Below are 56,434 nucleotides of genomic sequence, written 5' to 3' on the forward strand. Positions count from 1 at the left end.
CCGGCGAGCGCACCCACATGCCCGACTACCCGGAGGAGGGCGCCCTCCGCGGCGGCCACATCCCGACCGCGGCGTCGATCCCGTGGGCGAAGGCCGCGGCGCCGGACAGCCGGTTCCGCTCCCGCGCGGAGCTGGAGGAGATCTACGCCGCCTACGCACCGACCGACGACGTGGTCGCGTACTGCCGTATCGGCGAGCGGTCGAGCCACACCTGGTTCGTGCTCACCCACCTGCTCGGCTTCGACAAGGTGCGCAACTACGACGGCTCCTGGACCGAGTGGGGCAACGCGGTGCGGGTCCCGATCGCCAAGGGCGAGGAGCCCGGAGAGGTCCCGGCTACCGCATGAGTCTGCCCGAGCCCCTCGCCGAGATCGTCGACGACTTCGCCGCCGTCGACGGTCAGCAGAAGCTGCAGTTGTTGCTCGAATTCAGCCGCGAACTCCCCGATCTGCCCGCCGAGCTCGAGCAGGCGGCGATGGAGCCGGTCCCCGAGTGCCAGTCGCCGCTGTTCCTCTCGGTCGACGCCGCCGACCGGGAGCACGTGCGGTTGCACTTCAGCGCCCCGCCTGAGGCGCCGACGACGAGGGGCTTCGCGTCGATCCTGCACCAGGGCCTCGACGGCCAGAGCGCTAAGGCGATCCTCGATGTCCCCGCCGACTTCTATTCGGCGCTCGGCCTCGCGGAGGCGGTGAGCCCGCTCCGGCTCCGCGGGATGTCCGCGATGCTGACGCGCATCAAGCGACACCTCACGGACTGATCGAGACCTGCACACCGACCCGCCCGCCGGTAGACTCCCGGACGGGCGGGTCAGTGTTGTCCTACCCATCCATCAGCACACCACTCGCAAGAATTGGATGTTGCCAATGGAATTCACCGAACTCTCCGATTACCCCATCACCGCGGGCACCCTCACCGAGTGGCTCCCGTCCGCGCCCTTCGACGACGGATCGTCGCCTTGGTTCGACGATCCCCGGCCCGCGTCGTACGTGCACGAGGCTCGCCTACGTCAGGCCACCCGCACCACCGGTCCCGAACACGGATCGTGGCTCGGGACCGCATTCGAGATCACCGGAAAGCTCGACACCGCGGCCCTCGCACACGCGCTGAACGAGTGGATCGACCGGCACGAGGCGCTGCGAAGTCACGCGAGCATCAGCCCGACCACGAGCGCGGTCAGCCGTCACACGATCGAGACGGGGCGGGTTCGGGTCACCGCCCGCAGCCACGGCTACCGGAGCAGCGGTGCCGAGAACCACGTCGACGTGGCCGAGCTGTTCGACGGCTGCACGTCCCCGCTGTCCTGGCCCTCGTATGCCTTCGCCACGCTGGTGCCGCCCGGCCCCGACGATCGATTCACCGTGTTCCTCGCGGCCGACCACGCGATCATCGACGGCCTGTCCGTCGTGATCGTCGCGCAGGAGATCGAGGCGCTGTACCGGCAGGCCCGCGACGGCATCGACGCCGGCCTGTTCCCGGTGGGCAGCTACGTGGACTTCGGGGCCCGTGAACGGGACACCGCAGCCGAGTTGGACCCCGGCCACCCGGTGGTCGAACTGTGGCGGTCGACCCTCGATCACTGCGGCGGGACACTGCCCGAGTTCCCACTCGACATCGGCGCCGCCGACCCCGGCCCGGTGCCGCAGACCGGCGTGTCCGTGTGGGCGCTCGACGCGGACGGCGCGGACGCGTTCACGCTCGCCTGCCGCAAGCTCGGGCACAGCTTCTTCGCTGGCACCCTCGCATGCCTCGGCATCGTCGGCGCCGAGCTGGCGGGCCAGCCGCGATTCGAGGCGGTCACCCCGATGCACACCAGGAACGACCCGCAGCTGGCCGCGTCGGTCGGCTGGTACGTGGGACTCGGCCCGATCTGCTTCGACGTGTACGGCGCCCAGTCGTTCGGTGAACTGGCGGCGCGTGCGCAGGCGCAGATCGCGGCGGCAAAGCCCGCGGCCCGGTATCCCTACGAACGGGTCAGCGAGGTCCTCACCACCGCGGCCAAGCCGCGATTCGTCGTCTCCTACATGGATCTGCGCTTCGTTCCGTCGGCGACGCAGTGGCCGGAATGGAACGCGCGGGCCCTGCGGAGCAAGCAGTACGAGCACGACGTGCACATCTGGGTGAACCGCACCCCTCGGGGTGTGAACATCGCCGCCCGGTACCCCGACACCGGTGAGGCGGAGGCCAACGTGCACCGCTATCTCGGCCGGCTTCGGAACCTGATGGAGGAGGTCGTGGGCACCGGTACCTGCACGCTCGCAGACCACATCACCCGGTGACCGGAAGAATTACTGGTCAGTAGTGTTTGGCCGGCCCGCGGGGCCATCGCGACGAATTCGCTATCCGATTACATCGGACCGGTGGGCGATGCCTACACTCCGATGTGATGCCCGTAACCACCCCGCCGGGTACGACCCCCGGAAGGGGATCGAACAGCGGGTACCCCTTGCGACAAACAGGAGGCTCAGTGCCCAGTCATGCCAGCGCGCACATCACCAAGGTGCTCGTCGCCAACCGCGGCGAAATCGCCGTGCGTGTGATCCGGGCGGCAGCAGACGCAGGCCTGGCCAGCGTCGCCGTGTACGCCGAGCCGGATGCCGACGCGCCGTTCGTGCGCCTTGCCGACGAGGCCTTCGCCCTCGGCGGCCAGACGTCCGCCGAGTCGTACCTCGTGTTCGACAAGATCCTCGACGCAGCGAAGCGGTCCGGTGCCGACGCGATCCACCCCGGCTACGGCTTCCTGTCCGAGAACGCCGACTTCGCCCAGGCCGTCATCGACGCCGGGCTGATCTGGATCGGTCCCTCGCCGCAGTCCATCCGCGACCTCGGCGACAAGGTCACCGCCCGGCACATCGCCGAGCGCGCCAAGGCCCCGATGGCCGCAGGCACCAAGGACCCGGTCAAGAACGCCGACGAGGTCGTGGAGTTCGCCAAGCAGTACGGCGTCCCGGTCGCGATCAAGGCCGCCTTCGGTGGCGGTGGCCGCGGCATGAAGGTCGCCCACACCATCGAGGAGATCCCCGAGCTCTTCGACTCCGCCACCCGCGAGGCGATCGCCGCCTTCGGCCGCGGCGAGTGCTTCGTCGAGCAGTACCTCGACAAGGCCCGCCACGTCGAGGCCCAGGTCATCGCCGACCAGCACGGCAACGTCATCGTCGCGGGCACCCGCGACTGCTCGCTGCAGCGCCGCTTCCAGAAGCTGGTCGAGGAGGCGCCCGCGCCGTTCCTCACCGACGACCAGCGCGCCCGCATCCACTCCAGCTCCAAGGCCATCTGCAAGGAGGCCGGCTACTACGGCGCCGGCACGGTCGAGTTCCTGGTGCAGGGCGACACCGTCTCGTTCCTCGAGGTCAACACCCGCCTGCAGGTCGAGCACCCGGTCACCGAGGAGACCGCGGGCATCGACCTCGTGCTCCAGCAGTTCAAGATCGCCAACGGCGAGGAGCTGGAGTTCACCGAGGATCCGGCACCGCGTGGCCACTCCTTCGAGTTCCGGATCAACGGCGAGGACGCCGGCCGCGGCTTCCTGCCCGCTCCCGGACCGGTCACCAAGTTCGTGCCCCCGACCGGCCCCGGCGTCCGCATGGACTCCGGCGTCGAGTCCGGCTCCGTCATCGGCGGCCAGTTCGACTCGATGCTGGCCAAGCTGATCGTCACCGGCGCCACCCGCGACCAGGCGCTCGCCCGCGCCCGCCGCGCGCTGGCCGAGTTCCACGTCGAGGGCCTCGCGACGGTCATCCCGTTCCACCGCGCCATCGTCGAGGACCCCGCGTTCATCGGCAACGGTGAGAGCTTCGACGTCTACACCAAGTGGATCGAGAACGAGTGGAAGAACACCGTCGAGCCGTTCACCGCCGGTGAGGCGCTCGACGAGGACGAGGCGCTGCCGCGTCAGTCCGTCGTGGTCGAGGTCGGCGGACGCCGCGTCGAGGTGTCGCTGCCCGGGCAGTTCTCGCTCGGGGGCGGCGGGTCCACCAACGGCGCCACCCGCAAGAAGCCGAAGCCGCGCAAGCGTGGCGGCGGCGCGGGCGGAGCCGCGTCCGGTGACGCCGTGACGGCCCCCATGCAGGGCACCGTCGTCAAGGTCGCCGTCGAGGAGGGCCAGGAGGTCGCCGAGGGCGATCTGATCGCCGTGCTCGAGGCCATGAAGATGGAGAACCCCGTCAACGCGCACAAGGCCGGCATCGTGACCGGACTGGCCGTCGAGCCGGGCGCCGCCATCACCCAGGGCACCGTCCTCGCTGAGCTCAAGTAGCACAAGCACTCTCGCTGCGCCCCCGGTTGCCCCAGGCAACCGGGGGCGCTGTGCTGTGCGCACCTTATCCTGATGCCATGGCAGACCTTCCCGAGATCCGCATCAGCACCGACTGCGAGCAGGGCGGTGACGCGTAGTGGAACCCATCGAGGTCAACGCGGGCGCGTGGTACCTGCGTGCGCTGCGCGCCGACGAGCGGGTCGACGACCGGCCCGCGCTCGCCGACGGCGGGATCGACGACCCGGACTACGTCGCCACCCGCACCGCGCAGTGGGCGTCCGACGAGCACTACTCGTGGGCGGTGTGCCAGCCGAACACCGGCGAGCTACTCGCCGAGGTGGGCCTGACCCTGGACGGGCCGCGGGCCGTGCTGGCCGGCTGGGCCCGCGCCGGGCACGAGGACGCGCTGAGCACCGCGACGACCGTCATCCGCCGGTTCGCCGAGGGCGCGTTGGAGCTGACTGTTACGTGAGCAGGTTCGTGCGCAGCGCGTCCCGGTCCGCCGCCGAGATCCCGAGACCGTCCGCGAAGTAGCCCTCGACGTCGCCGAAGCCGGCGCGCACCTGCTCGATCGCGGCCTCCAGGTAGGGCCTGCGCACGCCGAGGATCGGCAGGAGGAGGTCGGGGTTACCGCCCGCGGCGCGGAACTTGTCGAAGACCGGCTCGAACGAGGGCAGCAGCTGCTCGTTGGTCAGCAGGTAGTCCGCGAACGCGTCCTCCTCGCTGACCCCGAGGAACAGCAGCAGCGAGGCGGACGCCCAGCCCGTCCGGTCCTTGCCGGTGGTGCAGTGGATCAGTGCAGGCGCGCCCTGTGCCCGCGCCAGGTCCGTGAACAGCGTGCGGTAGGACGAAACCGCGCTGGGCAGGGTGACGAACTCCCCGTAGACCTTGAGCAGGAACTCGTTGGTGTCGCCGGTGCCGAGCAGCTGCTCCGCCACCTTCGGGTCGGTGAGGATGTGCTGCATCATCGCAGGGGCCGCGCTCGGATCGGTGTCCGCGAGCACGTCCAGCGCCACCTCCTTCGCGCCGCTCGGGGCCCGGTCGGGCAGCAGCTCCCGCTCGGACTCGGTCCGCAGGTCGAAGACCGTGGTGATCCCGAGGGCGTCCAGCGCGGCGACGTCACCGTCGGCAACGCGCCCGAGGTCGGTCGACCGGTAGACGACACCGGTCCGGACCCGGGCCCCGTCCGCCGTCGGGTAGCCGCCGATGTCGCGCAGGTTGGGCACCGACGCGATGGGAATGCGGGCGCCGACCGTCGAAGATGTGCTCATACCAGCACGGTAGACCACGATCCCGCGTCGCTCTCAGGCCCGCCCGTAATTTCGTTCGATGTTTGAACGGATTTCACACCTGATCGTCGAAGGCCACAAGACCGGCGCCGACATGGCGCAGCGTGCACAGCTCGTCTTCGATCGGGCGGGCGAGTTCTGAGCCGGGCGGCTACTGCCCCCAGGCCCCCGCGATCTGCCGGGTGGCGGCGTTGACCCGATTCCAGACGTTCACCGTGGCGATCGACAAGATCAGCGACGCCAACTCCTGCTCGTCGTAGAGGTCCGCGGCCTCGTCCCACACCTGGTCCGGCACCGCGTCCGCCCGATCGCTGAGCCGGGTGACCGCCTCGGCCAGCGCCAGCGCGGCGCGCTCGGCGTCGGTGAAGTACGGAGCCTCCCGCCACGCCGCGACGGCGAACACCCGCTCGTCCGACTCGCCGGGTTTCTTCAGCTCGCGGGCGTGCATGTCGACACAGACGCTGCAGCCGTTGATCTGGCTGGCCCGCAGATGGACCAGCTCGTGCGTGGTCTTCGGAACGGTGCCCTTCTCGCTCGCCTTGCCCAGCGCCAGCAACGCTTCCATCGCGCCGGGAACCACCATCGCCGGGTTTCCCATTCGTGCCTGCATAATGACCCCTCCAGTGTTGTCCGGGTTTTCGTCCGTCACAGTGATGACGGAACGCGACGGGAGAATGTGACAGATGGACGAGAACGACTCGTTGGCGCTGCGTTTCGAGGACCACCGCACCCATCTCCTGGCGGTCGGCTACCGGATGCTCGGCTCGTTCAGCGATGCCGAAGACGCGATCCAGGAGACCTGGCTGCGACTGAGCCGGTCCGAGGCCGACAGCCTCACGAATCTCGGCGGATGGCTGACGACAGTCATGGGACGGGTGTGCCTGGACATGCTGCGTTCCCGCAAGGTCCGCCGCGAGGACTCCATCGACGACCAGCAGTTGCCCGATCCGATCGTCAGCGTGGCGGAGGGCACCAACCCCGAACACGAGGCGCTGCTCGGCGATTCCGTCGGCCTCGCGCTGCTCGTGGTCCTGGACACCCTGACCCCCGCCGAGCGTCTCGCCTTCGTGCTGCACGACATGTTCGCCGTGCCCTTCGAGGAGGTGGCGACCGTCGTCGGGAAAACCACCGCCACCACCCGGCAGCTCGCCAGCCGCGCCCGCCGCCGCGTCCAGGACTCGACCCCGGTACCCGATCCGGACCTCGCCCGACAGCGGGAGGTCGTGGACGCGTTCCTCGCCGCATCCAGGGGCGGCGACTTCGACGCCCTCGTCGCCGTCCTCGACCCCGACGTGGTGCTCAGGGCCGACACCGGCGTCGGAATCCTGAAGGTGGTTCGCGGGGCGGAGGCGGTGTCCGCGCAGGCGCTCAGCTTCGCGCGGTTCGCCCACTCGTCCATGCCCGCGCTCGTCAACGGCACGGTCGGCGTGGTCAACGCCCCGGACGGCCGGCTGCAGTCGGTCATGGCCGTGACCATCACGAACGGCCGGATCGTCGAGATCCACATCCTCGCCGACCCCCCGCGCCTTGAGCGCCTCGACCGGGAGGCAGCCAGGGGCTGACGCGCTACCGGCTCAGCACCCGATCGAGCGCATCGACGGCAGCGTCGAGTTCGGCCACCGTCACCGTGAGCGGGGGCCGGAACCGGATGCCGCGCTCCCCCGTCCCCAGGATCAGCACGCTCTCGTGTTCACGCATCTGGGTGACGACGGCATCGCGCCTGGCGGTCGAGTCCAGGGTGCACGCGCACATCAGCCCCCGCCCGCGGGGGTCGGTCACGATCGGGTGCCGCTCGGCCAGTTCGACGAGCCGCGAGAGCAGGTGCGCGCCGAGCAAGCGAGCCCGGTCGATCAGCCGGTCGCGCTCGATCACCTCGAGGATGCGGCGGGCCCGGACCATGTCGGCGAGGTTGCCGCCCCAGGTCGAGTTGATCCGCGACGCCACCCGGAACACGTTGTCGGGCACCTCGTCCACCCGACCACCGGCCATGATCCCGCAGACCTGCGACTTCTTCCCGAACGCGACCACGTCGGGTGCGAGCCCGAGTTGCTGGTACGCCCACGTGGTCCCGGTCAATCCGACACCGGTCTGCACCTCGTCGAGCACGAAGAGGGCGTCGCGCTCGTGGCACAGCGCCGCCATCCGCTGGAGGAACTCGGGTCTGAAGTGATGATCCCCGCCCTCGCCTTGGATCGGCTCCGCGATGAAGCAGGCGATGTCGTCGGGATGTCGATCGAACGCCAGCCTCGCCTGTGCCAGCGCCCGCTCGTCGGCCTCGTCCGCGTCACGGCCGGGCTCGAGGTAGGGGGCGTCGATGCGCGGCCAGTCGAACTTCGGGAACCGCGCGACCTTGTTCGGATCGGTGTTGGTCAGCGACAGCGTGTACCCGCTCCGGCCGTGGAAGGCGTGGGTCAGGTGCAGCACCCTGGTGCCGAGCGCCGGATCGAGCCCTCGGGACTCGTTCGTCCGGCTCTTCCAGTCGAACGCCACCTTGAGCGCGTTCTCGACGGCGAGCGCCCCGCCGTCGACGAAGAACAGGTGTGGTAGTGCCGGGTCACCGAGGACCCGGACGAAGGTGCGCACGAACTCTGCCATCGGCACCGTGTAGATGTCGGAGTTGCTGGGCTTGTTCACCGCGGCGGCTGTGAGCTCCGCCAGGAAGGTCTCGTCCGCCGCCAGGTCGGGGTGGTTCATCCCGAGCGCCGAGGACGCGAAGAAGCCGAACATGTCCAGGTAGGTGGTGCCGTCGCGCTGATCGACGAGCCGCCGCCCGTGCGATCGCTCCAGATCCAGGACCAGGTCGAAGCCGTCGACCAGCAGGCTCGCCCGCAGCACCTCGTGTACCTCGTCAGGAGCGAGGCCGGGGACGGGCCGAGAACGCCGGATCGCGGTGCTCATACCTCAAGATTATGTTGATAATCCTGTCAAAGTCACTAGTAAGTGGAAAATTGTTCGGCAATTAGCTAGTCACCGTAAAATGTTTGCAGAATGATGGTGCTGCGCGTCCGTACGTTCGCGGTCGACCGGATCTCCTGCAACAGCGCCTCCAGCGCCCGGGGGGACGCCACCCGCACCAGCAGGACGTAGCTCTCCTCGCCTGCGACCGAATGACAGGCCTCGATCCCCGGGATGTGCTCGAGGCGGGCGGGCGCGTCATCAGGACTGGACGGGTCGAGCGGGGTGATCGCGACGAACGCCGAGAGTTGGTTGCCCAAAGCCTCCGGATCGACCCTCGCGGCGTAACCCCGGATCACCTGACGGGCCTCGAGCCTGCGCACCCGGGTCTGGACGGCCGACACCGACAGACCCGCCTTCTCGGCCAGCGTCGCCAGCGTGGCCCTGCCGTCGGCGATCAGTTCACGCACCAGCAGGGTGTCGATCTCGTCCAGTGTGTCCGGCACCAAGGCAGGCTAACTCAGCGGACACTGGAGCAGGCCCCGACAGGAGGAACACCATGAACCTTCCCGACACCGAGACCCTGCGGACGATGGCCGAGGCGGCGTTGCGCGCGTGCGGTGCCCGCGACGAGCACCCGTCCGTCGACGGCACCCTGCTCGCCCGCACCCCGATCACCGGCGGAGTCCTGTGCCGGCTGACGCCGTCCACACCGGCGCAGGTCGCCGACTCCATAGCCGACGCGCACGACGGGTTCCTCCAGTGGCGGACGGTGCCGGCACCGCAGCGTGGCGCGCTGGTCCGGCGGCTCGGCGAGCTGCTGACCGAGCACAAGTCGGACCTCGCCACCCTTGTGACGCTCGAGGCGGGAAAGATCACCTCCGAGGCGCTCGGTGAGGTTCAGGAGATGATCGACATCTGCGAATTCGCGGTCGGCCTGTCCCGCCAGCTGTACGGCAGGACCATGGCGTCCGAGCGCCCCGGACACCGACTGATGGAGACCTGGCATCCGCTGGGCGTGGTCGCGGTGATCTCCGCGTTCAACTTCCCGGTGGCGGTCTGGTCCTGGAACACCGCGGTCGCCCTGGTGTGCGGGGACACCGTGGTGTGGAAGCCCTCCGAGCTGACGCCGCTGACCGCGATCGCATGTGATGCGTTGCTGCGCAGGGCCGCCGAGGACGTGGGCGCGCCCACTGGGGTTCACCGCCTGGTCCTCGGCGCCGGTGCCGTCGGTGAACAGCTCGTCGACGACCCTCGGGTCGCCCTGGTCAGCGCGACCGGGTCGGTCCGGATGGGCAGAGAGGTCGGGCCGCGGGTCGCGCAGCGCTTCGGCCGGTGCCTGCTCGAGCTCGGCGGGAACAACGCGGCCGTGGTCACGCCGTCCGCGGACCTCGATCTGGCCGTGCGTGGGATCGTGTTCTCCGCGGCAGGCACGGCCGGCCAGCGGTGCACCAGCCTGCGCAGGCTGATCGTGCACTCCTCGATCGCCGACGAGACGGTCGAGCGGGTCACCGCCGCCTACCGGCAACTCCGGGTCGGCAACCCGCTCGAGGCGGATACCCTCGTCGGTCCGTTGATCCGCGAACGATCCTGGGAGGCCATGACATCCGCGCTGGACAAGGCCAGGGCGGACGGCGGCACCCTGGTGTGTGGCGGTGAGCGGGTGGAGTCGGAGGGCGGACATTACGTCTCCCCCGCGCTGGTCCGGATGCCCGCGCAGACCTCGGTGGTGCGCGAGGAGACCTTCGCCCCCATCCTGTACGTGCTCACCTACGAGGCCCTCGACGAGGCGATCGCGCAGCACAACGATGTGCCGCAGGGGCTTTCGTCCGCGATCTTCACCACCGACCAGCGCGAGGCCGAGCGGTTCCTCGCGGCGGACGGATCCGATTGCGGGATCGCCAACGTGAACATCGGCACGTCAGGAGCGGAGATCGGCGGTGCGTTCGGCGGCGAGAAGGAAACCGGGGGCGGCCGCGAGTCGGGCTCCGACACATGGAAGGTCTACATGCGCCGGGCCACCAACACCGTCAACTATTCCGATCAGCTTCCGCTCGCGCAGGGGGTGAAGTTCGGGTGATCGACTTCACCCGGTCTTCGTAGTCCGCGCGGTCTGCGGCGGCGACGGACGTGATGGCCCGGTTGCCGCCGACGAGCTTGCGGATCAGGGTGAGCAGCGGTTCCGGCGATACGGCCAGACCCAGGTCGAGCGCGGCCAGGTAACCGGGCACCGGGGTCTGCGCGCGCCGCGTCGACACCGTGCGCACCACCGCCGCCGCGATGTCCTCGGGGTCGACGGTCGGGAGTCCCTTGCCGAGCGGGAGCCCGGAGGTCAGCGTCGTCCGCACGGCGCTGGGCAGCACCGTGGACACACTGACACCTGCCTCGGCGAACTCGAGGCGGGCCGTCGAGGAGAGTCCGACGGCGGCGAACTTGCTGGCGTTGTACACGGCCAGTCCGGGGATCGCGATCTTGCCCGCGAGCGAGGCGACGTTGACGATGTGACCGCGGCCGCGTGCGACCATCGCGGGCGCCACCGCCCGCATGCCGTGGATCAGCCCCCACACGTTCACGTCGATGGTGGTCTCGCCGATCTCGTCCGGCTCGTCGAGGAAGGCTGCCACCGGCATCACCCCGGCGTTTCCGACCAGCACGTCGATGGGTCCGTTTTCGTCCGTGACCGCCGCCACGCAGGCATCCCAGGACGGCCGCGTCCGCACGTCCAGTGTGTAGGCCCGTGCCGCCGATCCGATCTCGGCCGCGACCTCGTCGGCCGCGGCGCGATCGAGGTCGGCCACCGCGACCTTGGCGCCGCGCGCGGCCATGGCGTGCGCGGTGGCGCGGCCGATGCCCCGGCCGGCTCCGGTGATGAGGACGACGGCACCGGCGAGCTCGATCTCCGGGTACCGCTGCTGCGCTGTGAGGTTCATCGGGTCACCTTCTCTGTGGGGAGATCAGTGGAGATCACGTATGCGCGGTCGTCGAACTCGCCGAGCCGCGCACGCATCCGGTCGGTGGACCACGGCCAGTTGAAGCTGTTGCGCCCGTTCACGTCCAGGAAGTAGCTCTGGCATCCACCGGCGTTGTAGACGGTGGTGGCCAGCGCCTGCTGCACCTCGGCATTGAAGGCCGCCTGCACCTCCGGGCGGGTCTCCATCCGTGTCCAGTTGCCGTCCTTGGCCGCGGCGATCGCCTTCGCCAGGTATCCCAGCTGCGCCTCGAGGATCATGAACGCCGAGGTGTGCCCGGTGCCGAGCGCCGGGCCAAGCAGCACATAGGCATTGGGGAAGCCGGCGATCGTGGTGCCGAGGTAGGCCTGCGGGCTGCCCTTCCAGTGTTCGTCGAGGCTGCGGCCATCACCGTCGAAGATCTTGCCGCCGATCGGCATGTCGAGGATGTGGAAGCCGGTGCCGAAGATGATCGCGTCGACCTCCCGCTCGGCACCGTCGGCCCCGACCACGGTGTTGCCCCGGACGGAGGCGACCGCGTTGGCGTGCACCTCGACGTTGGGGCGGGTCAGCGCCGGGTAGTAGGTGTTCGAGAGCAACATGCGCTTGCAGCCGAGGGTGTAGTCGGGCGTGAGGGCCTTCCGCAGCTCCGGGTCGCGGACCTGGGCTCGCAGCTGCGCCTTGCCGATCTGCTGGACGATCCGCAGGATCCACGGGTGCCGGAATCCGAGCCCGAGCGCCTCCATGATCGAGTACTCGATCGCGCGCAGCGCGCGATGCGCGCCCGGAATCCGGCGCATCACCCAGCGTTCGGCCTTCGGCACGTGATGGTCCGGCTTCGGCAGCACCCACTGGGCCGTGCGCTGGTAGAGGTGCAGCTCCCCCACGCTCGGTGCGATCGCGGGCACGAACTGCACCGCGGAGGCGCCGGTGCCGACGACCGCGACGCGCTTGCCGGCCAGGTCGTAGTCGTGATCCCAGCGCGAGGAGTGGAACACCTTGCCGCCGAAGGTGTCCAGGCCGGGGATCGGCGGTACCAGCGGCTCGTTCCAGGGCCCGACGGCCGCGACCACGGAGTTGGCGGTGAGCGTTCCCGTCGAGGTCTGCAGCACCCAGCGGTGGGCCGACTCGTCCCAGTCGGCCCGGATCAGCTCGGTGCCGAAGCGCACGTGCGCGTCGACCCCGTGTTCGGCGGCGGTGCGGTCGATGTAGCTGCGGATCTCGTCCTGACCCGCGAACAGCCTGGTCCACTCCGGATTCGGCGCGAACGAGAACGAGTACAGGCCCGAGGGGACGTCGCAGGCACACCCGGGGTAGTCGTTGTCGCGCCAGGTGCCACCGAGCGAGTCGCTCTTCTCGAGGATCGCGAAGTCCGTGATCCCCATCCGTCGCAGGGTGATCCCGGCGCCGATGCCGGAGATACCGGCCCCGACGATGAGGACCTCGAAGTGCTGTTCCTGTGTCATGCGAGTGCCTTTCGAGTCGTGCGCAATGCGGCCTCCAGGGTGGCCAGGCGCCTGCGGTCGTCCATGAAGTTCGGGCCCATCACGGCCAGGTCCTCGGCTGTGGCGTCGAGCCGGATGACCCGGGTGCCCGCCGCCTCGACCGCGGCGATCTCCGCGTCCAGGCCCGCGCTCATCCAGCTCCGCAGGACCAGTCGTTCCGCGCGGGCGACTCCCCGGGCACGAACGGGGCCGGTGGAGGCCATCGGCGCCAGCACCACCAGTTCGTCGAGTTCGAGCGGGGCGAGAAGGTCCGCCGACGCGGTCGAGGCGGCGCCGCCGTCGACGTAGCGGCGGCCCTTGATCCGCACCGGCGGCATCCAGCCCGGGATCGCCCAGGACGCGCGGAGCGCCTGCGACAGTGTCGCTTCCGGCGCACCGGGCGAGCCGAAGGCGACGCGGGCTCCGGTGTCGTAGTCCATCGCGACGAGCCACGTCGCGGGGTGCGGGACCCAGGAACGGTCGGGGTTCAGCCCCACCGCGAGCCGGTGCAGCCAGGAGGCGTCACCCCCGCCGGGCGGCAGCAGCCCGCTCAGAGCCGTCACCGGCGCCACCTCACGGCGCAGGCCCGCGCGCACCAGCTTCGGCGAACCCAGCCCGAGTCGAGGCAGCGGCGGCACCCGGCCGGGTGCATCGGCCAGGTGACGGCGCAGCGCCGGATGGGTCGGCTGCTCCCCCAGTTGCATGGCCAGGATCTCGTCCACGCCCACCCCGCTGCCGAGCATGGTGACCAGTTCCGCGCCCGCCGAGGTGCCGACGAGAACGTCGGCCTCGCGGGAGTCCCAGCCGAGGCTGTCGCGGATCGCCACCAGAGCCGCGACGGTCCAGGCCGCGCCGAGGGTTCCGCCGCAGCCGATCACCAGGCCGCGACGGATGTGTGTGTCACTCGAAGTCATATTCAGAAACTAACAGTATTTGGATACGATGGGTATACCAAGAGTGAGAATTTGTCGAGAGGACCGCAGATGGCACGCTTGACCAGGTCGGAAAGCCAGGCCCAGACCAGGACGAATCTGATCGCGACCGCCCGCGACCTGTTCCTCGCCGACGGCTACGCCGCGACCTCACTCGAGAAGGTCGCCGAGGAGGCCGGCTACTCCAAGGGCGCGGTGTACTCCAACTTCCGCAACAAGAACGAGCTGTGCCTGGAGGTGCTCCAGCTGATCCACATCACCAAGGGCACCGAGGTGGCCGAGGTGTTGTCGAGGCAGGCGCCACTGGAGGAGCGGCTGACGGCGTTCGAGGATTGGGCACAGCGCACGCTCGGCGACGTCGGCTGGACGACGCTCGAGTTCGAGTTCATGGCGCTGGCACGCCACGACCCGGACCTGCGGGCGGCGCTGGCATCGAGCCTCGGCACGACTCGCGGAATGGTGGCCGCCATGCTCGGTGCCCTCGTGAAATCCGGCGAGGTCACCCTGCCGATGTCGGTGGACGACGCGGCGAGCAGCATTCTCAGCATGGGCATCGGCCTCGGCATCCAGCGCGCCATCGACCCCACCCTCTCGACCGACATCATCACCCGCAACCTCCGCGCGCTTCTCACCGCTTCCGACTCCGCGGATCTACCCTCACAGGCGTGACGAACTGGCCCGAGCTCGCGCGCGAGATCGCCGACGACGTGCTGTACCCCGCCGCCGACAGCGTCGACGCCGACGGCGAGATCCCGCTCAGTCATTTCGAGGCGCTGGCCGCGGAGGGCTTCTACGGCCTCGCCGCGCCGCCGGAGTTCGGCGGACCCGGGCTCGGCATCGACGACCTGGTGGCGGTGGCCGAGACGCTGTGCGGCGGTTGCCTCGCCACCTGTTTCACGTGGATGCAGCACCACGGCGTGGTCGCGGGGCTGGCGTCGAGCCCGAATCATGATCTGCGCGATGAATATTGGGACGGATTGATGGACGGGTCGGTCCGGGCGGGCGTCGCCTTCGCCGGTGCCATCCCACAGCCGCCGCTGCTCTATGCGCGCCGCGTCGACGGTGGGTACGTGCTCGACGGTGTCGCACCGTTCGTGACCGGCTGGGGCATCGTCGACATCCTGCAGCTGAGCGCCCGCGACGAGTTCGACGATTCGATCGTGCACGCCATCGTCGACGCGGTCCCCGGCCAGGGCGTGTCGATGGAGGAGCTGCCGCTGATCGCCGCGCGCGGCAGCAACACCGTCCGGATGCGGTTCGACGGCTTCGAGGTGCCGGACGAACGGGTGAGCAAAGTGGTGACCCAGGAGGAGTTCGCGGCCGGTCAGGGATTCGGGTCCTGGCTCAACGCATGCATGGCGATGGGCGTCGCCCGGCGCTGCCTCACCGAGCTCGGCGAGCGGGGCGTGGACACCGCCGGGTTCGCATCGGAGGCGTCGGCCGTCCGCGCAAACCTCGATGCCGCACTCGGCGGCCGGTTCGACCTCTTCGCGGCGCGGGCGCAGGCATCCGAGCTGGCGATCCGGGCCGCCGCCGCGCTGGTGACCGCGACGGGCAGCTCCGCCGCCGTCAGCGGTGCCACCGCGGAACGGCTGATGCGCGAGGCGACATTCACACTGGTGGCGGCGTCGAGGCCGCAGATGCGTGCGGCGTTGCTGGGCGAGCTCGGGGCTGACGCCGCCGGCGCCTGAACCGTCTCGGCGCGGCGGTGAATTGCCGCTACTCGCCGGCGCCGATGACGGTCCGGAGGGTGGCGAGCTGCTCGGCGGTGAGATCCGCGGGCTGCAGAACCGCGTTCCATCCGTCGACGTACTCGGCGGTGTACTTGTGGCCGTGACCACCCGGAACGCCGGTGGAGAACGGCAGGTCTGCGGTGATCTGCCAGAACGTCACGAACGGTATCCAGACCATCTCCTCGAGCACGTCCCGCCCCGGCGGCTGGGCAATCCAATCCGGCTCGCTCAGGATCAGGTTCGGACTCCACCAGACGATCGGGTCCGAGGGATGCATCAGGTACAGGACGCGGCTGCCGTCCCATGGGCTCCCCGCCGGAGGAATCCCACCCTCGGGGTCGTTGCTGAACCGCACCGTTCGCCCGCCCTTGTAGACGGGCTCGACCTCCGGGCTCCCCGCCTCCCGCCGGTCGCTGAACTCACGGAACAGCGTGTTGAAATTGGGAGGGCCTGCGAACAACGTTCCCGAGGTGCGGTTGCGCAGGTCGTATTCACCGCTGAAGGCGGTCTCGCCGCCGAACGAGCCCAGGCTCTCCCCCGCGACGAACAGCCGGGGACGGGCATCCTGCGGCAGTTTCGACCACACGTCGTAGACCGCGTCGAACAGATCGCGGCCCGCCTCCCTGGCCTTCGATTGATCGACCAGGTAGGAAATCCACGACGGCAGGTACGAGTACTGGATCGCCACGGTCGCCGCGTCGCCACCGGTGAGGTACTCGAAGCTGTCCACCAGGGCCGGATCCACCCAGCCGCTCCCGGTCGTCGTCACCACGAGCAGGTTGGCGCGCTGGAAACCCCCGGCCCGGCCGAGGTCCTCGACCGCCAACGCCGCCCTGGACTCCGAGTCCTCCGACGACGCCAGACCGGCGTAGCTGCGGATCGGCTCCATGGCCGGGTGGTCGACGAACCGGCCGATCTGATCGGTGGACGGGCCTGCGCCGATGAAGCTGCGCCCCTGCCATCCCAGCGAATCCCACGGCACCACAGACCCTGGACCGCCTGAGCGCAGGCTGGTCGCGGGCTGCTGAATACCTTCCGGAGTCATCGTGTCGCGCAACGAGAACGCCCCGTTGGCGACACCGACGAGGCCCCCGAGCAGCACTCCCGAGACCACGGCGTAGACGAGCCCGGCGATCAGGAACCACCCGACAACGCCTGCCGCCCGCCGGCCGATCCACCGGTTGAGCCACCGCGCGCTCCAGCGATACATGCCGCGGATGCCGCGCCCGACCGCAAGGAGGAGACAGAACACCACCGCCGCGACGACGGGCGCGAGAACCACGAGCGGAATGCTGTACTCGGTGACGTCCATCAACGCGCGGATCTGGTGCTGCCAGTACTGCCCTGCCGCGAACGAGACCGCGAACAGCGTCACCGCACACACGAGGAAGACACTCCAGGAGCGACGTCCCGGACGCCGAGCAGGTCGGTCGGCGAACGCGCGCCACACGAACGCCGCGAACACTCCCAGCCCGTACCCGATGGCGGCGGTGATTCCGCAGACCACCCCCTGCAGCACGCCCCCGCGCGGGAGCAGCGACGGCGTGAACGACAGACACGCGAAAACGAGTGCACCCCAGCACCCGGGCAGCGTGACGTACAGCAGCTTCCGGTGCTCGCCGGACTCCGGTTGCCCGCCGTCGTCGACCCCGGCGGCGGACGGACCGCCGGAGGAATCCAGGACCTTCGACACCATGGCCACCTCCGCCTACCGCAACGGCTTCTCCCAGCCGGAGCTCGGAATCCAGGTCCATACCGCCCAGATGACGAATACATCGAGGACGATGATCAGGCCGGCCCACCCCGGGGCGTAGGGAAGCCACAGGAAGTTGACCACGATCGAAAGCGCCGCGATGACGATCGCCAACGTCCGCGCCCAGATCCCGGCCCGAAACAAGGCGACACCCACCAGCGCGATCACCACACCGAGGGCGATGTGGATCCAGCCCCACGCGGTCAGATCGAGCTCGTAGGTGTAATCGACGCCGACGGTGAAGACCTCGTCGGTGCCGAGCGCGGCCATCCCCTGAAGTACCTGGAGCACACCGACGGCGACCAGAAGCGCCGCGGCCCCGATCGAGGTGCCGGCTGCGACCTCCTGCTTGACGCTCGACTTCTCGGACACGACGGTTCACCTCTCCGGACTCGGATGCAGTACGCCACCCTCAGTGTGCGCCCAGTGTCGGGGGCCCGAGGCACTATGGACACCATGGACACGGTGCTCGGCAGGTTCTCCGCCCCCACCCGGGAGTGGTTCGCCGGCGCCTTCCCCGCGCCCACCGCTGCCCAGCTCGGGGCCTGGGACGCCATCGCGGACGGCTCGCACGCGCTGGTCGTCGCGCCGACCGGATCCGGCAAGACCCTCTCCGCGTTCCTGTGGGCGCTCGACCAGCTGGCCGCCCGCCCGCACGACGAGCAGCGTCCGCCTGGCACGACGGTCCTGTACGTCTCGCCGCTCAAGGCGCTCGCCGTGGACGTCGAGCGGAACCTGCGCGCCCCGCTGGTCGGCATCACCCAGACCGCCAAGCGCCTGGGCCTGACGCCGCCGGAGATCACCGTCGGCGTCCGTTCCGGCGACACCAGCCCCGCGGATCGCCGTGCCCTGGTGCGCACACCCCCCGACATCCTGATCACCACGCCCGAGTCGCTGTTCCTGATGCTCACCTCGGCGGCCCGCGAATCGCTCGCCACCGTGCAGACCGTGATCGTCGACGAGGTGCACGCCGTCGCGGCGACCAAACGCGGTGCACACCTGGCACTCTCGCTCGAGCGGCTCGATATGCTGCTCCCCCGTCCGGCGCAACGGATCGGGCTGTCCGCGACGGTCCGCCCGCACGAGGAGGTGGGCCGCTTCCTCACCGGATCCGCGCCCATCCACATCGTCTGCCCGCCCTCCCCGAAGACCTTCGACCTGACCGTGCGGGTACCGGTCGAGGACATGACCGAACTGGGTGTCACGACACCGGACGAGGACTCCGTTTCCCCCGCCCCACAACAGGGTTCGATCTGGCCACACGTGGAGGAGCAGATCGTCGATCTGGTCCTCGAACACCGGTCCTCGATCGTGTTCGCCAATTCCCGGCGGCTCGCGGAGCGGCTCACCGCGAGGCTCAACGAGGTCTATGCCGACCGCCTCGCCACCCCGGTCGAGAAGGTGCACAAACCTGCCTCGCTGATCGGCTCCACCAGCGAGGTGGGGCACGGCGCGGAGGCTTTGCTCGCCCGTGCCCACCACGGTTCGGTGAGCAAGGACCAGCGTGCGCTCATCGAGGACGACCTCAAATCCGGACGGCTGCGCTGCGTGGTGGCCACCAGCAGCCTCGAGCTCGGAATCGACATGGGCGCGGTTGATCTCGTCGTCCAGGTGGAGGCGCCGCCATCGGTGGCGAGCGGGCTGCAGCGGGTCGGCCGAGCCGGGCATCAGGTCGGGGAGATCTCCCGGGGCGTGCTCTTCCCCAAGCACCGCACCGACCTCATCCACTGCGCGGTCACCGTGGAACGGATGACCGCGGGGCGGATCGAGGCGCTCGCGGTCCCGGCGAACCCGCTCGACATCCTGGCCCAGCACACCGTGGCCGCCTGCGCCCTCGACCAGCTCGACGTCCAGTCCTGGTTCGACGCGGTCCGCCGCACCGGGAATTTCGCGAGCCTGCCCCGGTCCGCGTTCGACGCCACCCTCGACCTGCTGGCCGGCCGTTACCCGTCCGACGAGTTCGCCGAGCTGCGCCCGAGACTCGTCTGGGATCGCGACGCCGACGTCCTCACCGGCAGGCCCGGCTCGCAGCGGCTTGCCGTCACCTCCGGCGGAGCGATCCCGGACCGCGGGCTGTTTGCCGTGTACATGGTGGGAGAGAAAGCCTCCCGGGTCGGTGAGCTCGACGAGGAGATGGTCTACGAGTCGCGGGTCGGCGACGTCTTCGCGCTCGGCGCCACCAGCTGGCGGATCGAGGAGATCACCCACGACCGGGTCCTCGTCAGCCCCGCCTACGGCCTGCCCGGCAGGCTCCCGTTCTGGCACGGTGACGGCCTCGGCAGGCCCGCCGAGCTCGGCGCAGCGCTGGGCGAGTTCCTGCGCGAGATGTCCCTCGGCGCGGACACGGTTCTGCGGGCCCGCCTGGCCGACCAGGGCCTCGACACCAACGCCACCCAGAACCTGCTCGCCCTGGTCGAGGAGCAGCGCACCGCCACCGGACAGGTCCCCACCGACCGCACGCTCGTGGTCGAGCGGTTCCGCGACGAGCTCGGCGACTGGCGACTGGTGCTGCACTCGCCCTACGGCCTGCCGGTGCATGCGCCCTGGGCCCTCGCGGTCGGCGCCCGGCTGCAGGAGCGGTACGGGATCGACTCCGCGCCGACCGCATCCGACGACGGCATCATCGTCCGGCTACCGGACACCGAGGACGCCCCGCCCGGCTCGGAGCTGTTCGTCTTCGACCGCGACGAGATCGCGGACATCGTCACCGAGCAGGTCAGCAACTCCGCGCTGTTCGCGTCCCGATTCCGCGAGTGCGCCGCGCGAGCCCTGCTGCTGCCGCGTCGCAATCCGGGCAAGCGCGCGCCACTCTGGCAGCAGCGCCAGCGTTCGGCCCAACTGCTCGACGTGGCGCGCAAGTTCCCGACCTTCCCGATCCTGCTCGAGACCGTCCGCGAGTGCCTGCAGGACGTCTACGACCTGCCCTCCCTCACCGCCCTGTTCGACGGCATCGGCCGCAAGCAGATCAGGCTCGTCGAGGTCGAGACGCCGTCGCCGTCGCCCTTCGCGGGGGCGCTCCTCTTCGACTACGTCGGCGCGTTCATGTACGAGGGCGACAGCCCGCTCGCCGAACGACGGGCCGCGGCCCTTTCCCTCGACTCCACCCTGCTCGCCGAGCTGCTCGGCAGGGTGGAGCTGCGCGAACTGCTCGACGCCGACGTCATCGACCTCACCGAACGCGAACTCCAACGCCTCGTCCCGGACCGCAGGGCGAAGGATCTCGAGGGGGTCGCGGACCTGCTGCGCCTGCTCGGGCCGCTGACCGACGCGGAGATCGCGAGCCGGACGCACGGTGATGCCGCGCTCTGGGTCCGCGAGCTCGAAGCCCAGCGCCGGGCCATGCGGGTCGGCTTCGCGGGCGAGCAGTGGTGGGTGGCGATCGAGGACGCGAGCCGGATGCGCGACGCGCTCGGCGTGCCGCTGCCGATCGGCACCCCCGCCGCGTTCATCGAACCGGTCGACGACCCGCTCGGCGACCTCGTCGCGCGCTACGCCCGCACCCACGGACCGTTCTCGCTCGCCGACGCGGCCGCCCGGTTCGGACTCGGGACCTCCGTGGTCCGGGACGTGTTGCGCCGCCTCGCCGCCGACAAGCGCGTGCTGGAGGGCGAGTTCCGGCCCGCAGCCGCAGGCAGCGAGTGGTGTGACGCGGAGGTGCTGCGGCGGCTCCGCCGCCGCTCCCTCGCCGCCGCCCGCAAGGAGGTCGAGCCGGTCGAGCCGTCCGCGCTCGGCCGCTTCCTGCCCGACTGGCAGCACGTCGGCGGTGGCCTGCGCGGTATCGACGGGGTGGCCGCGGTGATCGAACAGCTTGCGGGCGTACCGATCCCCGCCTCCGCCTGGGAGCCGATGATCCTGCGCTCGCGGGTGCGCGACTACCAGCCGGCGATGCTCGACGAGCTGACCGCCACTGGCGAGGTGCTGTGGTCGGGCGCGGGCGCGATCTCCGGCAGCGACGGCTGGGTGTGCCTGCACCCGGCCGATGCGGCGCCGCTGACGCTGGCCCCGCCCGTCGACACCGAGCTGTCGGAGCAGCAACGCCAGATCCTCGACGCGCTCGCGCCGGGTGGCGCCTACTTCTTCCGGAACCTCTCGGACCTGATCGGCGGGACCGACGACGCCGCCCTCGCGGCGTCGCTGTGGGAGCTGGTGTGGGCGGGCCACCTGAGCAACGACACCTTCGCTCCCCTGCGGGCCCTGTTGTCGGGGCCCTCCCGCTCGACGCCGAGCCATCGGGCGCCGCGCCGGGCACCGCGGGCCCGGCCCTACCGCGCCCTGGCCCGTCCGGCGTTGCCGAGCCGGACCGGGCCGCCCACCGTCGGCGGACGGTGGTCGCTGCTGCCCGAACTCGAACCCGACCCGACCGTCCGGGCACACGCGCGGGCGGACGTGCTGCTGGACCGGTACGGCGTGCTCACGCGGGGATCGGTGGTCAGCGAATCGGTCCCCGGCGGCTTCGCCCTGATGTATAAGGTGCTGCGGGGTTTCGAGGACAGCGGGCGTTGCAGGCGTGGGTACTTCGTCAACACCCTTGGCGCAGCACAGTTCTCGACCTCCGAGGTGGTCGACCGGCTGCGGGCCTACGGCGACCGGGTCGGACCGGCCAACGCACCAGCCGCGGTGACCCTCGCCGCGACGGACCCGGCGAACCCGTTCGGCGCCGCGCTGGCCTGGCCCGCCACCGCGGGCGGGCACCGGCCCGGCCGCAAGGCGGGCGCCCTGGTGGTGCTCATCGACGGGGAGCTCGCGCTGTACGTCGAGCGCGGCGGCAAGACCGTGCTCACCTTCACCGATGATCCCGGCGCCCTGCATGGTGCCGCCGGATCGCTTGCCGCCGTGGTGGACCACGGCGGCGTCGACAAGATCGTCATCGAGAAGGTCGACGGCGAATCCGTGCACACCAGCCCGCTCTCGCCGGTCCTCGTCGAGGCCGGTTTCTCCGCGACCCCGCGCGGCCTCCGCAAGCGGGCCCTCCATGCCCGAGGGTGACACCGTCTGGCAGGTCGCGGGGCAGCTCCGCGCCGCGCTCGTGGGCAGGCCGCTGACCGTCTGCGACATCCGGGTGCCGCGCTTCGCGACCGTCGACCTCACGCCCGGACCGGTCGACGAGGTGGTCAGCAGGGGCAAGCACCTGCTGATCCGGGTGGGCGGGCACACCGTGCACACCCATCTGAAGATGGAGGGCGCCTGGCACGTCTATCCCGCGGGTAGACGCTGGCGACGGCCCGCGTGGCAGGCGAGGATCCTGCTGGGCACCACCGACTTTCTCGCGGTCGGGTTCCAACTCGGCATCGTCGAGGTCCTCGCCAGGGACGAGGAGGAGCGCGCGGTCGGTCATCTCGGGCCGGACCTGCTCGGCCCCGACTGGGATCCCGGCCGCGCCGCGACGAATCTCGTCGCCGACCCCGGCCGCCCGATCGGCCTGGCCCTGCTGGACCAGCGCGTGATGGCGGGAGTCGGCAACGTCTACCGCAACGAGCTGTGTTTCCTGCGCGGGGTGCACCCGGCGACCCCGGTTGCCGCCGCGGGCGAGCCCCACGCATGGACCGAACTCGCGCACCGGCTACTGGTGGCGAACCGGGACCGCGTCGTGCGCATCACCACCGGAGACCGCCGCCGCGGCCGCACCACCTGGGTGTACGGCCGTTCCGGCAGGCCCTGCCTGCGCTGCGGCGCGCTCGTCAGGGGCGGGGTCCTCGGCGACGGAACCCACGAAGGCGAACGGCAGATCTTCTGGTGTCCGCGCTGCCAGCCGTCCGTCTGAGCTCGTGCCTCGTGCCCGAAGTCAATTGATGGTTGTCGGGGATCCACGTGGATGCATCGCCAGGCGGAGGAGTCCCAGGTAGCGGGGTTCTACCTGGGACTTCGACAACGCAGCGAGGCGCCGCGTGGGCCCCGGCAACCGCGAGAAGACTTCGGGCGCGAGGCACTAGGGCCGGCTCGCCCGGTCCAGCAGGCCGAGGCAGTGCCGGATCAGCGTCTCGCGGGGCACGGTGACCGTGCCGTCGAGGTAACCGATGAACAGACTCGTCAGTGCACCGACGAGACCGAGCGCGCGCAGGGCACGTTCGTCGGGATCGGCGACGCCTTGCAGTTGATCCTGTACCAGCACAACGAAACTCGGGGCGAGCTCCAGGCCGCGCCCGCCCAGCGCGGGTTCCCGCAGCGGCGCCAGCAGCAGGACCCGGCCGGCTTCGGGGTGGTCGAGGACGAGGGCCACGAACGCGCGGACCGCGAGTTCCGCGATCTCCGTCGGCGTCTCGGCACCCACGACCGCGGACACCAGCGCGTCGCGGGCCCGCTCACCGACCTCCGCGTACACCCCGCGGATATAGGCGTCGCGGTCGTCGAAGCTCTCGTAGAAGTACCGCTCGGTGACCCCGGCCGCGCGGCACGCCGCGCGCACGCTCACCGCGGGCCCACCCGCCGCACCGAGCAGATCCACCCCGACCTCGAGCAGGCGCGTCCGTCGCTGCAGACGGCGCTGATCGAGGCCGGGGCGGTCGGTGGTGCTCATCGGACCCAGTGTATTCGGGCCCGGTCGATCACATGTGGGTGCCGCCGTCGATGCGAATCTCGGTGCCGGTGACGAACTTTCCGTCGTCGGAGGCGAGCATCGCGATCACACCGGCGACGTCCTCCGGCGGCGCGAAGCCCTCGCCGATCCACGGGTAGAGCTTGCCGATCAGGGTCGGGTCCAGATCGTGTTCCGGGAAGCCCGGGTTGCTGGTCATGCCGGAGGCGATGCTGCCGGGCTCGACCGCGACCGCGCGCAGACCGGCCTTGGCGTACTCGAGGGCGATGGCGTGGGTGAAGGATCGGATGCCGCCCTTGGTGGCCGCGTACGCCGCCATGTACGGGTGCGCGAACGACGCCGAGGTGGAGCTGAAGTTCACCACGACACCCTGACCGTTCTCGACCAGCGCGGGCAGGGCCTCGCGGGTGACCAGGAAGGTGCCGGTGAGGTTGACGCCGATCACCTTGTTCCAGAAGTCGAGGCTGGTCTCGTGCGTGTGCGAGGCGCGCAGGATGCCCGCGGCGTTGATCAGCACCTGCAGCCCGCCGAGGTCCTTGATCGCGCCGCCGATGGCCTCCTGTACCGACGCCTCGTTCGAGATGTCGACGACGACGGTGGTCAGGCGGTCCGCGGCCCCTGCCTCCTCGGCGCGGGCGCGCGTGACCGCGAGGCCCTCCTCGGACACATCGGCGGCGACGACCACGCCGCCCTCCGCGAGAATCCGGGCGACCGTCGCCTGACCGATGCCGGATCCGGCCCCGGTGATGAGCGTCTTGCGGCCCTCGAAGCGGTTCATGAACTGATCTCCTTCTACTGGGTGATGGTGTGTTCCCGGTCTCAGCTGCACGTTACGCCGAGATGGCACAACGTGCCATGATGGTGTCCATGGCGGACCCCGGCGCACAAGCCCCCCTCCCTCTCACCGAGCGACGGCGACTCCAGACCCAGCTCGAGATCGCGCACTGCGCGGCCGAGCTGTTCGCCGCTCGGGGCGCATCGGCGGTCACCGCCGAGGACATCGCGACCGCCGCCGGGATCAGCCTGCGGACCTTCTACCGGTACTTCCGGACCAAGGAGGAGGCGGTCACCCCGATGCTCGCGGGCGGTGTCCGGGATTGGATCCACGACCTGGCCCGTGGCCCAAGGGACCTCCCCGCGGCCGAGGCACTCGAGCGGTCCGCGCGCCGCGCCCTCTCCCGCACCGACCGGGCAGGCGTCGATTCGTTGCGGCTGACGCACGAACTCTTCCGGGCGATTCCCGGCGACCCCGGACTCGAGTCCGTCTGGTTCCGGATCGTCCACGACACGGAGGAGTCGCTCGTCGAGGTCCTGCGTGACCTGATGGGCCCAGAGGCCGACCCGCTGGACGTGCGGCTGATGGCGGTGGCAGGCAACACCGCGATGCGCATCGCCATCCAGACCTGGGCGGATTCGGATGTGGCGGCCGGTAACGACGGCACTCCCGCCGAGATCGTCGCGCGATGCATCCGGACGCTCACCGCCGGTCTGCGTACCCCTCAGGGATGACACGACTCTCAGCGAGTTCACACCTGGCGCTGATGTGCGTCAAGGGTTCGCTCGCGATCCTTGAGGCATGATCACATTCCCGCTCGTCTTCATCGTCCTGGCCGCCATGGCCCTGTCCGACCTCGCCGCTCGTTCGGTTCCCTCGACCGTGGTCCGCACGCGTTGACCCGACCGGACGTGGAAAGCTCTACGTCCATGGAGCGAACACCCCTGGACGTCGAGGACTCGGCGAGTCGGATCAGCGCGTACGTCTACGGCAACGTCCTGGTGCTCACCGCCCTCATCCCGTTGCACGACGCCAGCACCTCGCACGCCGCCATGGTGGTCATCGGCACCGTGCTGTCGACCTTCATCGCGCATGCCTTCGCCGAGTCGGTCGGCAGGAGCGCCCGAATCGGGCGCCCGCTGACCCGATCCGAGCACTTCGAGGAGCTCCGCGACTCGGTGCCGGTGCTGACCTCCGGACTCGTCCCGGCAGCAGTGGTCGGGCTCGACGCCCTCGGCGTGCTCGAGGGACAGACCGCGCTGTTGCTCGCCGAACTCTGGGTGGTCAGCCGCATCGCCGGCCTCGGCATCGTCATGACCCGCCTGCGCGGCGAGAAGCTCAGCAGGCACACCCTGGTGGCCTGCAGCCTGCTGGCCTTCGTCGCGATCGCCGTGGTCGCGGTGAAGCTCGTGCTGACGCACTGACCCCCGGCGCAACCGATCAGCGCGAGATCGGCACCGGCTCCAGGATCTCCGCCCTTGCCTCGGGCGCGGCGGCCCGCAGCGCGTCCGCCGCGGAGTCGTCGGGCTCCGCCTGCGAATGGACCTCCGCCTCGACCCGCGCCCGGTAGGTCTCCACCTCCCGGTCCACGGTGGCCGCGTCCCAGCCCAGGACCGGCGCCACCAGCTGCGCGACCTGCTCGGCGCAGTTCACCCCGCGGTGCGCGTACTCGATCGAGATCCGGGTGCGCCGCGCGAGGATGTCCTCGAGGTGCAGCGCGCCCTCGGCTGCGGCCGCGTACACCGCCTCGACCTGGAGGTAGTCGGGCGCATCGGTGATCGGCTGCAGCAGTTCCGGTGTCTCCGTAGCGAGCCCGAGCACCTCGTGGATCAGCGAACCGTACCGGTCGAGCAGGTGCTTGACCCGGTACGGGTGCAGCCCGTACTGCTCGCCGACCGCTGTCGTCTGGTTCACCAACGCGAAGTATCCGTCCGCCCCGACCAGCGGCACCTTCTCGGTGATCGAGGGCGCGACGCGGGCCGGAATGTCCTCGGAGGCCATGTCGACGGCGTCCTCCGCCATCACCCGGTAGGTGGTGTACTTGCCACCGGCGATCGCCACCAGTCCCGGCGCGACCCGCGCCACGGCGTGCTCACGCGAGAGCTTGGACGTCTCGTCGCTCTCCCCCGCGAGCAACGGCCGCAGTCCGGCGTACACACCGTCGATGTCGTCGTGGGTCAGCGGGGTGACCAGCACCTTGTTCACGTGGCCCAGGATGTAGTCGATGTCCGCCTTGGTGGCGGCCGGATGGGCGAGGTCCAGATTCCAGTCGGTGTCGGTGGTTCCGATGATCCAGTGGTTTCCCCACGGGATCACGAACAGCACCGACTTCTCCGTGCGCAGGATGATCGCCGCCTCGCTGACCACCCGGTCGCGGGGCACCACGATGTGCACGCCCTTGCTCGCACGCACGCGGAACCGCCCGCGCTGGTTGGAGAGCGCCTGGATCTCGTCGGTCCACACACCGGTGGCGTTGATCACGACGTGACCGCGGACCTCCGTGGTGCTGCCGTCCTCCGAATCCCGCACCCGCACACCGGAAACCCGGTCGGCCTCGCGCAGGAATCCGACCACCTGCGTCGAGGTGCGGACCACCGCGCCGTAGTGCGCGGCGGTGCGGGCCACGGTCATGGTGTGGCGGGCATCGTCGACGACGGTGTCGTAGTAGCGGATCCCACCGACCATCGAGTTCCGCTTGAGGCCGGGTGCCAGGCGGAGCGCGCCCGAGCGGGTGAGGTGCTTCTGCGCAGGCACCGACTTGGCGCCGCCCATCGTGTCGTAGAGGAAGATCCCGGCCGCCATGTACGGGCGCTCCCACACCCGGTGGGTGATCGGGAACAGGAACTGCAACGGCTTGACGAGGTGCGGGGCCAGCGTCGACAGCGAGAGCTCGCGCTCGCGCAAAGCCTCACGCACCAGTCCGAATTCGAGCTGCTCGAGGTAGCGCAGGCCGCCGTGGAACATCTTCGACGACCGCGACGAGGTACCGGAGGCGTAGTCGCGCGCCTCGACAAGGGCGACGCGCAGCCCCCGGGTGGCGGCATCGAGCGCAATGCCGGAGCCAACGACTCCGCCACCGACGACGACGATGTCGAATTGCTCGGATCCCAGCTGGTCCCACGCATCCTTGCGCTGTTGCGGGCCCAGAAACTGTGCTCCCGATTGCTTGCTCAACGCATGCTCCTGTGAGTTGTCGACGAATCAGCACCAAGGCTAGGCCATGTCGACCGGTCTTCGCTGCCTCGAACGGGTGGTATGCAGCACCGGGACGACGCCAGGGAAGGGCGCCGTCTCACGATCGACGTGAATTGTGAGGCGCGCTTTAGTAGCTTTTAGCCGTGTATGTCGCCGCGATCGACCAGGGCACCACCTCGAGCCGATGCATGATCTTCGATCATGACGGGCTGGTGGTCGCCTCCGCTCAGAAGGAACACGAGCAGATCTTCCCTCGTGCGGGGTGGGTCGAGCACGATCCGGAGGAGATCTGGCGGGCCACCCGCGAGGTCGTCGCGGCCGCCCTGGCCAAGAAGGATCTGACCCGGCACGACATCGCCGCGGTTGGTATCACTAACCAGCGCGAGACCACCGTCGTCTGGGACCGCCGCACCGGCAAGCCGGTGTACAACGCGATCGTCTGGCAGGACACCCGCACCGACGAACTCTGCACCGAACTCGCGGGCGATGAGGGGCCAGGACGCTACCGCGAGCGCACCGGGCTGCCCCTGTCCACCTACTTCTCCGGCCCCAAGATCCGCTGGATCCTCGACAACGTCGAGGGGGCCCGCGAGCGAGCCGAGGCGGGTGACCTCTGCTTCGGCACGATGGACACCTGGATCCTGTGGCACCTCACCGGCGGCGCGGACGGCGGACTGCACGTCACGGACCCGACCAACGCGTCCAGGACCATGCTGATGGACCTGCGAACACTCGAATGGGACGAACAGATCTGCGCCGAGTTCCGGATCCCGACCTCGATGCTGCCGCAGATCCGCAGCTCCTCCGAGGTGTACGCGCAGGTTCGCGAGCGGGGCACCCTGGCCGGGGTGCCGATCGCGGGCATCCTCGGCGACCAGCAGGCCGCCACCTTCGGGCAGGCCTGCCTGAGCGTCGGTGAGGCCAAGAACACGTACGGCACCGGCAACTTCCTGCTGCTCAACACCGGCACCACCCCGATGCCGAGCAGCAACGGGCTCCTCACCACCGTCTGCTACCGGATCGGCGAGGCGCCCGCCGTGTACGCGCTCGAGGGTTCGGTGGCGGTCACCGGATCGCTCATCCAGTGGCTGCGCGACAACCTCGGGATCATCAACTCCGCCAAGGAGATCGAGGGACTCGCCGCCAGCGTGGAGGACAACGGCGGGGCGTACTTCGTGCCCGCGTTCTCCGGTCTGTTCGCGCCGCGGTGGCGCCCCGACGCGCGCGGGGCGATCGTGGGGCTGACCAGGTTCGTCAACAAGGGGCACCTCGCACGGGCCGCGCTGGAGGCCACCGCCTTTCAGACCCGCGAGGTCCTCGAGGCGTGCCTCGCCGACTCCGGTGTCGAGCTGACCGCACTGAAGGTGGACGGCGGCATGGTGCTCAACGAGATCCTGATGCAGTTCCAATCGGACATCCTCGACGTCCCGGTGATCCGGCCGGTGGTCAACGAGACCACCGCGCTCGGCGCCGCCTACGCCGCCGGGCTCGCGGTCGGGTTCTGGGCGGGCGAGGACGACATCCGCAACAACTGGGCCGTCGGGCGCACCTGGAAGCCGACCATGGCCGCGACCGAGCGCGATCGGCTGTACCGGGAGTGGAACAAGGCCGTCGAGCGGACCTACGACTGGGTCGACTAGGCCCGCCGGTCGCTCAGCGGCCTCCGTGCGCCGCCGCCAGCCTGCCGACCGCCTCACCCAGGGTCGATTCGTCGTTGGTGGTGAAGCACAACCGCGCGGTGCCCCGATGGTCACCGCCGACGGCAAAGGCCGATCCGGGCACGAAGGCGACGCCGTGGTCGAGTGCGGCCGCCAGGAGCAGCTCCGTGTCGGTGCCGTCGCGGAACTCGAGCCAGCAGAACATGCCGCCGCCGATCTCCGTCACGGACACGGCGTCACCGAACGCGCCGGTCACGGCGGAGGCGAGCGCCCCGGCGCGGGCGCCGTAGACGGCGCGGATCCGCTCCAGGTGCCCGGTCAGCCACGGTCCGTCTGCCAGCATGGTCGCGGCGATCTGCTGGGTCAGCGCCCCGCCGCACAGGTCCGCGCCCTGCTTGACCAACTCGACGGCCTCGCTGACCGCGCGCGGGCCACGCAGCCACCCGACCCGCAGCGCGGGCGCCAGGATCTTCGACGCGCTCGAGAGCCGGATGACCCGGTCCGAGTGGTCCGCCACCGGTGCGGGCGGCGCGGCGTCGAACCAGATCTCGCCGTACGGGTCGTCCTCGATCACCCAGAATCCGTACGCCTCGGCGAGCGCGGCGAGGTGCCGCCTGCGCGCGACGGACATCGTGGCGCTGCCGGGGTTGTGGAAGTTGCTCACCGTGTGCACCAGCACGGGCCGTTCCCCCGCGGCGAGGAGCTCCTCCAGGTGGTCGGTGCGCATTCCGTCCGCGTCGAGCGGCACCGTGAGGATCCTCGCCTCGGCGAGGCGGAACACCTGGAGGGCCCCGGTGTGGGCGGGTTCCTCGACGACGACCGTGGCGCCGGGGTCGAGGAGCACCTGGGCGAGCAGGCTCAGCGCCTGCTGCGACCCGTGGGTCACCACCACCTCACGCGGGTCAACCGGGCGCGATCCGGCCGCGGACTCCCGCGCTGCGATCACCTCGCGCAGGCCGAACCAGCCCGCGGTCTCGGTGTACTGGACCGCGTCCGGTCGCGCGAGCACCGCCTCGCTCGCCTCGCGGATCCGCTCCCGCGGAATGAGCTCGGGGTCGGGCAGCCCGCCTGCCAGGCTGACGATCTCGGGGCGGGCGGTGATGGTGAGCAGATCCCGGATCGCCGAGCTGCGGAGCCCGTTCATGCGGCGCGCGAACGCGGGGTGCGGGGACGGGGACATGAGACCTCCCGGGGCAGACGGGGAAAGGACGAGGCAGAAACACCTGGTCGTCCCGGGTCTGCGGGGCGGGAGGCGCCGAAGCGGGGGCCGATGGTCGCGGCCGGCACCATCGACTATCACACAGGCGGGCCCACGATATGAACCCTGCGTTTCATATCGTGGGACCCACGAGGTCAGTCGAGGTCGTCGTGGCGCATCAACTGGCGGGCGGCCTCGGTGATCGATCCGGTCAGCGACGGGTACACCGAGAAGGTCTGCGCCAGATCGTTCACCGACAGGTTGTTCTGCACCGCGATGGCGATCGGGAGGATCAACTCCGATGCGGTCGGGGCCACCACGACCCCGCCGATCACCACGCCGGTGGCCGGGCGGCAGAAGATCTTCACGAAGCCGCGCCGCAGTCCCGACATCTTGGCCCGCGGGTTGGTGTTCAGCGGGAGCATCACGGTGCGCGCAGGCACCTCGCCGTCGTCGATCGAGGCCTGGCTGACGCCGACGGTGGCGATCTCGGGGCGGGTGAACACCGCCGAGGCGACGGTCTTGAGCTTGATGGGGCTGACCCCCTCGCCCAGGGCGTGGTACATCGCGATCCGGCCCTGCATCGCCGCGACGGAGGCCAGCGGCAGCAGGCCGGTGCAGTCGCCTGCCGCGTAGATCCCCGACACCGACGTCCGCGAGACACGGTCCACCCGCAGGTAGCCGCCCGGGTCGAGCTCGATGCCCACCCGCTCGAGCCCGAGATCGTTGGTGTTGGGGATCGAACCGACCGTCATCAGTGCGTGGCTGCCGGTGACCACCCGACCGTCGGCCAGCGTCACCGCGATGCCGTCCGCGGTGCGCTCGACGGAATCGGCGCGGGCGTGCTTGACCAGGGTCACACCGCGCTCGGACAGCGCTTCCTCGAGGACGAGGGCCGCGTCCGCGTCCTCATGCGGCAGCACCCGGTCGCGACTGGAGACCATCGTCACCTTGACGCCCATCTCGGTGTACGCGGAGACGAACTCGGCGCCGGTGACGCCCGAACCGACCACCACCAGGTGCTCGGGCAGCGAATCGAGGTCGTAGAGCTGCCGCCAGTTCAGGATGCGCTCGCCGTCCGGCTTGGCGGTCGGCAGGATGCGGGGGCTCGCGCCGGTGGCGATCAGCACGACGTCGGCGTCGAGCACCTGCTCGCCGCCGCCGTGCAGCGTCGCCTTGACCTGGTGCGCCGCCATCCCGAGCTCCTGGTCGATCAGCTCCCCGTGCCCGGCGAGCAGCTCGACGCCGACGGTCTGGAGCCGATCCCTGATGTCCGAGGACTGGGCCTGCGCGAGGCTCTTGACCCGGGAGTGGATCTGCGGCAGCGAGATGGTGGCCTGGGACGGCTCGAGGCTGATGCCCAGGTCGGTGGCCCGGCGCATGTCCGTGCGCACCCCGGTCGAGGCGATGAACGTCTTGGACGGCACGCAGTCCCACAGCACGCAGGCACCGCCGACCCCGTCGCAATCGATCAGCGAAACCGACGCACCGTGCTGGGCGGCGACGAGCGCCGCCTCATACCCGGCCGGTCCGCCGCCAATGATCACGATCCGGGTCATTCATCCTCCAGTTGTTCGGGAGCTGTTACGCAAGGTGTCGGTGCGTTCCACGCTATTGCACCGGCCCCTTCCGACGCACGTCGGCACCGGTTCCCTGCGGCGAACGGGTTTCGTTTTGCTGTGTGCGGTTCTGCAGTCACCCCGACGGGGTTTAGGCTTTCGCCGTGCCGATCTACGCCGCTTACGGATCCAACATGCATCCGGAGCAGATGCTCAAGCGCTGCCCGCACTCGCCGATGGCGGGAACGGGCTGGCTGCACGGTTGGCGATTGACCTTCAGCGGCGGCGACATCGGCTGGGAAGGCGCACTGGCCACCGTCGTCGAGGACCCCGACTCCAGCGTCTTCGTGGTGCTCTACGACGTGCCCGACGAGGACGAGGTGAGCCTCGACCGGTGGGAGGGCTCCGAGCTCGGCATCCACCGCAAGATCCGGATCCGCGTCGACACCGACGGCGAACCGGTGCTGGCCTGGCTCTACGTCCTCGACGCCTACGAGGGCGGGCTGCCCTCCGCGCGCTACCTCGGTGTGATGGCCGAGGCCGCCGAGATCGCGGGAGCGCCCGCCGAGTACGTCCGCGATCTGCGAACCCGCAACAGCCGCAACGTGGGCCCCGGGACCCCCGGCTACACCACCTAGAGAACGCCCGCCGCGGCCAGCGGCAGGTTGGCCAGCACCCGGACGCCGACCCCGAGCGCCCGCTCGTCCAGGTCGAAGGTCGGCTGATGGATGTCGAGCTGCGGCCCGACTCCCGACCACACCCCCAGCCGGGCCATGGCGCCGGGAACCTCCTCGAGATACCAGGAGAAGTCCTCGCCGCCGCCCGACTGCGGGGTGTCCGATTTCGCGTCCGGTCCGATCGCGGCGATCGCGCTCTCGAAGATCCGGGTGGAGTCCTCGTCGTTCACCACCGGCGGCACGCCGCGCCGGTAGTTGAGCTGATAGCGCACCCCCGTCGGCGCGAGCAGACCGTCCACGATCTCGTGGACCATCGGTTCGAGCAGCGCCCAGGTGTCGTGGTCGCCGGTCCGGACGGTCCCGATCAGCCTGCCCGACTGGGGAATCGCATTCGGTGCCTGCCCCGCGGTGACCGCGCCCCACACCATCACGGTGCTCGTGCGCGGATCGATCCGCCTGCTCAGCATTCCCGGCAGCCCGGTGATGACCGTGCCGAGGGCATACACCAGGTCGGTGGTCAGGTGCGGTCGGGAGGTGTGCCCACCCGGGGAATCGAGGATGAGTTCGACGGTGTCCGCCGCGGAGGTGATCGCACCGAGCCGGACGCCGACGCGGCCCGCTTCCAGCCGTGGGTCACAGTGCAGCGCAAAGATTCTCGACACGCCCTTGAGAGCTCCGGCGGCCACCGCATCCAGCGCGCCGCCGGGCATCACCTCCTCGGCGGGCTGGAAGATCAGCCGCACCCCGACCGGCAGGTCCGGTGCCTGGGCGAGCGCCAGGCCCGCGCCGAGCAGGATGGTGGTGTGTGCGTCGTGGCCACACGCGTGGGAGACCCCGGTGACCGTCGACGCGTAGGGCGCTCCGGTGGCCTCCTGGAGCGGCAGCGCGTCCATGTCGGCCCGAAGCGCGACCCGCGGGCCGTCCGGGCCGATGTCACAGGTCAAACCGGTTCCGCCGGGAAGGATCTCGGGTGCCAGGCCGGCCGCGATCAGGCGGGTCGCGACGAACTCGGTGGTGGCGTACTCGTGCCGGGCCAGCTCCGGGTGCGCGTGGATGTGGCGCCGCCACGACGAGAGGTCTGCGGTGTGGTCGGCGACCCAGCGGTCGATCCACTCGGTCATCGACTGCCCACCCCCCGCCGCTGTGCGCCGTCGAGCAGGCGCGCTCGCTGTTCGGGATCGGTCGCCGCACGGATCGCGGTGCCCGCCAGCGCCACCGCGCCGTCGAGGACCGCGCGGTCAGCTGACTCGGTCACGCACGCCGCGGCGAACGCCGGTTGATGGGTGGCCGCACCGCCCGACTCGATCCCGATCACGGGGTGGATCCCCGGCAACACGTGCGTGACGTTGCCCATATCTGTGCTGCCCAAGGGACGCGATCCTTCCAATGCCGGGGCCAACGGACTGCGCCCCATCTCCACTATCAGTTCACGATAGGACCGGACCAGCCACGGATCGGGCCGCAGTTCGGTGTAGTTCGGTGAGACGGTACGAATCTCGTGCGTACACCCGGCCGCCAGCGCGCCCGCCTCGAAACAGGCCAGCGCCCGTTCCGTCAGTTCGGTGAGCGAATCCGCGGTCTGCGCCCTCAGGTAGTAGTGCATCTCGGTCCTGGCGGGCACGATATTCGGCGCGATCCCGCCGTCGCTGACGATCCCGTGCATCTGCTGGCCCGCGGACAGGTGCTGACGGAGCAGTCCGAGACCCACCTGCGCGATGGTGGCCGCATCGGCCGCATTGCGTCCGAGCTGCGGCGATGCCGAGGCGTGCGCCTCGCGGCCGCTGAAGACGACGGCCAGATCGGCCATCGCGAGCGAGGTGGCACCCGCGATGTCCTCGGGGCCCGGGTGGACCATCATCGCCGCACCGAGGTCGTCGAAGACACCGCGCTCGAGCATCAGCACCTTGCCGCCGCCGCTCTCCTCGGCGGGGGTGCCGATCACCCGGACGGTGATACCGAGGCGATCCGCGAGCGGCGCGAGCGCGAGGCCCGCGCCGACCGCGGATGCCGCGATGATGTTGTGCCCGCAGGCGTGTCCGATCTCCGGCAGCGCGTCGTACTCCGCGAGGATCCCGATGACCAGGTCGCCGCTGCCAAAACTGGCGGTGAACGCCGTCGGCAGTTCGGCCACCGGCGACTCGACGTCAAAACCCCGCTGCGAGAGCAGTTCCGCGACCTTTGCGGCGCTGCGATGCTCCTCGAAAGCGAGCTCCGGCTCCGCGTGGATCGAATGCGACAGCGCGACGAGGTCGGACGCCGCTGTCGCGACCGTACCGACCACTTCCGAATTCACGGCTCCAGTATCTCATCCGTGTCCGGCGTCACCCGCCGCTCGAGCCCGATGGCTAGCCGAAGCTGAGGTTCGACGGATCCGTCGGCACGGCGAAGGCCTCGACGACCGGCCGGTGGATACCGGACTTGATCCCCGCAAGGTTCGGCCCGTGCAGCGCCGTCGACGCCGCCGCCCGCGCCACCGCGGCGGCCAACACGCCGTCGCCGTCCGCCGTCTGGTTCACGATCCCGGCCGCCAGCGCATCCGGTCCGCCGTACCGGCGGCTGGTGGTCATCGCCTCGACCGCGGTCTGGCGGGGCAGGGCGGTCGTCATCAGCGCGTTCATGCCGATGGTGAACGGCATGTTCAGTGCCGCCTCCGGCAGGCTGTAGAAGCCCCGGTCCGCGCGCATCACGCGCAGGTCCTGCGAGGTGGCGAGCATGGCGCCTGCCCCGAACGCGTGGCCCTGCACCGCGGCGACCGTGACCATCGGGAAGGTCAGCAGCCGGGTGAACACGGTGTGCACCTGGTCCAGGTACCAGTGCGACTTGTCGAGGTTGCCGAACAGCCAATCGGTGTCGAGACCATTGCTGTAGAACTTGCCGGTGGCGTAGGTGACCAGGGCAGCGGGACCCTCGTGGGCCTCGACCTCGTCCAGCTTCGCGTGGATCTCGGTGATCCAGTCCGGATGGAAGCGGTTCTCGCTGTCCGTCTGACCCTCGGCACCGAGGTACAGGATGAATACGTCGCCGTCGCGCTCAAGAAATGGCATATGGGCACAATAGCGGCCATGGACGATTCCGATTTGGTCGCCGACCCGTTCGGCACCGCGGCCCGGGCCGCGAGTGTGCTCGCCGAACGCACCGGTGTACCCGCCCACGACGTGGCGGTGGTGCTCGGCTCCGGTTGGCAGGCCGCCGCGGATGCGTTCGGTGTCCCGACCGCCACGGTGCCGATGACGGACCTGCCAGGGTTCGCCGCTCCGTCCGCGTCCGGGCACGCCGGCCAGGTGCGCTCGGTACGCGTCGGCGACACCCGGGTGCTGCTGCTGCTCGGTCGCACCCACGCTTACGAGGGGCACGACCTCACCCGGGTGGTGCACCCGGTCCGGACCGCATGCGCCGCGGGCGCGGGCACCGTGATCCTGACCAACGCGGCGGGCGGGATCCGGGAGGGCATGAGTGTCGGCACACCCGTCCTGATCTCCGACCATCTGAACCTGACGGCCAGGTCGCCGCTGGTGGGCGCCGAGTTCGTGAACATGGTGGACGCGTACTCCCCCGACCTCCGCGCGCTCGCCCGGCGGATCGACCCGACACTGGCCGAGGGCGTGTACGCGGGACTGCCGGGACCGCATTACGAGACGCCCGCCGAGATCCGGATGCTGCGCGTGCTCGGCGCCGACCTGGTCGGGATGTCGACCGTGCACGAGGCGATCGCGGTCAGGGCGATCGGCGCACGGGTGCTGGGGCTGTCGCTGGTGACCAACCTGGCCGCAGGCATCACCGGCGAGCCGCTCGACCACTCCGAGGTGCTCGCGGCGGGTGCCGCGTCCGCGGCCCGGATCGGCGAACTGCTCCGCGACCTGGTCGGCCGGCTGTGACGGACGAGACAGTGGTGGACGCGAGCGGGACGCCGCTGACCTTCGGCACCGCCGGACTGCGCGGACCGCTGGGGCCGGGGCCGGGCGCGATGAACGTCGACACCGTCGTCCGGACCACCGCCGGGCTGGCGTCCTGGTTGCAGGCCCGCTGCCTCGGCGGGTCCACCGTGGTGGTCGGCAGGGACGCGCGGCACGGTTCGCGGGAATTCGCCGCCGCGACCGCGGAGGTGCTCGCGGCCGCCGGATTCGACGTGGTGGTGCTGCCCCGGCCGCTGCCGACGCCGGTGCTGGCGTTCGCCGTCCGCAGGCTCCGCGCCGCCGCGGGAGTCCAGATCACCGCCTCGCACAACCCCGCAACGGACAACGGGTACAAGGTGTACACCGACGGCGGGGCACAGCTCATCGCGCCCGCCGACCGCGAGATCGAGCACGCCATCGCGGCGGTCGGTCCCGCCCTCACGGTTCCGCGGGCTCCCGCCACTCCCACCGACGACGCGCTGCTCACCGAGTACCTCGCGCGGGTGGCCGCGCTCCCGCACGGGAGCAATCGGGACCTTCGCATCGCGCTGACCCCGCTGCACGGCGTCGGCGGGGACACCGCGGTCGCGGCCCTGACCGCGGCCGGCTTCACCGATCTGCACACCGTGACAAGCCAATTCGCTCCGGACCCCGACTTTCCCACCGTGCGGTTCCCCAATCCCGAGGAGGACGGCGCCACCGACGCCCTGCTCGAGCTCGCCGAGAGCGTCGGCGCCGACCTGGCGATCGCGCTCGACCCGGACGCGGATCGGTGCGCGGTCGGCGTCCCCGGACCCGACGGGTGGCGGATGCTGCGCGGCGACGAGACCGGCGTCCTGCTGGGCGACCACGTGCTTGGCACCGCAGGCCCAGATGTCCTCGTGGCGACCACGATCGTGTCCTCGCAACTGCTCGCAAAGGTGGCCGCGGCCAGGGGCGCCCGGTTCGCCGAGACGCTCACCGGCTTCAAGTGGCTGGTCCGGGCGGGCGCGGGTCTGGTCTACGCCTACGAGGAGGCGCTCGGCCACTGCGTCGACCCGGAGGCGGTCCGTGACAAGGACGGGATCTCCGCTGCCGCGCTGGTGGCCGACCTGGCCGCGGGACTCAAGGCGCGGGGCCGGTCCCTGCCGGACGTCCTCGACGACTACGCGGTCGAATTCGGGGTGCACGCGGGCGACCAGGTGTCGCGGCGGGTCGGGCACCAGGGCGAGCTCGCGGACCTGATGGCCCGACTGCGTGCCGACCTGCCGCTTTCCCTGGCCGGAGATGAGGTCACAGCCGAGGACCTGCTGGCCCGGCGCGGCGCACTGCGCACCGACGCGGTCGTGCTGCGCGGCGAACGCACCCGAATGGTGGTGCGGCCGTCCGGGACCGAGCCCAAGCTCAAGTGCTACCTCGAGGTCGTCGTGGACGTCGACGACCGCTCCGGCCTGGACCGGGCGCGTGCCGAGGCCGAGAGCCGACTGGGCGAGCTGCGCGACTACGCGCGCGAACTGTGACGCTCAGATCCAGCGCGGGCCGAACTGCCGGTCGCCCGCGTCGCCGAGACCGGGGACGATGTACGCGTCGTCGTTGAGTCCCTCGTCGATGCTCGCGGTGACCAACCGAACCGGGAATCCCGAGTCCTTCAGGGCCGCGACGCCTTCCGGGGCTGCGACAACGCACACCGCGGTGATGTCGACCGCTCCCCTGGTGACGAGGAGTTCGATGGTGCGCACCATCGAGCCACCGGTGGCGAGCATCGGGTCGAGCACGTACACCGGGATCCCGGACAGGTCGTCGGGCAGCGATTCGAGGTACGGGACCGGCTGATGGGTCTGCTCGTCGCGGGCCATGCCGACGAAGCCGACCTGCGACTGTGGGATCAACGAACTCGCCTGCTCGACCATGCCGAGCCCGGCACGCAGCACCGGCACCAGCAACGGCGGGGTGGCCAGCCGGACCCCGCGGGCGGGCGCGACCGGGGTCTGCACCTCGAACTCCTCGATCTCGGCGTCGCGGATGGCCTCGTAGATGAGCATCTGGGTCAGCTCGCGCAGCGCGGAGCGGAAGGTCGGGTTGTCGGTGCCCGCGTCGCGCATCGTGGTCAGCAGCGAGGCGGCGAGCGGGTGATCAACCACGTGGGTGTCCATGGCGAAAAGAATATGCGGGGAATTCGTGTCGATGGAACCGGAACGGCGTCGGGGGCGTCCAACCATGTAACGCACAGTTCTGACCCCGGGGGAACGACATGAGTGAATTTTCGGCCGTGACCGAGGGCATCCGCGCCTACGGCGCGGCGGCCTCGTCGATGGCGGCGCAGGTCGAGACCGCCGCGATCGGGACGGCGGCGGCCGGCCCCGTCCTGCTCGGACCCGCCTTCGGGCTGATCGGCGGCGATTTCGTCGCCGCCTTCGCGGCGGCGCACGGCGGCCACGCGGCCGCGCTGACGAACCTCGCGCGGACCCTGGGCAGCATGAGCGAGGCCGCGCACGCCTCGGCCGCGGCGTACGACTCCGCGGACCTGGGCGCGGCCACCGGACTCAGTGCCACGGGCAACGGACTGGAGGCCTGAGCATGATCGGGATCGACCTCCTCGCCCGCCCCATCATCGAACTCGTGGAGACGTTCGGCACCGGCGTGATGCCGTCCGGCGGACCGGCCGATGCCATGAAGATCGCTTCGATCGCGCTGGACTCCGCGTACGCGGTCGGCAAACTCGGCATCGCCGAACTCGGCGGCGTGTGGACCGGTGTCGCGTCCGATGCCGCGGTGGCGAAGGCGGACCAGGCCCAGGCCCAGCAGGTTCAGCTCTCCGACCGGGGCAACGAGATCGCCGGGGTCCTCACGGTCGCCTCCCGCGACGTGAACACCGGGATGGTCGAGCTCGAGGGCATCCTGCAGTCGTTCATCTCGGTCGCCGTCGCGGCCGGCCCCACGCTCACCACCCCGCCCGGCCAGATCATGATCATCGCCGCCGCGATCGATCACCTCTCCCGTGGGCTGACGGTGGTCGCCCGGGTCCGCGCCGAGCTGACCGCGCACACCGCGAAGATGACGGCGCTGACCGCGCCCGAGCAGTCCATGGATCCCGCGGACCCCGGTGCCGCGCAGGCCCCGATCCGCCCCACGGCATCCGCGGGCGCCACCACCACTCCCGCGTCCTCCCTGCAGCAGCGCGGCGACGCCTTCAGCGGCTTCGGCAACAGCTTCAGCAACGCCGCCTCGTCGGCTCCGAGCAACGCCTACTCCGGCTTCAGCGGTGCGATGGGCCAGCCCGGGCGCGGGCTCGGGGGCGGCAACCCGCTCGGGCGGGGCGCGGGCACCGCTCCCCCCGAGATCGGCAAGGCCCCCACCCGCCAGCGAACCGGCAGCAGCTCGGACTCGCTCGGCAGCAGCGATGGCGTCGAGATCTTCCTTCCCGACGGCAGCACCGCGATGGCGCCGAACCGGGAGGCCGCGGACGCGGTCCGCAACGCGCTCAGCCAGCAGGGCGTGCCCTACGAGTGGGGTGGCACCACTCCCGGCCAGGGCCTGGACTGCTCCGGACTCACCCAGTGGGCGTACGGCGAGGCGGGCGTGGAGATCCCCCGGCTCGCCCAGGAACAGAACGTCGGCGTCCCGGTGAGCCAGTCCGACCTGCAGCCCGGCGACCTCGCCGTCTGGGACGGCCACGTCGCGATGGTGATCGGAAACGGTCAGATGGTCGAGGCCGGGGATCCGGTGCAGGTGAGTTCGGTCCGCACCGAGAACATCGGCATGGGCTTCCAGGGCTTCTACAGGCCGACCGAATGAGCGCCGACGAGGTCGCGGTCGCGACGGTGGGAAACCGTGCGGGAACCGTCACCGTGCGCGCCACCGATCAGGGCCTACCCCTGGCGATCCACATCGACCAGCGCGAACTCCGTTATGGCGGAACGCAACTGGCCGCCTCGATCCTCGAGGTCTGTACGCGCGCCACGGCGGAGGCGAAGGTCCGCAGGCGCGCCGACCTGACCGAGCAGGGCGTGCCAGCCGAGGTGCTCGACGCGCTCGGCCTGCCGACCAGGAACGAGTTGGCCGCCGCCGCGTACCAGGAGGACGATGAAGAGGCCGCCCCAACGAGTTGGATGCGGCAACTGTGAGCGAGCGACACACCGACGGCACTGTGAGCGAACGAAGGACGGTGACGCCGTGAACAGCGGACACCAGATGGACCTCGTGGTCGAGCGTGCCACCGGCCTGGCCAACAGCCTCGAGGACGCGCTGCACGACCTCACCCGCGCGCGGGCCCGGGTGACCCACGAGTCGGGACTGGTCAGCGTCGAGGTCCACGAGAACGGCGGCATGAGCGGCCTGTGGATCTCCGAGTCGATCGCCCATGTCGACTCCCGTGAGCTCGCGGCGATGATCACCGCCACCGCGGCAAGGGCGGCCCAGATGGTGGCCGACCGCCGGGAACGGATACTGGCGTCGCTGCAGGCCGCGTTCACCGACTAGGCTGCCAGCCATGGCAGGAGACATCGTCCCGATCCAGCTCGGTCTCACCGATGGCGACCTCGTCACGCTGTGGGCTCCCCGGTGGCGCGAGGGGGACGACGAGTGGGAGGCGTTCCTCGGTCACGACGAGGATCTCTACGCCTTCGAATCGGTCGCCGAACTGGCCGCGTTCACCCGCACCAACTCGGACAACGACCTGGTCGAGCACCCGTCCTGGTCGACGTTGTCGGCATTGGGGGCCTCCGAGCTGGAACCCGACGAGACGCACGTCTACGACCTGGTCGGCGTACCCGAGCTCGCCGCGGGGGATCCGGACGCCCTGACCATCGCCGAGCTCGAGGAGACCCTCGAGATGGTGCGCACCATCGGCGAGGTGTGCGAGCTCGACGCCGTCACCAAGTTCTTCGGCGGCCATCCCGTCCTCGGGGCGCTGCCCGGCGGGGTGAACGCCTTCGCGGGCCGCGACGGCGAGGAGCTGTGGGTCCAGATCGGCACGGCGGTCGCGAGCGGTTGGGACGACGTGCTCGACGCGATCGACGCGATCGTCGCGACCCCTGAGGTCGACAAGGCCGCCGTCGCGGTCGCCGAGGCCGAAATCCTTGCCGCCGAGGAGAACATCGTCGACGCAGAGGACGCAGCGGAGGAATCCGACGAGGACGACGACGACCTCGAGTTCATGACGGTCGACCTCGACGACGACACCGTCGACCCGATCGCCCTTGCCGCGGAGGAAGAGACGTTCTGGGCGTCGGTCGGCATCGATCCGATCAAGATCATCACCTCGGCCGCCGAGTACTACACGCTGCGGTGCTATCTCGACGACGACCCGATCTTCCTGGGCAGGTCGGGCCGGATCCTGGTCTTCACCTCGGAGCGCGCGCTTGCCCGCTACCTGGCCGACAACCACGACCACGACCTCGCACAGGTGAGCACCTACTCGGACGTGCAGACCGCGGCGGTCGACGGTGCGCTCGAGATCGAGGTCACCGACGAGAACGTCTACGTGCTGCCCGGCCTCGCGGACGATCTCGCGCAGGGACCCCAGTCGGTCGATGCGGACCAGCTCGACCTCGCGGTCGAACTGTTCACCGATGCAGCCGATTACGCGGACGACGACTCCACCGAGCAGGCTCTCGCCGCCTCCACCCCGCTCGGCTGGTACGTCTCGTACACGCTCAACCCCGACCCAACCCGACTGGCACCGAACCCGCCGTTCGACGCCGAGTCGGAGGCGTGGCGGGTGCTCGAGCGCGAGTTCGAGGCGCGCCTGCGGGTCGAGTGATCGGCTAGCCGATCAGCACCGCGTAGCCGGGTTTGACCACCTCGTCGATCAGGCGCAGGCGCTCGGGGAACGGGATGAACGCGGACTTCATCGCGTTGATCGTGAACCGCTCCAGGTCGCTCCAGCCGTAGCCGAACGTCGTGACCAGCTTCAGCATCTCCTCGCTCATGCTGGTCGCGCTCATCAGCCGGTTGTCGGTGTTCACCGTGACGCGGAAGCGCTCCCTCGCCAGCAGGTCGAAGGGGTGCTTCTCCAGGCTCTCCACCGCACCGGTCTGCACGTTCGAGCTCGGGCACAGCTCCAACGGGATGCGCTTGTCCCGCACGTAGTTCGCGAGCCGGCCGAGGCTCGCGGTGCCGTCCGAGGCCACGGTGATGTCGTCAGTGATCCGCACCCCGTGACCGAGCCGATCCGCGCCGCAGAACGCGATGGCCTCGTGGATGGACGGCAGCCCGAACGCCTCGCCCGCGTGGATGGTGAAGTGCGCGTTGCTCGTCCGCATGTACTCGAATGCGTCGAGGTGCCTGCTCGGCGGATGCCCGGCCTCCGCGCCCGCGATGTCGAATCCGACCACCCCGCGATCCCGGAACCGCACGGCCAGTTCCGCGATCTCCCGCGACCTGGCGGCGTGCCGCATGGCGGTGAGCAGACAGCCGATCCGGAGCTCGCGTCCGAGTTCGCGGGCCGCGGCCACACCCTCCTCGAACCCGAGCAGCGTGTGGTGCACCACCTCGTCGAGGCTCAGCCCCGCCTCCAGGTGCTGCTCAGGGGCGAACCTCACCTCGGCGTAGACCACCGAGTCCGCGGCCAGGTCCTCGGCGCACTCCCTGGCGACCCGGGCGAGCCCCTCCTGCGTCTGCATCACCGCGACCGTGTGCTCGAAGGTCTCCAGATAGCGCACCAGGGAGCCGCTGCCCGCGGCCTCGGCGAACCACTCCGCCAGCGAGTCGGCGTCGTCGGCGGGCAGGGCGTCGTAGCCGACCTGCTGGGCCAGCTCGAGCACGGTTGCCGGCCGCAGTCCCCCGTCGAGGTGATCGTGCAGGAGTGCCTTCGGTGCGGTCCTGATGTGGGCGAGATCGAGCGGTGTCGGGCTCATGCTCCGACGCTAGACCCGCTCAGGCCGATCCGCTCGAAGACCAGCGGCGTCGACGGCGGCGTGTCGCCGACGCTCCACGCGTCCGCAAGGGCGGCCAGCGCCGAGTCGAACAGGCGTGGTGTGTCGCTGTACAGCGTGAACAGCGGCTGACCAGCGGCGACGGTCTCACCGGGCTTGGCGTGCCAGCGCACCCCCGCGCCTGCCTGCACGGCCTGGCCCTGACGCTCGCGGCCCGCGCCGAGCCGCCAGGCCGCGACACCGACGGCCATGGCGTCGAGCCGGGTCAGCACGCCGGACTCGGTCGCCCGCACGACCTCGTGATGGCGGGCGGTCGGCAGGGCGGCGCGTGGGTCCCCGCCCTGAGCGCGGATCATCGACCGCCAGCGATCCATCGCCCGACCGTCGCGCAGCGCCCGCTCCGGGTCGATCCCGTCGATGCCCGCCGCCGCGAGCATCTCCCTGGCGAGCGTCAGCGTCAGCTCCACGACATCGGCAGGCCCGCCGCCCGCGAGCACCTCCAGTGACTCCGCCACCTCGAGGGCGTTGCCCGCGGTGTTGCCGAGCGGGCTGTCCATCGCGGTGAGCAGGGCGACCGTGCGGACCCCGGCATCCGCGCCGAGATCGACCATGGTGGACGCCAATTCGCGCGCGTCGTCGAGGTTCTTCATGAACGCACCGGAGCCGACCTTGACATCGAGCACCAGCGCCCCGGTCCCCTCCGCGATCTTCTTGCTCATGATCGAGCTGGCGATCAGCGGGATGGACTCGACGGTGCCGGTCACATCGCGGAGCGCGTAGAGCTTGCGGTCGGCGGGTGCCAGCCCCGATCCCGCCGCGCACACCACCGCGCCGATCTCGGGGTCCGCCAGGATCGAGTGGATCTCCTCGGCCCCGAGATCGGCTCGCCAGCCCGGAATCGACTCCAGCTTGTCGAGGGTGCCCCCGGTGTGGCCGAGGCCGCGCCCGGACAGTTGCGGGACGGCCGCCCCGCAGGCCGCCACCAGCGGGGCCAGCGGCAGGGTGATCTTGTCGCCGACACCGCCGGTCGAGTGCTTGTCCACGGTCGGCCTGCGCAGGCGCGAGAAGTCCATCCGGCCGCCCGAGGCGACCATCGCATCCGTCCATGCGGCGGTTTCCGCCCTGGTGAGTCCGCGGAAGACGATCGCCATGGCCAGCGCCGACATCTGCTCGTCCGCGACCTCGCCCCTGGTGTAGGCGTCGATCACCCAGTGGATCTGCGCCGCGCTGAGCTCACCGCCGTCCCGCTTGGCTGTGATGACGGAGACGGGATCGGTCATGACCTCGCCCCCCTGCCCTGCCGCACCCGGTCCAGGTCCTGCGGCCCGAACGCCGCAGGTAGGAGCTCTGCGAGCGGCACGGGTCCGCCGGGAGCGTCGACCAGGAGGTCGCCGCCGCCGTGCTCGAGCAGCAGTTGCCTGCAGCGCCCGCACGGCATCAGCGTCTGCCCGCTGCCGTCCCGGCAACTGAAGGCGACGAGGGTCCCGCCGCCCGTAGAGTGCAAGTTACTGACCAGTCCACATTCGGCGCACAGGCCGAGTCCGTATGAGACATTTTCCACATTGCATCCGACGACGATTCGTCCATCGTCGACCAGCGCCGCCGCGCCGACCGGGAAGCCGGAGTAGGGCGCGTAGGCGGATCTCATGGCGCGATCAGCATTGTCGCGCAACGTTTTCCAATCGATTTGGGCCACGGTGAGCCATCCTGGCATGCCCACTGAATGGATGCAGAAGATCCCCGAGATGGCCCCTCGAGCCATTGGACAGGCAAACCTAAGAAGGCAGCCACCTCGTCGTACGAACCGCATCTCGAATTAGTTCCCCGATTGGACGGGGATTACAGTTCAGTCAGTCGGTTCAGGTACACGTCGCGCCAAGGCTGAAAACTCCAGGGTCGTCCCAGATGAAACAGCCAAACGGGGTGCGGCAGGTCCACCAAAGACGTTGGAGGCACAGCACTCGATGAGTAGCACGACTGAAGCCGCTCCGGCGAAGGAGCGCACACGGTCGCTATACCGGGGCGACCCCGGCATGTGGTCCTGGGTTCTACACCGGATCACCGGAGTCGCGACATTCTTCTTTCTCTTCGTCCACGTTCTCGACACCGCACTGGTGCGAGTCAACCCGGACACCTACGACCGGGTAATCGAGACCTACAAGAACCCGCTCGTCGGGCTCATGGAGCTCGCCCTGGTCGCGATGGTTCTCTACCACGCACTCAACGGCGTCCGCGTGATGCTCGTGGACTTCTGGTCGAAGGGTCCGCAGTACCAGCGCCCGATGCTCTGGATCATCATCGCGATCTGGTTCGTCGTGATGATTCCCGGCGCCGGTCGCATCTTCTACAACATGTTTGCGGGGCACTGACATGACTGAAGCCAAGACTCTCGGCACGTCCTACGACCGTCCCGCCAGCCTGGAGAACCCGCGCTCGCCGCGTCGCGTCGCGAAGAACAACTTCGAGCTCTACGCCTGGCTGTTCATGCGCCTGTCCGGACTCGCGCTGATCGTGCTGGTCCTGGGGCACCTGTTCATCATGCTGATGGTGGACAACGGCGTGCACCGCATCAACTTCGCGTTCGTCGCGGGTCGCTGGTCCAGCCCGTTCTGGCAGTTCTGGGACCTCACCATGCTCTGGCTCGCCCAGCTGCACGGCGGCAACGGCCTGCGCACCGTGATCGCGGACTACTCGCGCAAGGATTCGACGCGCTTCTGGCTCAACACGGTTCTCGTGGTGTCGATGATCCTGATCATGGGCCTGGGCACCTACGTCATCTTCACCTTCGACCCCAATATCGTCGCGAGCTAGGGGAGCAGAAACTACATGCAGGAACATCGTTATGACGTGGTCATCGTCGGTGCCGGCGGCGCCGGCATGCGCGCAGCCATCGAGGCCGGCCCTCGGGTGCGCACCGCGGTCCTGACCAAGCTCTACCCCACCCGCAGCCACACCGGCGCGGCCCAGGGCGGCATGTGCGCCGCGCTGGCGAACGTGGAGGAAGACAACTGGGAGTGGCACACCTTCGACACCGTCAAGGGCGGCGACTACCTCGCCGACCAGGACGCGGTCGAGATCATGGCCAAGGAAGCCATCGACGCGGTCCTCGACCTCGAGAAGATGGGTCTGCCGTTCAACCGGACCCCCGAGGGCAAGATCGACCAGCGCCGCTTCGGTGGGCACACCCGTGACCACGGCAAGGCGCCCGTGCGCCGTGCGTGTTACGCCGCGGACCGCACCGGTCACATGATCCTGCAGACGCTCTACCAGAACTGCGTCAAGCACGACGTCGAGTTCTTCAACGAGTTCTACGCGCTCGACATCGCGCTGACGGAGACCGAGGAGGGCCCCGTCGCGACGGGTGTCATCGCCTACGAGCTCTCCACCGGCGAGATCCACGTCTTCCATGCCAAGTCCATCGTGTTCGCCACCGGCGGCTCCGGACGCATGTACAAGACCACCTCCAACGCCCACACCCTCACCGGTGACGGCATGGGCATCATCTTCCGCAAGGGCCTGCCCCTGGAAGACATGGAGTTCCACCAGTTCCATCCGACAGGCCTCGCCGGCCTGGGCATCCTGATCTCGGAGGCCGTCCGAGGCGAGGGCGGCATCCTCCGCAACGCGGACGGTGAGCGCTTCATGGAGCGCTACGCCCCCACCATCAAGGACCTCGCGCCCCGCGACATCGTGGCCCGTTCCATGGTGCTCGAGGTGCTCGAGGGCCGCGGCGCAGGCCCGAACAAGGACTACGTCTACATCGACGTGACCCACCTCGGCGAGGAGGTGCTCGAGGAGAAGCTCCCCGACATCACCGAGTTCGCCCGCACCTACCTGGGCGTCGACCCGGTCACCGAGCTGGTGCCCGTGTACCCGACCTGCCACTACGTGATGGGCGGCATCCCCACCAAGATCCGCGGTGAGGTGCTGCGCAACAACGACGACATCGTTCCCGGCCTGTACGCCGCCGGCGAGTGCGCCTGCGTCTCCGTGCACGGCGCGAACCGTCTCGGCACCAACTCGCTGCTCGACATCAACGTGTTCGGCCGTCGCGCCGGCATCGCGGCCGCCGAGCACGCCGAGAACACCGACTTCGTGCCGCTGCCGGAGAACCCGGCGAAGATGGTCGAGGAGTGGCTCGCGGTCATCCTCTCCGACCACGGCAGCGAGCGGGTCGCAGACATCCGCACCGAGCTGCAGCAGACCATGGACAACAACGCATCCGTGTTCCGCACCGAGACCACGCTGAGCAACGCACTCAAGGACGTCCGCGCCCTCAAGGAGCGGTACAACCACATCACCGTGCAGGACAAGGGCAAGCGCTACAACAGCGACCTGCTCGAGGCCGTCGAGCTCGGCTTCCTGCTGGAGATGGCGGAGGTGACCGTCGTCGGCGCGCTCAACCGCAAGGAGTCCCGCGGCGGCCACGCGCGCGAGGACTACCCGGACCGCAACGACGCCGAGTACATGCAGCACACCATGGCCTACAAGGAAGGCGACGGTCTGCTCTCCGACATCCGTCTCGACTACAAGCCGGTAGTCATGACCCGCTACGAGCCGATGGAGCGTAAGTACTGATGTCCGCACCCGTTGTAGACAAGGACGCCCCCGCGCTGCCGCCCGTTCCCGAGGGCGCCGTGATGGTGACCCTCAAGATCGCCCGTTTCAACCCCGAGGACGGCGAGGGCCAGCACTGGGACAGCTTCCAGGTCCCGACCCTGCCGACCGACCGCCTGCTGAACCTGCTGCTCTACGTGAAGGGCTACCTGGACGGCACGCTGACGTTCCGTCGCTCCTGCGCGCACGGCGTCTGCGGTTCCGATGCCATGCGCATCAACGGCGTGAACCGGCTCGCCTGCAAGGTCCTGATGCGCGACATGCTGCCGAAGGACCCCAGCAAGACCCTCACCATCACGGTCGAGCCCATCAAGGGCCTGCCGGTGGAGAAGGACCTGCTCGTGGACATGGAGCCCTTCTTCGACGCGTTCCGCGCCGTGAAGCCGTTCCTCATGACCACCGGCAACGAGCCGACCCGCGAGCGCATCCAGTCGCAGGCCGACCGCGCGCGCTTCGATGACACCACCAAGTGCATCCTCTGCGCGTGCTGCACCACCTCGTGCCCGGTCTACTGGAGCGACGGCAGCTACTTCGGCCCCGCCGCGATCGTCAACGCGCACCGGTTCATCTTCGACAGCCGTGACGAGGGTGCCTCGGAGCGTCTGGACATCCTGAACGACAAGGACGGCGTGTGGCGCTGCCGCACCACCTTCAACTGCACCGACGCGTGCCCCCGTGGCATCCAGGTGACGAAGGCGATCCAGGAAGTCAAGCGCGCTCTGCTGTTCACGCGCTAAGCAATTCACAGACTCAAGGCGCGGTTTCCGGCAACGGGAACCGCGCCTTTTGTCATTCCCTCCCCCGGTCCGGTCGGGCGAGCAGGGCACCGCCGCCTGCCGCGTCCACCCGGGTTCCGAAGTCGCGACCGAGTCCGTCGAGGACCCCGCGTAGCCATTCGGTGTCGGCGGCGCAGGCACGGCGCAGCCGCATCCGCCTGGATTGCATCGGCACGATCCGGAGCTCGCGCAGCTCGTGCGTCCCGGCATCGAGAGTGACCAGATACAGCGGCCTGAGGTCGTCACGGAACCGCTCGTACCCACCGATCCCTTCGTAATCGTTGATCAGGTCGCCGCAGCCGTACAGGATCGGCCTGCCTCGGTAGATCTCGACGGGGCGCGGGTGGTGCGACGAATGACCGTGGACGATATCGACGCCGCCGTCGACCAGCCGGTGTGCGAACCGCACCTGCGCCCCTGGCACGCCGAAACCCCAGTTCGATCCCCAATGGACGGACGCCACCAGGAGGTCGCCCTCGCGGCGCGCCCGCAGCATCCGGTTGATCACGGCGTCGGCGCCGCTGTTCGACATGTCCGCGAGCAGCGCCAGACCGGGGCGTCCGCCCCTCGCCGCGTCCCGGGGCGAGACACCTGCGGACTCTGCGCCCATCGACCAGATCAGCACGCGGCCCGCTGCGGTGTGCACCGCCACCGGCGCCCACGCCTGCCGGGGCGTCCGGCCCGCGCCCGCGTGCCGGACACCCGCGCGGCCAAGCGTGCGCAGTGTCTCCTCGAGACCGCGAATGCCGAAGTCCAGGATGTGGTTGTTCGCCAGGGCGCAGACATCGATGTCGGCGGCGGGGAGCACCCCGACATTCGACGGGTGCATCCGGTAGTTGATCCCCTTGGGCGCGTAGTCATCGGATGTGGTGACGGCGGTCTCCAGGTTGACCACCCGAAGGTCGGGCCCGGACTCGTCGAGGACCTTCAGCGCCTCGCCCCATGGCCAGTCGTAGTCGACCGGCGCGGCGATCGTGCCGTTCGCCCGCTCGGCCAACGAGACGTACTCGCGCGCGTCGCGAACGCAGCGCTCCCGCAGCGCTGGCGAGCCCGGACACGGCAGGATCTGGTCCACTCCCCTGCCGGTCATCACGTCCCCGGCGAGGAACAGCCTGATCGTCTCGGCCATTCGTCGTCACCCAGATCCACGGTAGTCACTCCGGGCCACCGCGGGCGGTGCCTACCGATCGACCACGGTCATGTCGAAGTGGTACATGGTCGCCCGGTAGACGTGGCTGCCGAACTCCACCACCCGGCCCTCGTCGTCGAAGGCGGTGCGGTTCATCGTCAGCAACGGCGCCCTGACCTTCTCGCCGAGCAGCGCGGCCTCGGCCCGGTCGGCGGCCTTGGCCCCGATCCGTTGCCGCGCGAGGCGGATGTGCACCCCGCGGGTGCGCAGCGACTGGTACAGCCCGTGCGTCTCCAGTTCCTCGGGTCCTGGCGCGAGGGCGGCCGGCAGATGGTTGGTCATCAGCGCGAGCGGCTCGCCGTTGCTCAGACGCAGCCGGCGGATGGTCGTGACCTCTTCCTGGCCGAGCAGGTTCAGCTCCCGCGCGACGTCCTCGGTCGGCGCGCCGACCCGGTACTCGAGCAGCGTGGTGGTCGGGTTCTGGCCGGCCTTGGCGAGGTCGTCGAAGAGGCTGGTCAGCTCGATCGGACGGTGTACCGGACCCTGCACCACCTGGGTTCCGACGCCACGCTTGCGCACCAGTAGTCCCTTGTCGACCAGTTCCGCGATGGCGCGCCTGGCGGTGGGCCGGGACAGGTTCAGCCGCTTGGCGAGATCCAGCTCGTTCTCGAACCGGTCCCCCGGCCCCAGGTCACCGCCCAGGATGGCGCCCTCGATCGCCTGTGCCAGCTGGAAGTACAGCGGCACCGGACTCGACCGGTCGAGTTCAACGGCAAGCGGTGCAGCCACTCTCGGCTCCGATCATCGACGGCGACCGCGCCCGTGCGGCCACCGGAAGGCAGGCTGAGGCGAAGATTAACACCAGTCGACCGAAAGTTAGAATGTCAGGACAAATGGTTGACATTCCCCTGCGGAGTGGCGCAGAGTTTGCATCAGAGATCAGTCTCCATCAACGTCGGGAGTCCCTCTTGGCAAACACGGGAAATCGACTGTTCGACGTGCTCGCCATCGGGCGATGCGGCGTCGATCTCTACCCGATGCAGACCGGTGTCGGCCTCGAGGACGCTCAGCTCTTCGGCAAGTTCCTGGGCGGCAGCGCGGCAAACGTGACCGTCGCGGCGGCCCGCCTCGGCCTCCGCAGCGCCCTGATCTCCGGCGTCGGCCGCGATCCGTTCGGCGCGTTCGTGCGCGCGGAACTCGCCCGCCTCGGCGTCGACAACCGGTACGTCCGCACGGATCAGGAGTACCCGACACCGATCACGTTCTGCGAGATCTTCCCGCCCGACCGGTTCCCGCTGTACTTCTACCGCCGCCCCGCCGCGCCGGACCTGCAGCTGCGCGCGGACGAGATCGACACCGCGGCCGTCCGGTCCTCGGCGCTGTACTGGTCGACGCTGACCGGCCTGTCCGAACAGCCAAGCCGCGACGCTCATTTCGCCGCCTGGCTGGCGCGGGGCCGCGCTCGGCACACGGTGCTCGACCTCGACTACCGGCCGATGTTCTGGGACTCCCCCGCGTCGGCCACCGCCGCGGCGCGGCTGGCACTGCAACAGGTCAGCGTCGCGGTGGGAAATCTCGAGGAGTGCGAGATCGCGGTCGGCGAATGCGATCCACGCCGGGCGGCCGACGCGCTGCTCGACCTCGGCGTCGAGCTCGCGGTCGTCAAACGTGGGCCTGCAGGCGTGCTCGCGCGAACGCGGGACGAGACGGTGACCGTCCCGCCCGCCACGGTCGAGGTGGTCAACGGGCTCGGCGCGGGTGACGGCTTCGGTGGCAGCCTCTGTCACGGCCTGCTCGCCGGCTGGCCGCTGGAGAAGACGCTGCGCCATGCCAACGCGGCGGGCGCCATCGTCGCCTCGCGCCTGGAATGCTCCACCGCGATGCCGACATCGGACGAGGTCGCGGCCCTCGCCGAACAGTCCGCCGTTGGAGCCGTCGATGCCTGACGCGAACCACCTCCCCGCGGGCACCGCCGCCGACGGCCCGTTCGCGCTGGCCATCACCCCGAAGTCGGCGGGCTGGAGCGCGTCGAGCCTGTGGATCCTCGAGCTGCCGCCTGGCGGGCAGGTCGACCTCGACTCCGGCGACGACGAGATCATCGTGCTGCCGCTGTCCGGGTCCGCCGCGGTTGGCTGCGAGGGCCGCGAGATCGCCCTCGCCGGTCGGCGATCGGTGTTCGACGGACCGAGCGATTTCGGCTACGTCGGGCGGGGACGTGCGTACGCGGTGGGCAGTGTGGACGGCGGGCGCTTTGCCCTGTGCGGCGCGCGGGCGGCAACCGACCTCCCGTTCCGCCACGTCGCGGCGGCCGCGGTCCCGGTCGAGCTGCGCGGCGCCGGGCACTGCAGTCGTCAGGTGCACAACTTCGCGATGGCCGACACCTTCGATGCCGATTCGATCCTCGCCTGCGAGGTGATCACCCCGGCGGGCAACTGGTCTTCGTACCCCAGCCACAAGCACGACGAGGACACCGCACGCGAGTCCGCGCTCGAGGAGATCTACTACTTCGAGTTCGGCGAGACCGGAGGACGGTCGGTGGACCGGGGCCGTCGCGGGTTCGGGTTCCACCGGGTGTACGGCACGCCGGAGCGACCGATCGACGTGCTGGCCGAGGTGCGCACCGGGGACGCCGTGCTGGTGCCGCACGGCTACCACGGACCGTCCGTGGCCGCGCCCGGCTACGACATGTACTACCTGAACGTGATGTCCGGGACCGGCACCGGGCGTTCCTGGCGGATCGTCGACGATCCCGCCCACGCCTGGATCAGGCAGACCTGGCTCGGCCAGGACGTCGACCCCCGGCTGCCCCTACCCGGACCGCAGGAGCGTGAACGTGGCTGAGCGACAGGACGTACCGAACACCGAAGCGACGGTGCGGCTCTCGGTCGCCCAGGCTGCCGTGCGGTTCCTGGCGAACCAGTACACCGAGCGCGACGGCGACCGCGTCCGGCTGTTCGCGGGCTTTCTCGGGATCTTCGGCCACGGCAACGTCGCCGGCCTCGGGCAGGCACTGCTGGAAGCCGAGCTCGAGAGCCCGGGCCTGATGCCGTACGTGCTCGGACGCAACGAACAGGCGATGGTGCACACCGCCGCCGCGTACGCCCGGGCGCGCGGTCGGCTGCAGACCTGGGCGGTGACGACGAGCGTCGGACCGGGTGCGACGAACATGATCACCGGCGCCGCGCTCGCCACCATCAACCACCTGCCGGTGCTGTTGCTGCCCGCCGACACCTTCGCCACCCGGGTCGGCGCCCCGGTCCTGCAGGAGCTGGAGCTGCCCGGCAGCGGCGACGTCACGGTGAACGACGCCTTCCGGCCGGTGTCGCGGTACTTCGACCGGGTGTGGCGGCCCGAGCAGCTGCCCGCGGCCCTGCTCGGCGCGATGCGGGTGCTCACCGATCCGGTCGAGACCGGCGCGGTGACGGTGGCGATCCCGCAGGACGTGCAGACCCAGGCGCACGACTGGCCCGAATCGCTTTTCGCGGAGCGGGTCTGGCATGTCGGACGCCCGTTGCCGCAGCGCGCCGCGCTGGCGCGCGCGGTCGAGGTGATCCGCGCCGGACGCAGACCGCTCATCGTCGCAGGCGGCGGCGTCCTCTACTCGGACGCGTCCGAGTCGCTGGCCCGGTTCGCCGGGCTCACCGGGATCCCGGTGGCGGTGACCCAGTCCGGCAAGGGCGCGCTGGCGTCGGAGCACCAACAGTCCGTCGGTGCGGTCGGCGCCACCGGGACCACCGCCGCGAACGAGCTCGCCGCCGCGGCCGACGTGGTGATCGGGATCGGCACCCGGTACACCGACTTCACCACCGCCTCCCGATCCGCGTTCGCCGATCCGGACGTGCGGTTCGTCAACATCAACGTCGCCTCCGCGGACACCGCCAAGCTGTCCGGGGTGAGCGTGGTCGCGGACGCCAGGGAGGCGCTCGACGCCCTCACCGCGGAGCTGCACGATCACCGGGTGGCGCAGGAATACCGGATGCGGGCAACCGAATTGGTGACGATCTGGGATGCCGCCGTCGACGCGGTCTATCGGTCCGCGGGCGTGGGTCTCACCCAGGCCGAGGTGATCGGGCTGGTGAACACGCTCTCGGACCCGACGGATGTGGTCGTGTGCGCGGCGGGCTCGCTACCGGGTGACCTGCACAAGCTGTGGCGGGTGCGCGACCGCGCGAGTTATCACGTGGAGTACGGCTATTCCTGCATGGGATACGAGGTGGCCGGCGGTCTCGGCGTCGCGATGGCCTGCCCCGGGCGCGATGTGTTCGTGATGGTCGGCGACGGTTCGTATCTGATGATGGCCACCGAACTGGTGACGGCGGTCCAGGAAGGGATCAAGGTGATCGTCGTGCTGGTGGACAACCACGGGTTCGCCTCGATCGGATCGCTGTCGGACTCGGTTGGCTCGCAGCGCTTCGGCACCCGATACCGGTACCGGTCGCCGGACGGTCGACTCGGCGGCGGCCCGCTGCCGGTCGACCTCGCCGCGAACGCCGCCAGTCTCGGTGTCGACGTCATCTCGGCCAGCACCGCGAGCGAGTTCACCGACGCCGTCAAGACCGCCAAGACGAGCGCGCACAGCACGGTGCTGTATGTCGAGACCGACCAGCTGACCTCCGCGCCGGACAGCGGGTCCTGGTGGGATGTACCGGTTTCCGAGGTCTCGACCCTGCCGTCCGCCCGGCAGGCCCGCGCGGGGTACGAATCCCGCAAGCGGGCCCAGCGGCACCACCTGCGCCCGTCCGAGAGCGCAGAGACGGACCGAGCGGCTGGAGAGGAGCAACGATGAGCGTGATCCGGGTCGGATCGGCGCCAGTCTCCTGGGGTGTGTGGTTCGGTATGGACCCGCGACAGGTGCCGTACGGGCGGTTCCTCGACGAGGTGTCCGCGGCCGGCTACCGGTGGATCGAGCTGGGCCCCTTCGGGTACCTGCCCACCGACCCGCAGCGCCTTCGTGACGAGCTCGGTGCCCGCGACCTCCGGCTGTCCGCCGGCACCGTCTTCGAGCGCCTGCACCAGCCGGGTTCCTGGGATGCGGTGTGGGATGCCGTCCGCCGGGTGGCCGCGCTGACGGCCGGGGCCGGCGGACGCCAGGTGGTGGTGATACCCGAGATGTGGCGCGATCCCGCGACCGGGACCGTGCGCGAGGACAGCCACCTCACCCCGGAGCAGTGGCGCGCCAAGACATCCGGGGTCGACCGGCTCGGCCGGGCGATGTTCGAGGAGTTCGGGGTGTCGCTGCGTTACCACCCGCATGCCGACAGTCACGTCGGCAGGCAGGACGAGGTCGTCCGGTTTCTCGAGGACACCGATCCGAGGTTCGTGAACCTGTGCCTGGACACCGGCCACATCAGCTATTGCGGCGGCGACAACCTCGCGATCATCGGCGACTACCCGGACCGCATCGGCTACCTGCATCTCAAGCAGGTCGATCCGGCCATCGTCGCCAAGGCCGACGAGCAGGGCCTGACGTTCGGCGAGGCCGTCATGCTCGGGGTGATGGTCGAACCGCCGCGCGGCATCCCCGAACTGCCCCCGCTGCTCGCCGCGGTGGAGAAGCTGGACGTGGACCTGTTCGCGATCGTCGAGCAGGACCTGTATCCGTGTGCGGGCGATGTGCCGCTACCCATCGCCGCGCGCACCCAGAAGTACCTGTCGGGATGCGGTGTCCCGGCTCTCCGGTTCGACTGATCAGGAGGAGCACACCATGTCTGGTACCGAGGACCTGCGGGTGGCCGTGCTCGGCGTCGGCGTCATGGGGGCCGATCATGTGGACCGGATCAACCGGCGGATCAGCGGCGCGCGGGTCACGGTGATCAGCGACGCCTCTGCGAAACGGGCCGCGGAGGTCGGGTCGAACGCACCGGATGCGCAACTGGTGGCCGATCCGTTCGAGGCCATCGCCGTCGAGGACGTGGACGCGGTCCTGCTCGCCACGCCGAGTGCCGTGCATGCCGAGCAGGCACTCGCCTGCGTGAACGCGGGCAAGCCGGTGCTCTGTGAGAAGCCGTTGGCCACCGACGCCGAGGGCGCACTCGAGATCGTCAGGCGGGAAGCGGAACTCGGTCGGCGGCTCGTGCAGGTCGGGTTCATGCGCCGGTTCGATCACGAGCACCAGCGGCTCAAGTCCCTGATCGATGCGGGCGAGCTCGGCCAGCCCCTCGTGATGCACTGCGTCCATCGGAACCCTGCGGTGCCACCGGGGTGCGACAGCGCGGCGGTGATCTGGAACTCGGTGGTGCACGAGATCGACGCGACGCGGTACCTGTTGGGCGAGGAGATCATGGC

The 56,434-nt window shown here is 70.0% G+C and carries 54 protein-coding genes (2 of these 54 only partly in view); 31 read left to right on the forward strand and 23 right to left on the reverse strand.

Translation table 11 applies throughout. From position 1 onward, the window contains the following. From FCG67_RS02565 to FCG67_RS02585, 5 genes are all read left to right on the forward strand, one after another. Positions 1 to 347, forward strand: the end of a protein-coding gene (locus FCG67_RS02565) for a sulfurtransferase (RefSeq protein ID WP_136906804.1). 550 nt of this gene lie to the left of the window's left edge; 347 of the gene's 897 nt are visible here — the last part of the coding sequence; its start codon lies off the left edge, out of view; the stop codon is at positions 345 to 347. Beyond that, positions 344 to 757, forward strand: coding sequence for a SufE family protein (locus FCG67_RS02570; RefSeq protein ID WP_077040987.1), 414 nt, complete (start codon positions 344 to 346; stop codon positions 755 to 757). Before FCG67_RS02565 ends, FCG67_RS02570 begins: the two co-directional genes overlap by 4 nt. A gap of 106 nt (positions 758 to 863) precedes the next feature. Next, positions 864 to 2,276, forward strand: coding sequence for a condensation domain-containing protein (locus FCG67_RS02575; RefSeq protein WP_136906806.1), 1,413 nt, complete (start codon positions 864 to 866; stop codon positions 2,274 to 2,276). Positions 2,277 to 2,464: 188 nt separating this feature from the next. Then, positions 2,465 to 4,252 (forward strand): acetyl/propionyl/methylcrotonyl-CoA carboxylase subunit alpha, encoded by a 1,788-nt coding sequence (locus tag FCG67_RS02580; RefSeq protein WP_097210510.1) that lies wholly within the window; start codon positions 2,465 to 2,467, stop codon positions 4,250 to 4,252. 136 nt (positions 4,253 to 4,388) lie between these two features. Continuing rightward, positions 4,389 to 4,724, forward strand: a complete 336-nt coding sequence (locus tag FCG67_RS02585; protein ID WP_136906808.1) for a hypothetical protein — start codon at positions 4,389 to 4,391, stop codon at positions 4,722 to 4,724. Here FCG67_RS02585 and FCG67_RS02590 read toward each other — a convergent pair. Further along, entirely contained in the window at positions 4,717 to 5,523 is an 807-nt protein-coding gene (locus FCG67_RS02590) for a tyrosine-protein phosphatase (protein WP_136906811.1), read from the reverse strand. The genes FCG67_RS02585 and FCG67_RS02590 overlap by 8 nt on opposite strands. Positions 5,524 to 5,692: 169 nt before the next feature. Continuing rightward, the gene (locus tag FCG67_RS02595; RefSeq protein ID WP_136906813.1) at positions 5,693 to 6,151 is read right to left on the reverse strand and encodes a carboxymuconolactone decarboxylase family protein; all 459 of its coding nucleotides are present in this window, start codon (positions 6,149 to 6,151) and stop codon (positions 5,693 to 5,695) included. A gap of 73 nt (positions 6,152 to 6,224) precedes the next feature. Here FCG67_RS02595 and FCG67_RS02600 point away from each other — a divergent pair, with 73 nt between their 5' ends. Further along, entirely contained in the window at positions 6,225 to 7,103 is an 879-nt protein-coding gene (locus FCG67_RS02600) for a sigma-70 family RNA polymerase sigma factor (RefSeq protein ID WP_136906815.1), read from the forward strand. A 4-nt stretch (positions 7,104 to 7,107) separates the two neighbouring features. Here the strand turns inward: FCG67_RS02600 and lat are convergent, their stop codons facing one another. Beyond that, positions 7,108 to 8,439 carry an L-lysine 6-transaminase gene (gene lat / locus FCG67_RS02605; RefSeq protein WP_136906817.1) on the reverse strand — a complete coding sequence of 444 codons (1,332 nt, stop codon included), beginning with the start codon at positions 8,437 to 8,439 and terminating at the stop codon, positions 7,108 to 7,110. A 65-nt stretch (positions 8,440 to 8,504) separates the two neighbouring features. After that, positions 8,505 to 8,945: an Lrp/AsnC family transcriptional regulator gene (locus FCG67_RS02610; RefSeq protein WP_136906818.1), complete on the reverse strand. Its 441-nt coding sequence runs from the start codon at positions 8,943 to 8,945 to the stop codon at positions 8,505 to 8,507. Positions 8,946 to 8,995: 50 nt separating this feature from the next. Between FCG67_RS02610 and amaB the strand changes: the two genes are divergently transcribed. Beyond that, a complete protein-coding gene (amaB, locus tag FCG67_RS02615; protein ID WP_136906820.1) occupies positions 8,996 to 10,516 on the forward strand; it encodes an L-piperidine-6-carboxylate dehydrogenase in 1,521 nt (506 codons plus the stop codon). Here amaB and FCG67_RS02620 read toward each other — a convergent pair. From FCG67_RS02620 to FCG67_RS02630, 3 genes are read right to left on the reverse strand one after another with little or no spacing between them, the layout of a single operon-like run. Next, entirely contained in the window at positions 10,467 to 11,366 is a 900-nt protein-coding gene (locus FCG67_RS02620; RefSeq protein WP_136906822.1) for an SDR family oxidoreductase, read from the reverse strand. The genes amaB and FCG67_RS02620 overlap by 50 nt on opposite strands. Next, on the reverse strand, positions 11,363 to 12,850 hold the full coding sequence (locus FCG67_RS02625; protein ID WP_136906824.1) for a flavin-containing monooxygenase: 1,488 nt from the start codon (positions 12,848 to 12,850) through the stop codon (positions 11,363 to 11,365). Before FCG67_RS02625 ends, FCG67_RS02620 begins: the two co-directional genes overlap by 4 nt. Further along, positions 12,847 to 13,782 (reverse strand): patatin-like phospholipase family protein, encoded by a 936-nt coding sequence (locus tag FCG67_RS02630; protein ID WP_136906826.1) that lies wholly within the window; start codon positions 13,780 to 13,782, stop codon positions 12,847 to 12,849. Before FCG67_RS02630 ends, FCG67_RS02625 begins: the two co-directional genes overlap by 4 nt. Positions 13,783 to 13,851: 69 nt before the next feature. Here FCG67_RS02630 and FCG67_RS02635 point away from each other — a divergent pair, with 69 nt between their 5' ends. Together FCG67_RS02635 and FCG67_RS02640 are read left to right on the forward strand one after the other, a co-directional pair. Beyond that, the gene (locus FCG67_RS02635) at positions 13,852 to 14,469 is read left to right on the forward strand and encodes a TetR/AcrR family transcriptional regulator (RefSeq protein ID WP_136906828.1); all 618 of its coding nucleotides are present in this window, start codon (positions 13,852 to 13,854) and stop codon (positions 14,467 to 14,469) included. Then, positions 14,466 to 15,491 carry an acyl-CoA dehydrogenase family protein gene (locus FCG67_RS02640; RefSeq protein ID WP_136906830.1) on the forward strand — a complete coding sequence of 342 codons (1,026 nt, stop codon included), beginning with the start codon at positions 14,466 to 14,468 and terminating at the stop codon, positions 15,489 to 15,491. The genes FCG67_RS02635 and FCG67_RS02640 overlap by 4 nt, the downstream gene beginning before the upstream one ends. A gap of 28 nt (positions 15,492 to 15,519) precedes the next feature. Here FCG67_RS02640 and FCG67_RS02645 read toward each other — a convergent pair whose 3' ends face one another. Further along, on the reverse strand, positions 15,520 to 17,229 hold the full coding sequence (locus FCG67_RS02645; protein WP_136906832.1) for an alpha/beta hydrolase: 1,710 nt from the start codon (positions 17,227 to 17,229) through the stop codon (positions 15,520 to 15,522). 12 nt (positions 17,230 to 17,241) lie between these two features. Next, the gene (locus FCG67_RS02650) at positions 17,242 to 17,658 is read right to left on the reverse strand and encodes a DUF7144 family membrane protein (RefSeq protein ID WP_136906834.1); all 417 of its coding nucleotides are present in this window, start codon (positions 17,656 to 17,658) and stop codon (positions 17,242 to 17,244) included. A gap of 84 nt (positions 17,659 to 17,742) precedes the next feature. On the opposite strand from FCG67_RS02650, the gene FCG67_RS02655 reads away from it, so the two are divergent. Both FCG67_RS02655 and FCG67_RS02660 read left to right on the forward strand, forming a co-directional pair. After that, the gene (locus FCG67_RS02655; protein ID WP_211243085.1) at positions 17,743 to 22,272 is read left to right on the forward strand and encodes an ATP-dependent helicase; all 4,530 of its coding nucleotides are present in this window, start codon (positions 17,743 to 17,745) and stop codon (positions 22,270 to 22,272) included. After that, positions 22,259 to 23,047 carry a DNA-formamidopyrimidine glycosylase family protein gene (locus FCG67_RS02660; RefSeq protein ID WP_136906838.1) on the forward strand — a complete coding sequence of 263 codons (789 nt, stop codon included), beginning with the start codon at positions 22,259 to 22,261 and terminating at the stop codon, positions 23,045 to 23,047. The genes FCG67_RS02655 and FCG67_RS02660 overlap by 14 nt, the downstream gene beginning before the upstream one ends. Before the next feature lie 165 nt (positions 23,048 to 23,212). Here the strand turns inward: FCG67_RS02660 and FCG67_RS02665 are convergent, their stop codons facing one another. Together FCG67_RS02665 and FCG67_RS02670 are read right to left on the reverse strand one after the other, a co-directional pair. Beyond that, complete coding sequence (locus tag FCG67_RS02665; protein ID WP_136906840.1) at positions 23,213 to 23,800, reverse strand: TetR/AcrR family transcriptional regulator; 588 nt, start codon at positions 23,798 to 23,800, stop codon at positions 23,213 to 23,215. A 28-nt stretch (positions 23,801 to 23,828) separates the two neighbouring features. Further along, positions 23,829 to 24,596, reverse strand: a complete 768-nt coding sequence (locus FCG67_RS02670; protein ID WP_077040969.1) for an SDR family NAD(P)-dependent oxidoreductase — start codon at positions 24,594 to 24,596, stop codon at positions 23,829 to 23,831. A gap of 62 nt (positions 24,597 to 24,658) precedes the next feature. On the opposite strand from FCG67_RS02670, the gene FCG67_RS02675 reads away from it, so the two are divergent. Continuing rightward, complete coding sequence (locus FCG67_RS02675; protein ID WP_246044754.1) at positions 24,659 to 25,327, forward strand: TetR family transcriptional regulator; 669 nt, start codon at positions 24,659 to 24,661, stop codon at positions 25,325 to 25,327. Positions 25,328 to 25,522: 195 nt separating this feature from the next. Further along, entirely contained in the window at positions 25,523 to 26,017 is a 495-nt protein-coding gene (locus tag FCG67_RS02680; RefSeq protein ID WP_136906841.1) for a hypothetical protein, read from the forward strand. A 16-nt stretch (positions 26,018 to 26,033) separates the two neighbouring features. On the opposite strand, the gene glpD is transcribed toward FCG67_RS02680, so the two are convergent. Continuing rightward, on the reverse strand, positions 26,034 to 27,767 hold the full coding sequence (gene glpD, locus FCG67_RS02685) for a glycerol-3-phosphate dehydrogenase (RefSeq protein ID WP_136906843.1): 1,734 nt from the start codon (positions 27,765 to 27,767) through the stop codon (positions 26,034 to 26,036). Positions 27,768 to 27,931: 164 nt separating this feature from the next. Here glpD and glpK point away from each other — a divergent pair, with 164 nt between their 5' ends. Further along, positions 27,932 to 29,428 (forward strand): glycerol kinase GlpK, encoded by a 1,497-nt coding sequence (glpK, locus tag FCG67_RS02690; RefSeq protein ID WP_281282313.1) that lies wholly within the window; start codon positions 27,932 to 27,934, stop codon positions 29,426 to 29,428. A gap of 13 nt (positions 29,429 to 29,441) precedes the next feature. On the opposite strand, the gene FCG67_RS02695 is transcribed toward glpK, so the two are convergent. Together FCG67_RS02695 and FCG67_RS02700 are read right to left on the reverse strand one after the other, a co-directional pair. Further along, complete coding sequence (locus FCG67_RS02695) at positions 29,442 to 30,626, reverse strand: aminotransferase-like domain-containing protein (protein WP_246044755.1); 1,185 nt, start codon at positions 30,624 to 30,626, stop codon at positions 29,442 to 29,444. A 173-nt stretch (positions 30,627 to 30,799) separates the two neighbouring features. Further along, the gene (locus FCG67_RS02700; RefSeq protein WP_136906845.1) at positions 30,800 to 32,203 is read right to left on the reverse strand and encodes an NAD(P)H-quinone dehydrogenase; all 1,404 of its coding nucleotides are present in this window, start codon (positions 32,201 to 32,203) and stop codon (positions 30,800 to 30,802) included. Between the two features lie 164 nt (positions 32,204 to 32,367). Here FCG67_RS02700 and FCG67_RS02705 point away from each other — a divergent pair, with 164 nt between their 5' ends. Next, positions 32,368 to 32,841 carry a gamma-glutamylcyclotransferase family protein gene (locus tag FCG67_RS02705; RefSeq protein ID WP_136906847.1) on the forward strand — a complete coding sequence of 158 codons (474 nt, stop codon included), beginning with the start codon at positions 32,368 to 32,370 and terminating at the stop codon, positions 32,839 to 32,841. Here FCG67_RS02705 and FCG67_RS02710 read toward each other — a convergent pair. From FCG67_RS02710 to FCG67_RS02720, 3 genes are read right to left on the reverse strand one after another with little or no spacing between them, the layout of a single operon-like run. Next, positions 32,838 to 34,001 (reverse strand): M20 family metallopeptidase, encoded by a 1,164-nt coding sequence (locus FCG67_RS02710; protein ID WP_077040964.1) that lies wholly within the window; start codon positions 33,999 to 34,001, stop codon positions 32,838 to 32,840. The two genes, FCG67_RS02705 and FCG67_RS02710, sit on opposite strands and share 4 nt — an antisense overlap. Then, positions 33,998 to 35,173 (reverse strand): M20 family metallopeptidase, encoded by a 1,176-nt coding sequence (locus FCG67_RS02715; protein WP_136906849.1) that lies wholly within the window; start codon positions 35,171 to 35,173, stop codon positions 33,998 to 34,000. The genes FCG67_RS02710 and FCG67_RS02715 overlap by 4 nt, the downstream gene beginning before the upstream one ends. A gap of 52 nt (positions 35,174 to 35,225) precedes the next feature. After that, positions 35,226 to 35,924, reverse strand: a complete 699-nt coding sequence (locus FCG67_RS02720) for an enoyl-CoA hydratase/isomerase family protein (protein WP_136906851.1) — start codon at positions 35,922 to 35,924, stop codon at positions 35,226 to 35,228. An 18-nt stretch (positions 35,925 to 35,942) separates the two neighbouring features. Between FCG67_RS02720 and FCG67_RS02725 the strand changes: the two genes are divergently transcribed. Then, positions 35,943 to 36,755: a purine-nucleoside phosphorylase gene (locus tag FCG67_RS02725; protein WP_211243086.1), complete on the forward strand. Its 813-nt coding sequence runs from the start codon at positions 35,943 to 35,945 to the stop codon at positions 36,753 to 36,755. Continuing rightward, positions 36,752 to 38,272 (forward strand): phospho-sugar mutase, encoded by a 1,521-nt coding sequence (locus FCG67_RS02730; protein ID WP_281282314.1) that lies wholly within the window; start codon positions 36,752 to 36,754, stop codon positions 38,270 to 38,272. Before FCG67_RS02725 ends, FCG67_RS02730 begins: the two co-directional genes overlap by 4 nt. A 3-nt stretch (positions 38,273 to 38,275) precedes the next feature. On the opposite strand, the gene upp is transcribed toward FCG67_RS02730, so the two are convergent. Then, entirely contained in the window at positions 38,276 to 38,905 is a 630-nt protein-coding gene (upp, locus tag FCG67_RS02735; RefSeq protein ID WP_136906855.1) for a uracil phosphoribosyltransferase, read from the reverse strand. Positions 38,906 to 39,003: 98 nt separating this feature from the next. Between upp and FCG67_RS02740 the strand changes: the two genes are divergently transcribed. Genes FCG67_RS02740 through FCG67_RS02760 form a run of 5 tightly spaced genes read left to right on the forward strand, consistent with a single transcriptional unit; the run spans position 39,004 to position 42,513 of the window. After that, complete coding sequence (locus FCG67_RS02740; protein ID WP_136906857.1) at positions 39,004 to 39,327, forward strand: type VII secretion target; 324 nt, start codon at positions 39,004 to 39,006, stop codon at positions 39,325 to 39,327. 2 nt (positions 39,328 to 39,329) lie between these two features. Continuing rightward, a complete protein-coding gene (locus FCG67_RS02745) occupies positions 39,330 to 40,547 on the forward strand; it encodes a C40 family peptidase (protein ID WP_136906859.1) in 1,218 nt (405 codons plus the stop codon). Further along, entirely contained in the window at positions 40,544 to 40,876 is a 333-nt protein-coding gene (locus FCG67_RS02750) for a hypothetical protein (RefSeq protein ID WP_136906861.1), read from the forward strand. The genes FCG67_RS02745 and FCG67_RS02750 overlap by 4 nt, the downstream gene beginning before the upstream one ends. 49 nt (positions 40,877 to 40,925) lie before the next feature. Further along, positions 40,926 to 41,231, forward strand: a complete 306-nt coding sequence (locus tag FCG67_RS02755) for a YbaB/EbfC family nucleoid-associated protein (protein WP_169310424.1) — start codon at positions 40,926 to 40,928, stop codon at positions 41,229 to 41,231. 10 nt (positions 41,232 to 41,241) lie between these two features. Next, positions 41,242 to 42,513, forward strand: coding sequence for a primosomal protein (locus tag FCG67_RS02760; RefSeq protein WP_136906865.1), 1,272 nt, complete (start codon positions 41,242 to 41,244; stop codon positions 42,511 to 42,513). 4 nt (positions 42,514 to 42,517) lie between these two features. Here the strand turns inward: FCG67_RS02760 and FCG67_RS02765 are convergent, their stop codons facing one another. The 3 genes from FCG67_RS02765 to FCG67_RS02775 are packed head-to-tail and all read right to left on the reverse strand — an operon-like array spanning position 42,518 to position 45,323. Next, a complete protein-coding gene (locus FCG67_RS02765) occupies positions 42,518 to 43,609 on the reverse strand; it encodes an adenosine deaminase (protein ID WP_136906867.1) in 1,092 nt (363 codons plus the stop codon). Beyond that, positions 43,606 to 44,907, reverse strand: coding sequence for a thymidine phosphorylase (locus FCG67_RS02770; protein ID WP_136906869.1), 1,302 nt, complete (start codon positions 44,905 to 44,907; stop codon positions 43,606 to 43,608). Before FCG67_RS02770 ends, FCG67_RS02765 begins: the two co-directional genes overlap by 4 nt. Further along, positions 44,904 to 45,323, reverse strand: a complete 420-nt coding sequence (locus FCG67_RS02775; RefSeq protein WP_136906871.1) for a cytidine deaminase — start codon at positions 45,321 to 45,323, stop codon at positions 44,904 to 44,906. The genes FCG67_RS02770 and FCG67_RS02775 overlap by 4 nt, the downstream gene beginning before the upstream one ends. Before the next feature lie 268 nt (positions 45,324 to 45,591). Here FCG67_RS02775 and sdhC point away from each other — a divergent pair, with 268 nt between their 5' ends. The 4 genes from sdhC to FCG67_RS02795 are packed head-to-tail and all read left to right on the forward strand — an operon-like array spanning position 45,592 to position 48,981. Continuing rightward, entirely contained in the window at positions 45,592 to 45,996 is a 405-nt protein-coding gene (gene sdhC / locus FCG67_RS02780) for a succinate dehydrogenase, cytochrome b556 subunit (RefSeq protein WP_072753666.1), read from the forward strand. A 1-nt stretch (position 45,997) separates the two neighbouring features. Continuing rightward, complete coding sequence (locus tag FCG67_RS02785; RefSeq protein WP_077040953.1) at positions 45,998 to 46,438, forward strand: succinate dehydrogenase hydrophobic membrane anchor subunit; 441 nt, start codon at positions 45,998 to 46,000, stop codon at positions 46,436 to 46,438. A gap of 15 nt (positions 46,439 to 46,453) precedes the next feature. Next, entirely contained in the window at positions 46,454 to 48,205 is a 1,752-nt protein-coding gene (sdhA, locus tag FCG67_RS02790) for a succinate dehydrogenase flavoprotein subunit (protein ID WP_077040952.1), read from the forward strand. Next, on the forward strand, positions 48,205 to 48,981 hold the full coding sequence (locus FCG67_RS02795; RefSeq protein WP_136906873.1) for a succinate dehydrogenase iron-sulfur subunit: 777 nt from the start codon (positions 48,205 to 48,207) through the stop codon (positions 48,979 to 48,981). Before sdhA ends, FCG67_RS02795 begins: the two co-directional genes overlap by 1 nt. Positions 48,982 to 49,033: 52 nt before the next feature. Here FCG67_RS02795 and FCG67_RS02800 read toward each other — a convergent pair whose 3' ends face one another. Together FCG67_RS02800 and FCG67_RS02805 are read right to left on the reverse strand one after the other, a co-directional pair. After that, complete coding sequence (locus tag FCG67_RS02800) at positions 49,034 to 50,149, reverse strand: CapA family protein (RefSeq protein ID WP_136906875.1); 1,116 nt, start codon at positions 50,147 to 50,149, stop codon at positions 49,034 to 49,036. A gap of 51 nt (positions 50,150 to 50,200) precedes the next feature. Beyond that, on the reverse strand, positions 50,201 to 50,938 hold the full coding sequence (locus FCG67_RS02805) for a GntR family transcriptional regulator (protein WP_136906877.1): 738 nt from the start codon (positions 50,936 to 50,938) through the stop codon (positions 50,201 to 50,203). 179 nt (positions 50,939 to 51,117) lie between these two features. Here FCG67_RS02805 and iolC point away from each other — a divergent pair, with 179 nt between their 5' ends. The 5 genes in view from iolC to FCG67_RS02830 are tightly spaced (at most 16 nt apart) and all read left to right on the forward strand, a layout consistent with a single transcriptional unit that may run on beyond the window. Beyond that, positions 51,118 to 52,095, forward strand: a complete 978-nt coding sequence (gene iolC / locus FCG67_RS02810; RefSeq protein ID WP_281282315.1) for a 5-dehydro-2-deoxygluconokinase — start codon at positions 51,118 to 51,120, stop codon at positions 52,093 to 52,095. Beyond that, positions 52,088 to 52,990 carry a 5-deoxy-glucuronate isomerase gene (iolB, locus tag FCG67_RS02815; protein WP_136906881.1) on the forward strand — a complete coding sequence of 301 codons (903 nt, stop codon included), beginning with the start codon at positions 52,088 to 52,090 and terminating at the stop codon, positions 52,988 to 52,990. Before iolC ends, iolB begins: the two co-directional genes overlap by 8 nt. Further along, entirely contained in the window at positions 52,977 to 54,935 is a 1,959-nt protein-coding gene (gene iolD / locus FCG67_RS02820; protein WP_136906883.1) for a 3D-(3,5/4)-trihydroxycyclohexane-1,2-dione acylhydrolase (decyclizing), read from the forward strand. The genes iolB and iolD overlap by 14 nt, the downstream gene beginning before the upstream one ends. Then, positions 54,932 to 55,837 carry a sugar phosphate isomerase/epimerase family protein gene (locus tag FCG67_RS02825; RefSeq protein ID WP_136906885.1) on the forward strand — a complete coding sequence of 302 codons (906 nt, stop codon included), beginning with the start codon at positions 54,932 to 54,934 and terminating at the stop codon, positions 55,835 to 55,837. Before iolD ends, FCG67_RS02825 begins: the two co-directional genes overlap by 4 nt. Before the next feature lie 16 nt (positions 55,838 to 55,853). Next, positions 55,854 to 56,434: the 5' portion of a Gfo/Idh/MocA family protein gene (locus FCG67_RS02830; protein WP_136906887.1), read on the forward strand. The gene runs 493 nt beyond the window's last position; the window shows 581 of its 1,074 coding nt (coding positions 1-581); the start codon lies at positions 55,854 to 55,856; the stop codon falls past the right edge of the window.

The sequence above is a fragment of the Rhodococcus oryzae genome, from assembly GCF_005049235.1.
Lineage (GTDB): Bacteria > Actinomycetota > Actinomycetes > Mycobacteriales > Mycobacteriaceae > Rhodococcus_G > Rhodococcus_G oryzae.

Bases quoted from the DNA above. Each gene is read 5' to 3' on its own strand.
- FCG67_RS02570 (WP_077040987.1), top strand. From the start codon at position 344: ATGAGTCTGCCCGAGCCCCTCGCCGAGATCGTCGACGACTTCGCCGCC.
- FCG67_RS02575 (WP_136906806.1), top strand. From the start codon at position 864: ATGGAATTCACCGAACTCTCCGATTACCCCATCACCGCGGGCACCCTC.
- FCG67_RS02590 (WP_136906811.1), bottom strand. From the start codon at position 5,523: ATGAGCACATCTTCGACGGTCGGCGCCCGCATTCCCATCGCGTCGGTG.
- FCG67_RS02595 (WP_136906813.1), bottom strand. From the start codon at position 6,151: ATGCAGGCACGAATGGGAAACCCGGCGATGGTGGTTCCCGGCGCGATG.
- FCG67_RS02600 (WP_136906815.1), top strand. From the start codon at position 6,225: ATGGACGAGAACGACTCGTTGGCGCTGCGTTTCGAGGACCACCGCACC.
- lat (WP_136906817.1), bottom strand. From the start codon at position 8,439: ATGAGCACCGCGATCCGGCGTTCTCGGCCCGTCCCCGGCCTCGCTCCT.
- amaB (WP_136906820.1), top strand. From the start codon at position 8,996: ATGAACCTTCCCGACACCGAGACCCTGCGGACGATGGCCGAGGCGGCG.
- FCG67_RS02620 (WP_136906822.1), bottom strand. From the start codon at position 11,366: ATGAACCTCACAGCGCAGCAGCGGTACCCGGAGATCGAGCTCGCCGGT.
- FCG67_RS02625 (WP_136906824.1), bottom strand. From the start codon at position 12,850: ATGACACAGGAACAGCACTTCGAGGTCCTCATCGTCGGGGCCGGTATC.
- FCG67_RS02630 (WP_136906826.1), bottom strand. From the start codon at position 13,782: ATGACTTCGAGTGACACACACATCCGTCGCGGCCTGGTGATCGGCTGC.
- FCG67_RS02635 (WP_136906828.1), top strand. From the start codon at position 13,852: ATGGCACGCTTGACCAGGTCGGAAAGCCAGGCCCAGACCAGGACGAAT.
- FCG67_RS02645 (WP_136906832.1), bottom strand. From the start codon at position 17,229: ATGGTGTCGAAGGTCCTGGATTCCTCCGGCGGTCCGTCCGCCGCCGGG.
- FCG67_RS02655 (WP_211243085.1), top strand. From the start codon at position 17,743: ATGGACACGGTGCTCGGCAGGTTCTCCGCCCCCACCCGGGAGTGGTTC.
- FCG67_RS02660 (WP_136906838.1), top strand. From the start codon at position 22,259: ATGCCCGAGGGTGACACCGTCTGGCAGGTCGCGGGGCAGCTCCGCGCC.
- FCG67_RS02665 (WP_136906840.1), bottom strand. From the start codon at position 23,800: ATGAGCACCACCGACCGCCCCGGCCTCGATCAGCGCCGTCTGCAGCGA.
- FCG67_RS02670 (WP_077040969.1), bottom strand. From the start codon at position 24,596: ATGAACCGCTTCGAGGGCCGCAAGACGCTCATCACCGGGGCCGGATCC.
- FCG67_RS02675 (WP_246044754.1), top strand. From the start codon at position 24,659: ATGGCACAACGTGCCATGATGGTGTCCATGGCGGACCCCGGCGCACAA.
- FCG67_RS02680 (WP_136906841.1), top strand. From the start codon at position 25,523: ATGGAGCGAACACCCCTGGACGTCGAGGACTCGGCGAGTCGGATCAGC.
- FCG67_RS02695 (WP_246044755.1), bottom strand. From the start codon at position 30,626: ATGTCCCCGTCCCCGCACCCCGCGTTCGCGCGCCGCATGAACGGGCTC.
- FCG67_RS02700 (WP_136906845.1), bottom strand. From the start codon at position 32,203: ATGACCCGGATCGTGATCATTGGCGGCGGACCGGCCGGGTATGAGGCG.
- FCG67_RS02710 (WP_077040964.1), bottom strand. From the start codon at position 34,001: ATGACCGAGTGGATCGACCGCTGGGTCGCCGACCACACCGCAGACCTC.
- FCG67_RS02720 (WP_136906851.1), bottom strand. From the start codon at position 35,924: ATGCCATTTCTTGAGCGCGACGGCGACGTATTCATCCTGTACCTCGGT.
- FCG67_RS02725 (WP_211243086.1), top strand. From the start codon at position 35,943: ATGGACGATTCCGATTTGGTCGCCGACCCGTTCGGCACCGCGGCCCGG.
- upp (WP_136906855.1), bottom strand. From the start codon at position 38,905: ATGGACACCCACGTGGTTGATCACCCGCTCGCCGCCTCGCTGCTGACC.
- FCG67_RS02740 (WP_136906857.1), top strand. From the start codon at position 39,004: ATGAGTGAATTTTCGGCCGTGACCGAGGGCATCCGCGCCTACGGCGCG.
- FCG67_RS02745 (WP_136906859.1), top strand. From the start codon at position 39,330: ATGATCGGGATCGACCTCCTCGCCCGCCCCATCATCGAACTCGTGGAG.
- FCG67_RS02750 (WP_136906861.1), top strand. From the start codon at position 40,544: ATGAGCGCCGACGAGGTCGCGGTCGCGACGGTGGGAAACCGTGCGGGA.
- FCG67_RS02760 (WP_136906865.1), top strand. From the start codon at position 41,242: ATGGCAGGAGACATCGTCCCGATCCAGCTCGGTCTCACCGATGGCGAC.
- FCG67_RS02765 (WP_136906867.1), bottom strand. From the start codon at position 43,609: ATGAGCCCGACACCGCTCGATCTCGCCCACATCAGGACCGCACCGAAG.
- FCG67_RS02770 (WP_136906869.1), bottom strand. From the start codon at position 44,907: ATGACCGATCCCGTCTCCGTCATCACAGCCAAGCGGGACGGCGGTGAG.
- sdhC (WP_072753666.1), top strand. From the start codon at position 45,592: ATGAGTAGCACGACTGAAGCCGCTCCGGCGAAGGAGCGCACACGGTCG.
- FCG67_RS02785 (WP_077040953.1), top strand. From the start codon at position 45,998: ATGACTGAAGCCAAGACTCTCGGCACGTCCTACGACCGTCCCGCCAGC.
- sdhA (WP_077040952.1), top strand. From the start codon at position 46,454: ATGCAGGAACATCGTTATGACGTGGTCATCGTCGGTGCCGGCGGCGCC.
- FCG67_RS02795 (WP_136906873.1), top strand. From the start codon at position 48,205: ATGTCCGCACCCGTTGTAGACAAGGACGCCCCCGCGCTGCCGCCCGTT.
- FCG67_RS02800 (WP_136906875.1), bottom strand. From the start codon at position 50,149: ATGGCCGAGACGATCAGGCTGTTCCTCGCCGGGGACGTGATGACCGGC.
- iolB (WP_136906881.1), top strand. From the start codon at position 52,088: ATGCCTGACGCGAACCACCTCCCCGCGGGCACCGCCGCCGACGGCCCG.
- FCG67_RS02825 (WP_136906885.1), top strand. From the start codon at position 54,932: ATGAGCGTGATCCGGGTCGGATCGGCGCCAGTCTCCTGGGGTGTGTGG.